Here is a 57,671-nt window from a genome sequence, read left to right on the forward strand (position 1 = left end):
GATCGCGCGCATGATGGGCGTCAGCGCGGGACGCGTATCGCAGCTGCATCGCCAGGCCCTGCAGGCGCTGCGCGCGCTGTACCAGGCCGAGAGCCGCCTCGACTTGTCGGTGTGAGCGACGCGTCAGCAATCAGACCATGGTGAGAACTCCTGTGAACAGCGCATGGCCTGGCGGCCTGGTGGCTGCGGCAGTCGGCGCTACTTGATCTGACAGTGCAGCGCTGCGACCGGCAAGCGGATGCGACCGCTGGTCGCGGGCTGCGCAGTCAGCGGCGCCAGACCCGTGCCCGCCCTGCCTTTCGGGCGCTGGCTACAAGCCGAAGATGCGCCGGCAGCCGGGCGTGAGCAAGTCCAGGTATTCGGGCTGGCGCCGGATCTGCTCGGCAAAGAATCCGCACACCGGCACGACATGCCATTCCTGCCTGCGGAAATGGTCCAGCGCCTGCCGCGCCATCGCAGATCCATGACCCTTGCCTTCATGGGCGGCATCGACTTCGGTATGCGTCACGATGGCAACCCGGCCGAACAGGTAATAATCGACGAAGGCCACGGCCTGCCCGGACGACTGCAGCGTGAGCCGTTGCACCGCATCCCGTTCATCATCCTTTGCCGTCATCGTGGTCATGCGCGTCTCTTCATTCGTCCGGGCGGAAATTATAGGCAAAAGCGGCAGTCAAACCGGCATTCCCATTGCCAGAACGGAGAAACCCATGAGTGAAAACAAGCCCAGCGGCGCCGGACAGCAGGTAACGGCGCGACAGCCCGAAGACTGTGACCGCCTGTTGCTCGCCGCACTGCAGTCGGGCGACATCGACGCCAGCGTGGCGCTGTACGAGCCCGGCGCGGCGCTGTTTGCGAAATCCGGCGAGGCAGTCGTCGGGCACGAGGCGATTCGCGCCAGCAATGCCGCGTTGATTGCACTCAAGCCCCGTTTTCATATCGAGCGCATCGTCACCACCGTCAGCGGTGACGGCAGCATTGCCACTACCCGCATGAAGGCCACGCTGGAAGGCACCCGGCCCGACGGCCGCCCGGTCAAAAGCGCGCTGCACACCCTGGAAGTGGTGCGCCGGCAGCCTGATGGTTCCTGGCGCTATGTCATCGATGATCCCTTCGGCAGCATGCGTGACCGGATGGAGCAGCCTTCACAGGGCTGACGCTGCGCGGATCATCGGTGCGATCTCTTGATGGGATCGTCATTGGGCTTTGCGATGCATTGTATAAATGACGCTGAAAGCGCGGCGGCGCAGCTGGCCGCGCAGCCATCAAGAAAGGACTCAGACAATGAAATGCGCTCTGGTTGGATCCCGGTTCTTCGGCGCTTCGGTATTCGAGGCGCTGCGCAAGGACGAGGGCATTACCTTTACCAGCGTGGTCGCACCGGCCGCCGATGACAGGCTTGCGCTGGCGGCGCGGGCCGCGGGACTGGAAGTCCATGTGCTGGAGAACCCAAAGATCGTGCCTGGCCATGCGATTGCGGAAGGCACCGACCTGATCATCGCGGCCCATACCCATGCCCGCGTCAGCGACGAGGCGCTGGCCCGTTCGCGCCTGGGCGGCATCGGCTACCATCCGTCGCTGCTGCCGCGCCACCGCGGCATTGCCGCCGTCGAGTGGACCATCCTGGAAGGCGACCCGATCGCGGGCGGCTCGATCTACCACCTGGCCGACGGCTGGGACGCGGGCGCGATTGCGGCACAGGACTGGTGCTTCGTCGAGAAGGGCGAAACCGCGCGTGAGCTCTGGGAACGCAGCCTGGCGCCGATGGGCCTGGCGCTGCTGAGCCGGGTGGTGCAGCAGGCGCGCCTGACCGGCAGCATACCGGCCGAGCCGCAGGATACCCGCTATGCCACCCGAGCGCCGATGCTGCGCAAGTCGGTGGTGCTGACCGAGGATGCCTCGCCGTCCATCACGTCGCTGATCGTGTCTGTCACCGGGCCGGACCGGCACGGCATTGTCAGCCTGCTGGCAGACCGCGCGCAGCGCTTCGACGCCAACTGGGCGGCCAGCCGCATGACCCGCTTCGGCGGCGAGTTTGCCGGCACCGTGCACCTTGAAGTGCCACGCGAGCGTGCCGACGCACTGGCCGAGGCCTTGCGGGCGCTGGCCGCAAGCGGCCTGCAGGTCGTCATCGCCAGGAGCGACGCCGCCACGGTCGCCGCCGGATTGCGCGGGGTGGAGCTGGAACTGGTCGGCGAGGACAGGATAGGCATCGTCAGCTCGCTCACGCGCATTCTGGCCGAGCGCGGCGTGAGCATCGAGAGCATGCATACGGAACTGCTGCGCAGCGGCATATCGGGCAAGCAGACATTCAAGATTGGCGCCCACCTGCTGCTGCCGGCCGGTCTGACGCTGGATACGCTCAAGGCCGAACTTGGCGCACTGGCGGGCGAGATGATGCTCGACATCGCCCTTGGGGAGCCGCAGGCTGTCCCGCCGCGGCATTGACCGGACAAGCGACAAAGGCATCCGCTGCGTGGCGCCGCCCGCCTGGCGGGTGGCGCCATATGCCGCAATCGGCTACGCTATGCGCCCGGTTGCCGGGGGCGGGCGGCCAGGTTCAGCCGCCGTGAAAGCCCTTCAGGATATCGTCCACCGGTTTTTCCGGGTCGATGGTGGAATCATTGGTGCGCTGCGGCGAGTCGAGCTTCTTGCTTTCCTCGGCTGCCTTGTCCAGCTTGGCCTGGGACTCGGGCGGCGGGGTGGGGTTGGAATTATTCAGATCCGACATGGCTGTCTCCTTGGTAGTGGGTGCATGCCGCACTATCGGCGCGGCGCACGTTGGGGTCAATCAGGCAAACGGACATGGTGCTGTAGGACAAATGGAAATGCATGAATCGATCGGGGCAGGGCACAGGGTAGGAGCGGAAGCGCGCATGGCGCCGCCGCGCCGGTCAGGCACGGAAAGCGCCGCATGAATCTGCTGATCGTCGAAGACAATCCGGATATCGTCGCCAACCTGTTCGCCTATTTCGAGCCGCTCGGGCACACGCTGGACATTGCGCGCAATGGCGATGCCGGACTGCAGAGCGCGTCGCGCAATACCTATGACGCGATCATCCTCGACCTCACCCTGCCTGGCATGGACGGACTGGAGCTGTGCCGCCGCCTGCGCGAGCAGTACCACGTCGCCACCCCGGTGCTGATGCTGACCGCGCGCGACACCGAACAGGACAAGCTGACCGGTTTCCAGGCCGGCGCCGACGACTATCTGGTCAAGCCCTATTCGCTGCGCGAACTCGATGCGCGCCTGAAGGCGCTGCTGCGCCGGGCGCGCAACGAACTGGTGCAGTATGTATTGCGCTTCGACGACCTGGAACTCGACACCGGCACCGGGCGGGCCATGCGGGCCGGCAAGCCGCTGGCGCTGACGCCCACCGGCTACAAGATCCTGCTGGCGCTGCTGCGGCATGCGCCGAAGCTGTTGAGCCGGGACGCGCTGGAGCGCGAGGTCTGGGGCGACCATCCTCCCGAGAGCGATGCGCTGCGCACCCACATCCATGCACTGCGGCAGGCGCTGGACAAGCCATTCGGGCGGCCGATGCTGCTCACGCGCCCCGGCGCGGGTTATCGGCTGGTGGGCCGCGATGAAGGCTGAATACACGCTGAAGCACCGGATCGCCCGGGCCATCGTGCTGCTGGCGATCGTGCTGGCGGGGTTTTACCTGCTGGCGTCCTACGTGGCGGTGGAGGTGATCGAGTCGCAGGTCGTCGGCGGCAGGATGGAGCGTATCGCCGATACCCTGATCGGCCGCCAGCTGCGGCATGAGCCGGTCGAACCGCCGCCGGACATGCGCTTCTACGTCAACGAGGACATTCCCGGGGAGTTGCTCGGCAGACCGCGCGGCCTGCATGAACTGGTGATCAACCGCCAGCAGGTGCAGGCACTGATCAAGGTCGTGGGGAGCGACCGTTTTGCGGTGGTGCAGGAAGTGGCTGAATTTGAGCAGACCGAATTCGTCATTTATTCCGCGCTTGCGATCGGCTTCATTTCCAGCATCCTGCTGGCGGTGGTGCTGGGCTATGGCACGGCGCGGCGCATGGTGACGCCGCTGACGACGCTGGCCGAGGCGGTCGGCAACGGACAGCCGGCGCCGTTGCCTTCCCTCGCGTCAAACGACGAGATCGGGGTGCTGGCGCGGGCATTGACGCGGCGCACCGACGAGCTGCAGCGCTTCCTGGAACGGGAGCGGCTGTTTGCCGGCGATGTCAGCCATGAATTGCGCACGCCGCTGACCATCATGCTGGGCGCGGCCGAACTGCTCGAAGTCCAGCTGGACGACCGGCCCAAGCAGCAGGAAATCGCGCGCCGCCTGCAGCGGGTGGCGCGCGACACTGCCGAGCGGGTCAGCGCGCTGCTGTGGCTGTCACGGGCGCCGGAGAAACTCGGCACGCCGGCGGTGGCGCTTGGGCCGCTGATCCGGCAGGAAATCGAGCGTTATCAACCCATGCTGGAGGGCAAGCCGGTAGTTTGCCGTTTCGAGGAGCAGGCCCAGGTCAGTCTCAGGGCGCGCCCCGAACTGGTGGCGATTGCGGTCGGCAACCTGGTGCGCAATGCCTGCCAGCATACCGAGCGGGGAGAGGTGCTGGTGGCGCTGCAGCCGGACGCCATCGTGATCAGCGACACCGGCCCCGGCTTGCCTGACCAGGTAGTGGCCAGGCTGTTCGAGCGCTTCGTGCATGGCGGCGCGGAATCGGCTCATGGCAACGGGATGGGCCTGTCGATTGTGAAGCGGGTGGCTGACCATCTCGGATGGACCATCCGCTACGAGCGAACGCCGGAAGGCGGCAGCCGCTTCGTGCTGAAACTGCCGCCGGCGGAACCGGAAAGCTGACCAGGCGCTGATCCGGACGCCGTCCGGCTGGTCAGGCGGATTCGCGCCAGCGGCTTAACGCGGTCTTAACAGCCGTTCTTCTATGCTGCGGCCTTTCATCTTGCTGCAGATCAACGGTGTCCAGATTCCCATTTGCAAGGCGCATTGCGCCCTCCCGGTCCGCGCCTGAAGGCGCTTCCCCCCTGCGCTCTCCCGATGCCGGCTGGTCGCTGCTGAGCAGCGAAGGGTGCATTTTGCTGACGAGCGTGTTTTTCACGCTGTTTTCGAATCACCGGCTGTGGCTGGCCTGGGCGCAGGGCCGTGACTGGAGCCAGGCGCGCAACTGGCTGCTGGCAGCTGCGCTGGGCCTGCTGCTGACCGCCCTGCACAGCTTCCTGCTCGGGCTGCTCCTGACCCGCCGCACCGTCAAGCCGGTGCTGGCCGTGCTGCTGGTTGTCACCGCGCTGGCAGCCTTCTATATGGAGCGCTATACCGTCTATTTCGACGTGAGCATGATGCGCAACATTTTCCACACGGATGTGCGGGAAGCGCGTGAATTGCTGTCACCCGGGATGCTGGTTGCGCTGGCGGTGTTCGGACTGGCGCCGGCGCTGCTGCTGTTGCGCGTCAGGGTGCGCCGCCGTCCGCTGCGCAAGGCGCTGATTTCGCGCGGATTGTTCCTTTTTTCCATGCTGGTGATTGCCGGCGGCAGCACCCTGCTGTCATTCCAGGATTTATCGGCGCTATTGCGCAACCAGAAGGAACTGCGTTATCTGATCACCCCGGCCAGCCTGCTGGTCTCCTCGGCGCGGATGGCGGCGACCGAAGGGCGGGAAGCCAAGCTGGCTCGTGCGGCGCTGGGCCAGGATGCGGTGCAGGCGGCCGCGCCGCGCGGCGCCAAGCCGCGGCTTTTGGTGCTGGTGGTGGGCGAGACGGTGCGCGCGGCCAACTGGGGCCTGAACGGCTATGCCCGCCAGACCACGCCGGAGCTGGCCGCCGCCGGCGTGATCAACTTTCCTCAGATGAAATCCTGCGGCACCAATACCGAGGTCTCCGTGCCCTGCATGTTCTCGCCCTACGGTCGCCGCAGCTATGACGAAAAGGCCATACGCGGCCACCAGTCCGTACTGCATGTGCTGGAGCATGCGGGCGTCAAGACCATCTGGCGCGACAACCAGTCCGGCTGCAAGGGCGTATGCGACGGGCTGGAGATGCAACGGCCGGGCGAGGCGCCCGGCGCTCCGTTCTGCGACGGCGAGCGCTGCTACGACGAAGTGCTGCTCAACGACATGGACCGCCTGCTGAAGGACCATCCACGCGACCTGGTGCTGGTGCTGCACCAGCTCGGCAACCACGGCCCGGCCTATTCCCAGCGTTATCCGGCCGCCTTCAGGCGCTATGAGCCGACCTGCGACCAGGCCGAGCTCGGCAAATGCAGCCGCGAGCAGATCGTCAACAGTTACGACAATGCGGTGCTGTACACCGATCATTTCCTGAGCCAGACGATACAGCGTCTGCGCGAGCAGACCAGCCATGACGCCGCCATGATGTACCTGTCCGACCACGGCGAATCGCTGGGCGAGAACGGTATTTATCTGCACGGCCTGCCGTATTCGATCGCGCCGCGGGAACAGACGGAAGTGCCGATGGTGATGTGGATGACGCCCGGCTTCGCGGCAACCGCCGGCGTCGACCCGGCCTGCCTGGCGCAGCGCGCGCAACAGCCGGCCAGCCATGACAACCTGTTTCACTCGCTGCTGGGCCTGATGTCGGTGAGCACCTCGGTCTATGACAAATCGCTCGACCTTTCCGGCGCCTGCCGTGTCCGGGCGGGAGACTGAGATGAGCCAACGCCGTTTCCTCGCCTGCCTGGCCATGCTGCTGTGCGCCGCCGTGGTCCTGGTTGTTGTCGGCCGCTACACCGAGCTCGACCTGGCGCTGGCCGACTATTACTACGATGCCGCCAGCGCCGCATTCCCCTGGCGCGACGACTGGTTCTTCGAATTCGTGATGCACCACCTGGCAAAGGCGCTGATGATCGCGGTAGGCATGGTGTCGCCGCTGGCGCTGCTGGCCGACCGGGTGCTCGGCTACACGCTGCTGTCCAGCCACGCCAGGCGCGCGATATGGGTGGTGGCGCTGTCCTCGGTCTTTATTCCCCTGGCCATCAGCGTCTCCAAGTATTTTTCCATCCATCACTGCCCGTGGAACCTCAGCCGTTATGGCGGCTTCGCGCCTTATCTGCGGATTTTCGACGCCTTGCCGGCAGGCGTTTCCGCCGGGCGCTGTTTTCCTGCCGGCCATGCGTCGAGCGCGCTGTGGATGGCGTCAGTCTGCGCTTTCTGGCTTCCTTCCAGACCGCGGCGGGCGCTGCTGGTGTTCCTGGTGGGGTTGCTGCCCGGTTTGGCGCTGGGTTGGGCGCAGCAGATGCGCGGCGCTCACTTCCTGACGCATACGCTGTGGTCGACCTGGATTGCCGCGCTGGTGATCCTGCTGCTGGCGCGCTTCCTCCTGCCGCTGCGTGGCGCCGGTGCCGGCACCGAAGCCGGCCAGGCTTGTGGACTTCCTGTGCATGAGCCGGGTGCGATTCCTGTGGACGGTGCGCGGGAAGAGTATGTGGACAGGCATGCCTGACAGATTTTGAGCAGCAAGAGAATGTCTTTGAAAAACAATGGCTTGAGATGATCAGGGTAAAGATATCCACAGCCTTGTTCACGGAATTTGTGCGTAACTTTTGCTGCTTTTCCAGGCAGCACCATGCCTGATTACTACCCGGACTGGCATGCGCGCCGGCCCCGCTCCGGCGTTTTCTCCAGTTCCGCCCCGGTCGCACATCGACCGACGCAAGGCTGCCGGCCTTCCGGCGGCGTTCCATCGGATGATCTGATCCGGACGCTGCCGAACGCCCCGGCTGGCAGCGCCGTTGTCATTCTGATCATTTGATCGTTCATCGCACCGCGTCAGTGCGCCCGCACCGCCACGGTGCCGCAAGTCAATGTTGATTCCTCCCTTTTAACGCATTTGCGCCGGCTTGCCCGGCCAAAACCCGTTCAAATCCGCTGGCACACCGCTTGCTAAACAAGGCCAAAGCAGTCTTGCTTCACGAATACGTGAACCCAACGGCGGGTTCTTTGGACAATGGTGTCCCGTGCAGTCGCCGGCAGCCCGTGCTGCGGACCGACGCGCGTTAATGGTTCGGGTGTGTGATGTTCAAATTGATCGACCGCGCGAGCGCCTGCGGCGCAACGCTCCTCATGGCCCAGGCAGTACAGCACTGTGCGATGTTGAATGGCCCGACGGCCCCTTATCTCTTTCCGGTTTCGACCGACGGTCGCGCCGCCTCCGGCCTCGCGCCGCGTTGATCCTCCCATTCCAGCACACAAGGAAAAGCTATGAAAATCGTCGTTATCGGCCACGGCATGGCGGGTCACAAGTTCCTCGAGAGCCTCGATGCGTCGGGCATCGGCCATGCCGAAGTCACGGTGCTGTGCGAGGAGCCGCGCGCGGCCTATGACCGGGTGCATCTGTCCGAATTCTTTGCCGGCAAGTCGGCGGACGACCTGTCGCTGGTGTCGCCCGGCTTCTTCGACCGCGACAACCTGCTGCTGAACCTCAACACCCGCGCCACCGCGATCGACCGCGCCGCACGCACCGTCACCGTGGCCAGCGGCGAGGTGCTGGACTATGACAAGCTCGTCATCGCCACCGGTTCGACGCCTTTCGTGCCGCCGGTGCCGGGCAGGGAGCGCCGCGACTGCTTCGTGTACCGCACCATCGAAGACCTGGAAGCGATGCTGGAATGCGGCAGCCGGGCCAAAAGCGGCGTGGTGATCGGCGGCGGCCTCTTGGGTCTGGAATGCGCCAAGGCGCTGCGCGACATGCAACTGCAGACCCACGTGGTGGAATTCGCGCCGCGCCTGATGGCGGTGCAGGTCGACGAGCTCGGCGGCCGCGTGCTCAGGAAGCGCATCGAGGAACTCGGCGTGGCGGTGCATACGCAGAAGAACACGCTGGAAATCGTCGATGGTGAGGGCGCCGCCCACCGCATGGTGTTTGCCGACGGCAGCCACCTGGAAACCGACATGATCGTATTCTCCGCCGGCATCCGGCCGCGCGACGAACTGGCGCGGCAATGCGGCCTGGAAGTCGGCCCGCGCGGCGGCATCGTGATCGACAACGGCTGCCGCACTTCCGACCCCGACATCTACGCCATCGGCGAATGCGCGCTGTGGAATGGCCAGCTGTTCGGACTGGTCGCGCCCGGCTACGAGATGGCGCGCATCGCCGCCAGGCAGCTGGCCGGCGAGGCCGCCGAGTTTGCCGGCGCCGACATGAGCACCAAGTTGAAGCTCATGGGCGTGGACGTGGCCAGCATCGGCGACGCCATGGGCAACACCGCCGGCAGCCGCGCCTACCAGTTCACCGACGAGCGCAAGCAGGTCTACAAGAAGATCGTGGTGTCGGAATGCGGTAGGCACCTGCTGGGTGCGGTGCTGGTAGGCGACGCCGCCGAATACGGCACCCTGCTGCAGATGGCGCTGAACCGGATCGAACTGCCTGAGGACCCCGAATTCCTGATCCTGCCGCAAGGCGATGGCAAGGCCAGGCCCGGTCTGGGCGTGGACGCGCTGCCCGACAGCGCCCAGATCTGCTCCTGCAACAACGTCTCCAAGGGCGACCTGTGCGCGGCGGTTGCCGCTGGCGCCACCAGCATCGGCGAACTCAAGTCCTGCACCAGGGCCGGCACCGCCTGCGGCGGCTGCGTGCCGCTGGTGACGCAGGTGATGAAGGCCGAGATGAAGAAGCAGGGCCTGGCCGTCAACAACCACCTGTGCGAGCACTTTGCCTATTCGCGCCAGGAGCTGTACCACCTGGTGCGCGTGGAGAAGATCCGGACCTTCGATGCGCTGCTGGCCAGCCACGGCCATGGCCTGGGCTGCGACATCTGCAAGCCGGTGGCGGCCAACATCCTGGCTTCCTGCTGGAACGACTTCGTGCTGAAGAAGGAGCATGCCGGCCTGCAGGACTCGAACGACTACTTTCTCGGCAACATCCAGAAGGACGGCACCTACTCGGTGGTGCCGCGCATGCCGGGCGGCGAAGTCACGCCGGACGGCCTGATCGCGGTTGGCCAGGTGGCGAAGAAATACGGCCTGTACACCAAGATCACCGGCGGCCAGCGGGTCGACATGTTCGGCGCGCGGCTGGAGCAGCTGCCGGCGATCTGGGAAGAGCTGATCGCCGCCGGCTTCGAGTCCGGCCATGCCTACGGCAAGTCGCTGCGCACCGTGAAGTCCTGCGTCGGCTCGACCTGGTGCCGCTACGGCGTCGACGACAGCGTGGGCCTGGCAATCGAACTGGAGAACCGCTACAAGGGCCTGCGGGCGCCGCACAAGATCAAGTTCGGCGTCTCCGGCTGCACCCGCGAATGCGCCGAGGCGCAGGGCAAGGATGTCGGCATCATTGCCACCGACAAGGGCTGGAACCTGTACGTCTGCGGCAACGGCGGCATGAAGCCGCGCCATGCGGAACTGATCGCCTCCGACCTGTCGAAGGCCGACCTGGTGAAATACATCGACCGCTTCCTGATGTTTTACGTCCGCACCGCGGACCGGCTGCAGCGCACCAGCGTCTGGCGCGACAACCTCGAAGGCGGCCTGGACTATCTGAAGGACGTGGTCATCAAGGACAAACTCAATATCGCCGCCGAGCTGGAAGCCGACATGCAGCACATCGTCGACACCTATGCGTGCGAGTGGAAGAACGCGGTCACCGATCCCGAGACCCGCAAGCGCTTCCGCCAGTTCGTCAACAGCGACCAGCGCGACCCGAACGTGGTGTTCGTCGAGGAGCGCGGCCAGATCCGCCCGGCCCGGCCCGACGAGCGCAAGGTTGTCATTCCCATCATTGAAGCCGCATAAGGAGCAAGCATGTCCACCCAATCCCAAGCACTGAACTGGCGTCCCGTCTGCACGCTGGACGACATCGCGCCCAACACCGGCATCTGCGCGCTGGTCAACGACCGCCATGTGGCCGTGTTCCATGTCACCGGCGAGGCCGGCACCCTGTTCGCGATCGACAACTACGATCCCAACGCGCAGGCCAGCGTGCTGTCGCGCGGCCTGATCGGCAGCCTGGGCGAGCGCATCGTGGTTGCCTCGCCGATCTACAAGCACCACTTCGACCTGCAGAGCGGCGAATGCCTGGAAGCGCCCGAGAACTCGGTCAATGCCTATGCGGTGCGGGTGGAAGACCGCGTGGTGCATGTCGCGCTGTAATCCGGACTGACTTATCCCATCAACATCCTGTACCTGCTGCAGTCTTTTAAGGAATCATCATGGCTTACCTGGCGCCCTCGGAATTTGTGACCAAAATGGTCGATGCCGGCGAATCGAAAATCTTCATGGCCACCCGCGACGCGCTGATCCGCGCCTACATGGCCGGCGCGATCCTTGCGCTGGCCGCGGTGTTCGCCGTCACGGTGTCGGTACAGACCGGCTATCCCATCATCGGCGCCATCCTGTTCCCGGTGGGCTTCTGCATGCTGTACCTGCTCGGCTTCGACCTGCTGACCGGCGTGTTCGTGCTGACTCCGCTGGCCCTGATAGACAAGCGCCCCGGGGTGACCCTGGGCGGCGTGCTGAAGAACTGGGGCATCGTCTTCATCGGCAATTTCCTGGGCGCGATCACGGTGGCGGTACTGATGGCCATCGTCTTCACCAACGGCTTCTCGACCGAGCCGAGCAAGGTCGGCCATGCGATCGGCGTGATCGGCGAGTCGCGCACCCTGGGCTACGCCAAGTTCGGCGCCGCCGGCATGCTGACGCTGTTCGTGCGCGGCATGCTGTGCAACTGGATGGTATCGACCGGCGTGGTCGGCGCGATGATTTCCACCACCGTTGGCGGCAAGGTCATCGCTATGTGGATGCCCATCATGCTGTTCTTCGGCATGGCCTTCGAGCATTCGGTGGTCAACATGTTCCTGTTTCCATCGGGCCTGCTGATGGGCGGTAACTTCTCGCTGCTTGACTACCTGATCTGGAACGAGATTCCGACCGTGCTGGGGAATCTGGTGGGGGGGCTGGCCTTTACTGGGCTGACGCTGTATGCGACGCATATCAAGACTGCGCCGAAGCGGATCGTTCGGTAAGGAAGGGGGCAATGGCCGTTGCAGTTGCAGTTGCAGTTGCAGTTGTCTTTGACGTTGCTTTTGAAGTTGCCGTTGCTTTTAAATCCCGTTGAGCGCGCCGTGTCAGCGGTGCCCGGAGCGGGAAAAGGTGCGGCGTCTGTCTGAGCCAAGCGCAGCTTGGCGAGTTTAGCCGCGCCCCGCTCCGGGTACCGCTGGCACGGGCACCCCGCGCAGCGGGGCGCGATCACCGGGTCGCCTTTTTTTGGTTACTTTTTTTGCTGGACTTTGTCCATTCAAGCGGCGTAACTGAGCGTATCAGTCAGGCGCAGAAACAAATCCGTCGGGATTTTTATCATGTCTGGTGGTTTTTCAGAGATCGCTAAATGATCGGCTTGCCACAGCCATCGCCGTACCATGGCAATGGTGTCGGAGAAGGTGGCGCACTCCTTGCGATACCAGGCTGCCTGACGAACCGTGATGACTTGTGATGTCAGCAGTTGACTTGCCAGCAACGTCACCACCGAGTACAGGCCCAGGATGGCGGGCGTAGCCCGGGCAATGGCGCGGTCAGACCATTGCCGCTGGGTTTGCACGCCCAGATGGGCACGTGCTTCTTCGAAGGTCACTTCGATCTGCCAGCGCTTGACGAACCAGTTCAGGATCTGCGGCGCACTGGCCTTCTGGTCGGTGCAGAGAAAGGCCTGGGTCTTGAGTTGCTTCATAGGGTCGCGTACCAGCACCCAGCGCAGGGGCACTGCCGGCGCGCCACCGTGGTACCACAGGGCGGTGCCGGTGGCCACGTCAAGCCGCTTGTGCGTGTGCCCGTACCAATAAGCCAGCGTGATGGCTTTCCATTGCGTATCTGCGGCATCCAGCACCTGCTGCAACTTCGGCAGTGCATGGCCGACGAGCCGTGGCCGCCCGCGCGTGCCGGGCACCCGCGCAGGCGCCGGTTCGTACAAGGCTGCATCGAGTCGCAGGCGCGTGACCATGGTCACGTCGCGCCGCACCGCGGCAAGCAGATGAAGCACCGAGAAGCTGTTGTCGGCCACAACCACGATGCGCCGATCGGGCAGCCAGCGATGCACCTGGCGCAGCATCTGACGGGCTCGGTCCGTCAGCGTGACCGGCTGGCGACGGCGGTTGGCGTAGTAGCGCGCCGAGGGCGTCAGAGCGCAACAGAAGGGCAAGGCCCAATGACGCTGTGCCCAGGGAATGGGCACCACCAGCATCAGGCAAAGCCATCGCAGGCCGCTGGTCTTGACGACATTGCTGTGGCTGGACCAGACCGGGTCGCGGTAGATGCCACGAGCGGCAATCCTGGCGCCGCGCCGGCGCTCGATGGTATCGTCCAGCGCCATGACCAGAGGGCCCAAGGGAGCGAAGGCGTCGATGAGTGCCATGAGCAAACGCCGGCTTGCCTGCAGGGTCGACCATGTGTTGCGATTGAGCACCCGATGGAAGCGTTGGAACTGTTGGTCTTCAGACAGGCCCATGACGCGCAGGATGGCCGTCACGGTGCGCGAACCCACAGCAAGGATGGCCCCCTTGATCAGGATCTGAACGGAGTGCCATACCCGCTTGGAAAACAGGGGACGGAATACTAAACTGCAATCGGTAAGCTCGGGGAACGATGGCATGATGCACCTCTCGTTGCGGAGTCGGTGCTTCATGGTAGAACTCTTCGGGCTTACCCGCTGTGGAAAAATGGACAAAGTCCAGCTTTTGGCGAAGCAAAAGAAGTAGGTCGCCTGCCGGGGCGAACACCCGGCCTGGTCATGACGACAGTGCAGTCGGCTTGTTTCACCAGGGGTAAGGCGTCACTGCGAAGCAGCAGTTGTTCTTGAAGTTGAAGTTTGAAGTTTCAATACGGACGTCAACAACAACACCGACAGTGCTGCCCGGGCGTCGCCGGGTGACGCAAGGCGATTGCACTGCCGTGGAGACAAGCCGGGAATCCGTCCCGGCGGCCGGGTCACTTTTTTTGCTTCGCCAAAAAAAGTAACCAAAAAAAGGCGACCCGGTGATCGCGCCCCGCTAGCGCGGGGTCCCCGTGCCAGCGGTACCCGGAGCGGGGCGCGGCTAAACTCGCCAAGCTGCGCTTGGCTCAGACAGACGCCGCACCTTTTCCCGCTCCGGGCACCGCTGACACGGCGCGCTCAACGGGATTTCACTGCCACTTCAAAAGCAACTGCAACTGCAACGGCAACTGTCGCTACGCGTACGTCAAGAGCAACTGCAACTGTAACTGCACGGCACCGCAACTGCACCCGCTACTGTCCCTCTTCCGCCAGGAAGCAACTTTAAACACTTCATGACGACACAATTACAGGTCACTGTCGGCCAGCATTCCGACCGCGGGCGCAAGGACATCAACCAGGACTTCCACGGCGCACAGCTGCCGCGGGACCCGCTGCTTGCCACCAAGGGCATTGCGATTGCGCTGGCGGACGGCATCAGCAGCAGCGATGTCAGCCAGATCGCCAGCCAGGCGGCAGTCACCAGCGTGCTGGAGGACTATTACTGCACTTCGGAAGCCTGGTCGGTGAAGACCTCGGTGGAGAAGGTGCTGGTGGCGACGAACTCCTGGCTGCATGCGCAGAGCCGGCAGGGCCAGCACCGCTATGACCCCGACCGCGGCTATGTCTGTACCCTGTCTGCCATGGTGATCAAGTCTGCCACCGCCTATCTGTTCCATGTGGGCGATTCGCGCATCTATCAACTGCGCGGGCGCCAGCTGGAGCAGCTGACCAGCGACCACCGGTTGTGGGTGTCGCGCGAGACCAGCTATCTGAGCCGGGCGCTGGGCATGAACCAGCAGGTCGACATCGACTTCCGCAAACTGCAGCTGGAAGCGGGCGACCTGTTCATGCTGGCCACCGACGGCGTGTATGACCATGTCGATGCCGGGTTCGTGTTCGATGCAATCGACGCCCATGCAGATGACCTCGACCTGGCGGCACGGCTGATCGTCGGGGAAGCGCTGCGCCGTGGCAGCGCCGATAACCTGACCGTGCAGCTGGTGCGCGTCGATGCGCTGCCGGCGCCGGATGCCGGCGAGACGCTGCGCAAGCTGTCCGAGCTGCCGCCGGCGCCCATGCTGGCGGCGCGCATGGAGTTCGACGGCTATACCATCCTGCGCGAAGTGCGCGCCAGCAGCCGCAGCCATATCTACCTGGCGCAGGACAAGGAGAGCGGTGAGCTGCAGATATTGAAGACGCCGTCGGTCGACCTGCAGGGCGACCCGGCCTATCTGGAAAGCCTGCTGATGGAGGAGTGGATCGCGCGCCGCATCAGCAATGCCCATGTGCTCAAGGCCAGCGCCCAGACCAGGAAGCGCAATTATCTGTACGTGGCTACCGAGTTCATCGAAGGCCAGACGCTGGCGCAATGGATGCGGGACAATCCACGGCCCGACCTGGCCACGGTGCGCGGCCTGGTCGAACAGATCGCCCGTGGCCTGCTGGCGTTTCACCGGCTGGAGATGCTGCACCAGGACCTGCGTCCCGAGAACGTGATGATCGATGCCTCGGGCACGGTGAAGATCATCGACTTCGGCTCGACCCGGGTGGCTGGCCTGACGGAAACCGCGATGCGCCTGGAACGGGCCGAGATGCCGGGCACGGCGCAGTATGCCGCGCCCGAATACTTTCTGGGCGAGCCAGGCACGCCGCGCTCGGACCTCTATTCGCTTGGCGTCATTGCCTATCAGATGCTGACCGGGCGGCTGCCCTATGGCGCGCAGGTTGCCAAGGCGACCACCCGCGCGGCGCAGCGCAGGCTGCAATACCACTCGGTGCTGGACGACCTGCGCGAGATCCCGGCCTGGGTGGACGAGACGCTGCGCCGCGCAGTACACCCGGAGCCGCAGAAGCGTTATCAGGAGTTGTCCGAATTCCTGTACGACCTGCATCATCCGAACAAGGCCTACCTGCACCGTGGCCACACGCCGCTGGTGGAGCGCAACCCGGTGCTGTTCTGGAAGGGAGTGTCGCTGGCGCTCGCATTGGCGCTGCTGTTCATGGCGGGGTTCGTGGTGATGGGCAGGATGTAAAGCCGGGCTGCGCCCTGACCGGCGACCTGCTTTTCGCGGCGACCGTGATCGGCGATGCTGTCCCTGCAGCAGGGATGGCGCATCCCCTGCCAGCCTTCCGCGAAGGAAGATGGCGCTCGCCATCGACCATGCCCATGCGCGCGTCGATGGCAGAAAGGGACTTTCTTTGCCAGCTTCAACATAAGGATGCGCCTGCGTCGGGCAAGACAAACTGGATTTTGACGCCTGTCAAGGATCGAACTTCGGCTTCAAAGCCACCAGTCCGGTGGGTTCATACACTATCGATGAACGTCTGGGGAAAAGGCCCCGGCTTCAGCGCCTGGCTGTCGTTACAGCAGCCCAGTTTTCTCATTGAACCGGCATCGGACTGGCGTCGCAGCATGCCTTGTCGTCAAACCGCATGCATGTCTGGAGTGAAAAATGGACAGAAGAACTTTCCTGAAAGCCGGCAGCCTGTTTTCGGTCGGGGCTGCGGCCGGCATGTTCGTTCCCATGCAAAAGGCCTGGGCCTTCACGCAGAGCATGCCGCTGGCGAAATTCGTTCAACCTTTGCGCCGGTTCGGCGTCGAGATACCGTTCGCAACGCCGGACGGCAAGGGCTTCGGCGGCGCCACCCACTACACCGTGACGATGGAAGAAATCAGCGACGTGCTCCATCTGGCAATGCCATCCGGCACGCGGCTATGGGCGTACACCAACGGCGCTGTCAAGAGGCACCTGGGCGCGGGCATCGTCGCGCATCGCGACGAGAAGGTGCAGGTGACGTTCATCAACAAACTGCCCGACAGGCATCTTCTTCCGGTCGATACCACCTTGCCCGGCGCCGAAATGCGCCCGAACCGGACGGCGGTCCATCTGCACGGCGGCAAGGTGCCCTGGACCAGCGATGGCGGTCCGCATTTCTGGTGGACGCCTGCTTCCGAGGGAGACAGGGCAGCGACGCGCGGCGACAGTTTCGTCGACATGGGGCCGGCACTGACCGGAAAGCCTTCGGCCGACGGCAGTGCCGAGATGTTCTATCCCAATGAGCAGAGCGCCCGCATGATGTGGTACCACGATCATGCGCTGGCCATCACGCGCCTCAATGTTTATGCTGGCCTGGCGGCGCCCTACGTGATCACCGACGACGACGAGGCTGCGCTGGCAGCCGATCACAACCTGCCGGGGCCGCTTGATCCGCGCACCATCTACCTGACTTTCCAGGACAAGGTGTTCGCGCCGGCATCGACGGCCGGATCGGCCCCGGCCTCGTCCAGCGCGGAGCCGGACGGCGGGCAGGGCGACCTGTGGTATCCGGATTCCTACGAGGCGACGCTTTCAACCCCGAGCACAAACGGCCTGGGGCTGCCCCATCCATCCGTCGTGCCGGAAATGTTCGGCGATACCATGCTGGTCAACGGCACCGTCTATCCCTTTCTCGATGTGGAGCAGCGCCAGTACCGGCTGCGCATGCTCAATGCCTGCAATGCCCGTTTCCTCAATCCCAGGCTCGTCCATGCGCAGTCGGACAAAGCGACCGAGGCCAACAGGAATGTGGCGGGACCGGGCTTTGTCCAGATTGGCAATGAATGCGGCTTCCTGCCCGCTCCCACGCTGGTAGGAGATGCGCGCGGCCTACCCTTATTGCTTGCGCCGGCCGAACGCGCGGATCTGATCGTCGACTTCAGCGCCGTGCCTGCCGGGTCGACGCTGATCCTGTACAACGATGCGCCGGCGCCCTTCCCGGGTGGCGACAGCAAGAATGACTACTTCCCGCAGAACCCGAAGACGCCGATGTCTGCCGCCGGATTCGGCCCCGACACCCGCACGCTGCTGCAGATTCGCGTCAAGGCGCACAATGGCGCGGCTGACCTGCCCGTCACGCTGCCCGCAACATTGGGTCCGGGCGCGCGCGAGCGCGAGCGCCTTATCGCCGCGCAGGTGGCGGGTGTCCCGACGCCCGCGCCGCCAGGCGTCCATGTTCGCCATCTGACACTGAATGAAGCCTTCGACGAATTCGGCCGGCTGATACAGTTTCTCGGCACCGACGAACCGGTGTCGATCGCCGGCAAGGAAGCGCAGTTCGGTCAGCCCTACGATGCCGCGCCGACCGAAATCATCAATGCCGGCACGACGGAGGTATGGGAGATTGCCAATCTGACTGCCGACACCCACCCGATCCATTTCCATCTGGTGAACGTGCAGGTGCTGAGCCGCCAGCGCTTCTCCGACAAGACGTATCCGAAGGGACAGAACATTCCCTTCGCGGGTTTTGCCGCCATCCGATACCTGGGCAAGCCTATGGCGCCGGACCCGAACGAGCTGGGATGGAAGGAAACGGTGCGGATGAATCCCGGCGAGGTCACGCGGGTGGCGATGCGCTTCGACCTTCCGGTTGTCGCGTTCCCGGTGCCGGCCAGCCCGCGCACCGGAGGCAACGAGTATGTATGGCATTGCCATATCCTCGAGCACGAGGAGCATGACATGATGCGGCCTCTGATCGTGCTTTGAACATGGCACATCGAAGCAGGCTGCACTGCCTTGCGCCGGCAGCCGGGCAATAAAAAAGCGGGCTTCCGAAGAAGCCCGCTTTTCCTTTCAACCTGGCCGTGGCCAGGACAGATCAAGCGTCAGGTGGCTGCCGCCGCTGCGTTCTCCCGCATCATCAGGCTCTTCGAGAAGCTGACATGCTTGGCCAGCACCGGGCGCAGCATCATGATGGCGAGGAAGGCGGCGGTCAGGTCCATCAGCGCCACCGTATAGAGCACGGTGGACCAGGTGCCGGTGGCTTCCATCATCAGGTTGCCGAGCGGGACGAACAGCGCGCCGATACCCTTGGCGGTGTAGAGCACGCCGTAGATCTTGCCGATGTGCTTGGTGCCGAAGGCGTCGCCGGCCAGGGCCGAGAACAGCGAGTAGACTTCGCCCCAGGCCAGGAACACCACGCCGGACAGGATCAGGAAGGCCCATGGGTTGCTGCCGAAGTAGCCCAGCGCGATGATGCCGAGGCCTTCCAGGGTGAAGGCGATCACCATCGTCTTTTCACGACCGATGTTGTCCGACACCCAGCCAAACAGCGGACGCGAGATGCCGTTCATGATGCGGTCCAGCATCAGGGCCAGCGGCAGCGCGGCCATCACGAAGAAGTGCAGGTCAACCTGGAATTCCTTGACGCCGAGGTCCTTGGCGATCACGCCCAGCTGGGCCACTGCCATCATGCCGCCGGTGACGACCAGGATGAACATCACGAACATCAGCCAGAACAGCTTGGTCGACAGCGCTTCCTTCAGGGTGTAGTCGCGGGTGGCCTGGGTCAGCTTGGACGAAGCCTTGACTTCGCTCTTGCTCGGCGAGCGCAGGAACCAGGCGGCGACGAAGGCCAGCGAGCCCTGCAGGATGCCGAAGAACAGGAAGGTGTGCTGGAAGCCCGAAGATTCGATCATGGCTGCGATCGGCAGGATGGTGGCGGCGGAGCCGGCGCCATAACCGCCGGCGGTCAGGCCCACGGCCAGGCCGCGGCGGTCCGGGAACCACTTCAGCGCATTGTTGATGCAGGTGGAGTAGATCGAGCCGACGCCGATGCCGCCCATGGCAGCGCCGACATAGAAGCCGAAGAGGCTGGTGGCCTGCGAATTGATCACCCAGGCGAAGCCGATCATCACTGCGCCGAAGGCGACCATCACACGCGGTCCGAACTTGTCGATGAAGTGGCCTTCAATCGGCGCCAGCCAGGTCTGCACCAGCACGAACAGGGTAAAGGCAATCTGGATCTCGGCACGCGCCCAGCCGAATTTGTCCTGGATCTCCGGCACGAACAGGGTCCATGCGTACTGGATATTGGCAGTGGCAATCATGCAGACCACGCCGACGATCAGCTGTATCCAGCGGGTCTTGTCGGAAGTGGCGGGAAGCGGGCGCTGCGCGTTCAGGGTAGCCTGGCTCATTTTGCGCTCCCCGTCACGCCGGATGCGGCGACTGCGAAGTGAAAGGTGTCAAACCAGCGCAGCGAGCCCGCGCCTCGAAAGGATGTTGCCTCAAGCATTTTTGTCTCCGTTAATCGTGTTGATGTTTGCTTGCTTGTCCCGGCCTTTTGCCTGCGCCGTGAACGACCATCTTTCTTATTGATTTTGATTACCTTTCTTCTAGCTCCCCAGCCCGGCGACCACCGGGTGTTGAAGCGCTGTCGGAGCGGTAGGTGAGACGATTGTGGAAGAACGGATTTTGACTATCCTTGACCGCGGTTAAGTTTTGAAAATTTGTGGTGACTGCCTGATATCACGTAAAAAGGGCTGGGAGCAGCCTTTGCGGCAGCGCGGCGCGGTGTCTTAACCGGCAGTTGGGATGCGATGGGGACGCAAAGGTCATCGTGCAATCGGCCGCAGCCGTATGGACCGATGCGGGCGCTTCAGGAAAAGGCGTAGACATCCATCGCCAGCACGCCATATTCGTAACTGGCATGCAGCCGCTGCACGCTGGCGCTGTCGCCGCCGGCGCCCATGGCCACGTACAGCGGCATCAAGTGTTCCTCGCTCGGATGGTTGCGCGCGGCATGCGGCGCCTGGCGGCGGTAGTCCAGCAGCGCGGCGCGCTGGTTCTGCGCCAGCATCGACTGCATCCAGTCGCCGAATTCGCTGACCCAGCCCGGCACCGGCGCGTCGATGCCCTGGCCGCGAAACTCATGCAGGTTGTGCGTCAGCGAGCCGGAGCCGATCACCAGCACGCCCTCGTCGCGCAATGCGCTGATTGCCGTGCCCAGCGCCAGGTGCGCGGCAGGCGTGCCGCCGCGCAGCACCGACAGCTGCGTGACCGGTATGTCGGCCTGCGGATACATCAGGCGCAGCGGCACCCAGGCGCCGTGGTCAAGGCCACGGTCGGGGCTGCGGCTGACGGCCTGTCCGCCTTGTTCCAGCAGCGTTGCCACCCGTTCGGCGACCCCGGGCGCGCCCGGCGCCGGGTACTGGATGGCAAACAGCGCTGGCGGAAAGCCGCCGAAGTCATGGATGGTTTGCGGCTGCGGCGCCAGGCTGACAGCCGGCCCGCCGCTGGTCTCCCAATGCGCCGACGCCACCACGATGGCTTTCGGACGCGGCAGCGTGTTGCCCAGGTCAAGCAGGAAGCGGCGGGCCGGGCTGTCTTCGATGGCCAGCATGGGCGAGCCATGGGAAATGAACAGGGCGGGCAGGTTGGGCATGACGTCCTCCAGTGGGTGGTTGCCGGGATGGCGCAGCGGCGCGGCTGGTGCCGCCGCGCCGCGCGTCCGATCGCATCAGCATAATGCTTCGCGCATGGCGAAGGAAGCGCGCCGGCCGTGCCGGTGCGCTGGAGCTTGCTGTGGATTTCAGAACTGTGCCTGGAGAGCGCCATGAGCGGCCATCCGGGGCGCTGCAGCGCCTCGCCGATACCGGTTACTGCTTCGTTGCCGCAGGTGCGGTGCGCCCTGGCTGGAAAGTCAATGCCTTCGTACTGCGCGCATCCGGCCGGCGCCGGCAACGCCCAGGCCGAAGCGCGTGACGGCCTCTAGCCGGCCGTGAAGTACAGCAGGGCGGGAACCAGCAGGGCGCCGATCAGGCCCGCCCGCATCAGCACATGGGAACGCCTGATCCGGGTGTAGCGGGAATACCTGTCTTTCTGTGAAGCGTTGTACACGATGAATTCGCTATAAATAATTGATCAAGCTCACAGTGTGCCGGTCTGTCCGGGAGGCGGCATTGATGGGGGTCATGATTCCCGAATACAATGCCGCACTGTTGCCGCAAAGGGCGGCGCCCGCCGGCGCGTCCGGCCATGTGTTCATGGCCACGCTGGCGCTGGCTGCGCCCCGACTCCCGCAGGCCGACAAGCTGGCCTTTCCAGCGCGATCCAACCGACCCGACCATCAACGCCTTTTCCGCCGCCTTCACCCATGACCCCACGCCAAACGCTGGCCCTCTTCTGTCTTTGTCTCGCCGCTGCCGGCGCGCCGGCACAGGAGGCGCCGCTGATCAAGCTCAGCCCTGCGCAGTCCGGCGCCGCCGGCATCGTCTACGGCCGCGTCGAGGAGGCCGGCGCTGCCGGCGAGGCGCTGCGCCTGGCTGGCAGCGTGGTGTTCCCGGTGCAGGCGATGGAGGTGGTCAGCGCGCCGGCCGCCGGCGTGGTGCAGGAGGTGGCGGCGGCGCCAATGCAGGCGGTGGCGGCCGGCGCCGTGCTGGCGCGGCTGTTCAGCCCGCAGTTCTTGGAATGGCAGCGTGACTATGTGCAGCTGGCCACCCAGGAACGGCTGGCCGCCGACAAGCTGGCGCGCGACGAGGCGCTGCACCGCGAGGGCATCATTGCGCTGAGCCGGCTGCAGGATGCCCGCAATGCGCAGGTGCAGGCGCGGGTGGCGGCGCAGGAGCGGGCGCAGCTGCTGCGCATAGCCGGCATGAACGAGGCCGGACTGCGCGCGCTGGCCTCGAAGCAGGCGCTGTCGGCCACCATGCCGGTGGCGGCGCGGCAGGCAGGCATCGTGCTGGAACTGCTGGCCATGCCGGGCCAGCAGGTCGAGGCCGGCGCGCCGCTGGCCAAGCTGGCCCGGGCCGGTGAACTGGCGCTGGAACTCCAGGCTACCCGCGCCCAGGCCGACCGCATCCAGCCGGGCGACAAGGTGGAGGTCGATGGCTGCCAGCGCGCCGGCAAGGTCAGCGCGATCAGTCCGCAGGTCAATGCGGCCAGCCAGGCGGTGCTGGTGCGCGCGCAACTGCCGCAGGCCGGGCAATGCCTGCGGCCCAACCAGTACATCGATGCCGTGGTCAGCACCCGCGGCGAGCGCGGCGGCCTGTCCGTGCCGAGCGCGGCGCTCTTGCGCATGGATGCCGGCGACTACCTGATGCTGCGTGAAGCCGACGGCGTGCGGCCGGTGCGGGTCACCGTGCTTTCGCGCGGCGCCGAGCGCAGCGTGGTGCGCGCCGGCCTCAAGCCCGGCAGCGAGGTGGCGGTGCAGGGCATGGTCGCGCTGAAGGGCATGTGGATGGGGTTGGGCGCACAGGGCGAGGGCAAGTGATGCTGGACCGCCTGCTTGCCCTGGCATTGTCGCAGCGCCTGCTGGTGATGGTGCTGACCGTGATGCTGGTCGGCGCCGGCGTGATGGCGCTGCGGGTGCTGCCGATCGATGCCTATCCGGACGTCTCCTCGACCCAGGTCAAGGTCATCATGAAGGCGCCCGGCATGACGCCGGAGGAAGTGGAAACCCGCATCACCGCGCCGATCGAGCAGGAACTGCTGGGCATACCGGGCCAGCGGCTGCTGCGCTCGCAGTCGAAGTACGCCATCGCCGACATCACGCTCGACTTCGAGGACAGCGCCGACATCTACTGGGCGCGCCAGCAGGTGGCCGAGCGGCTGGGCAATGCGATGCGCGACCTGCCGCCCGGCGCCGTCGGCGGCCTGGCGCCCATCACCACGCCGCTGGGCGAGATGTTCATGTTCACCATCGAAGGCGACCTGTCGCTGGAGCAGAAGCGCACCCTGCTCGACTGGGTGGTGCGGCCGCAGCTGCGCGCCATTCCGGGCGTGGCCGACATGAATGCGCTGGGCGGCCTGGTCAAGAGCTTCGAGGTGGTGCCCGATATCGCCGCGCTGGCCGCGCGCGGCCTGTCGCTGGCGCAGCTGCAGGCCACGCTGGAAGCGAACAACCGCAACGACGGCGCCGGCCGCCTGTCGGAACACGAGGAAGCGCTGGTGGTGCGGGCCGACGGCAGCATCCGCACGCCCGACGACGTGAAGGCGCTGGCCATTGCCGAGCGCGGCGGCGTGCCGGTGCGGGTGGCCGACGTGGCCACCGTCCGCGTGGGCAGCCTGACCCGCTACGGCGTCGTCACCATCGACGGCAAGCGGGAAGCGGTGGAAGGCCTGGTGCTGGGCCTGCGCGGCGCCAATGCGCGCGAGGTGGTGGCCCAGGTGCGCGCCAAGGTCGCCGAGATCGAGAAGAACCTGCCGGCCGGCGCGACCATCCGCCCCTTCTATGACCGCGGCGCGCTGGTCGACCGGGCGGTCAACACGGTGGCCAAGGCGCTGGCCGAGGCGGTGGTGCTGGTGATGGTGCTGCTGTTCCTGTTCCTGGGCAATCTGCGCGCGGCGCTGGTGGTGGCGACCATCCTGCCGCTGTCGGCGCTGGCCACCTTCGTGCTGATGCACTACTTCAACCTGTCGGCCAACCTGATGTCGCTGGGGGGGCTCGCGATTGCGATCGGCATGCTGGTCGATGCGGCGGTGGTGGTGGTGGAAAACATCGAGGCCCACATGGCCGAGCCGGCGGAAGGCGCGCCGCGCGAGCGGCTGCACCTGGTCTACCGCGCGGCCCGCGAAGTGGCGGCGCCAGTGGCGGCCGGCATGCTGGTGATCATGATGGTGTTCCTGCCGCTGATGACGCTGCAGGGCCTGGAAGGCAAGCTGTTTGCGCCGGTGGCGCTGACCATCGTGTTTGCGCTGTCGGCCTCGCTGCTGCTGTCGCTGACCGTGATCCCGGTACTGAGCTCGTTTTTCCTGCGCAACGGCAGCCATGTGCAGCCGCGGCTGGTACGCTGGCTGGAACGCGGCTATGCGCCCTTGCTGGCCTGGTCGCTGCGCAGCGAGCGACTGGTCTATGGCCTGGCGCTGGCTGGCCTGGCGGGCGCGGCGCTGCTGTTCGGCCTGCTCGGCAAGTCCTTCATGCCGACGCTGGACGAGGGCGACATCATCATGCAGGTGGAGAAGGCGCCGTCGATCAACCTGACCGCGTCGGCCGACATCGACCTGGCGGTGCAGCGCCAGATACTGGCCAATGTGCCCGAGGTCAGCAGCATCGTCGCCCGTGCCGGCGCCGACGAGCTGGGCCTGGACCCGATGGGCCTGAACGAGACCGACACCTTCCTGGTGCTCAAGCCGCGCGACCAGTGGCGCAGTCCCGACAAGGAAGTGCTGCAGGACCGCCTGCGGGAAGCCGTGGCCGGTTTTGCCGGCATGAATTTCAGCTTTACCCAGCCGATCGAGATGCGCACCTCGGAAATGCTGTCGGGCGTGCGCGGCGACCTGGCGGTGAAGATCTATGGCGCCGACCTGGCGCAGCTGGGCCGGCTGGCGGCGCAGGTGGTGACGCTGCTCGAAGCGATCCCCGGCAGCCAGGACGTGCTCACGGTCAGCAACACCGGCCTGCAGTACCTGCAGGTGGAATTCGACCGCATGGCAGCCGGCCGCTTCGGCCTGACGGTGGACCAGGTGCAGAACGACCTGCGGGCGCTGGTGGAAGGGCGCCAGGCCGGCATCGTGGTCGAGGAAGGGCGGCGGTTGCCGCTGATGGTGCGCGGCGAGCAGGCGCTGCGCATGTCGCCCGAGCTGTTCCAGAACCTGCGCTTGCCATTGGCCGACGGCCAGGCGGTGCCGCTGTCCTACCTGGCGCGCTTGAAGACGGTGGACGGTCCGGTGCGGGTGGAGCGCGAGAACGGTTCGCGCATGGTGGTGGTGCGGGCCAATGTGCATGGGCGCGACCTGGTCGGCTTCGTCGCCGAGGCGCAGGCGGCGGTGGCGCGCGACGTCAAGCTTCCGACCGGCTACCGCGTCGCCTGGGGCGGCCAGTTCGAGAACCAGCAGCGCGCGGCCAGCCGGCTGATGGTGGTGGTGCCGGTGGCGCTGGCGCTGATCTTCCTGCTGCTGTTTACCACCTTCGGCTCGCTGCGCCAGGCCGCGCTGGTGTTCGTCAACATCCCGTTTGCGCTGATCGGCGGCGTGCTGGCGCTGGCCGTCACCGGCGAATACCTGTCGGTGCCGGCCTCGGTCGGCTTCATCGCGCTGATGGGCATCGCGGTGCTCAACGGGCTGGTGATGATCAGCTATTTCAACCAGCTCGCCGCGCGCGGCATGGACACGCTGGCGGTGATCACCGAAGGCGCGCGGCGACGGCTGCGGCCGGTGCTGATGACGGCCAGCATCACCGGTTTCGGCCTGATTCCGCTGCTGCTGGCCACCGGCCCCGGCTCGGAAATCCAGCGGCCGCTGGCCATCGTGGTGATCGGCGGGCTGCTCAGCTCCACCCTGCTGACGCTGGTGCTGCTGCCGCTCTTGTTCAAGCGCTTCGGACGCGGGAGGACGGCATGACGGCGATGCGCGATTGCCTGCTTACGCTGGTGGTCCCGGCCAGCATCGAGGATGCGCTGCTGGAGCACCTGGCCGCGCATCCGGAATGGGCCGATAGCCTGATGGTGGCCCACCAGGACGGCATGGGCCAGGGCGCGAACCTGGTCACCGCGATGGAAAAGGTGCGCGGCCGGGCGCGCCTGGCGCTGGTCACGATGCCGATGCAGGCGCAGCAGGTCGATGCCCTGCTTGCCAGCGTGCGGCATCAGTTTCCCACGCCCGCGCTGTCCTGGTGGACCGTGCCGCTTACTGCTTATGGAAGGTCAGGATGAAATCGGTTTTGTTCTGCATGGCGCTTTCTGCCGCCGTGCCGGCGCTGGCCGCCGGGGTTGCCGGCGCGGCCTATCCGCCGCTGTTGCCGCCGCCGCAGCTGGTCACCCGGCTGCTGGAACGCCAGCCGCAGGTGACGGCCGCGCAGGCCGGCATCGAAGTGGAACAGGCCAACAGCCGCCGGCTGGCGGCAGGGCCCTATGAATGGTCGGTCAAGGCCAGCGCCCAGCGGCGCAACGAGGCCAGCGGGCCGCGTTATCGCGAGAACGAGGTCGCGCTGGAGCGGCCGCTGCGCTGGATGGGCAAGGCCGACAAGGATGCCGAGCTGGGCCGGCAGGGCGTGTCGATCTCCGAGGCGCGGCTGGCCGACGCCTGGCATGAAGCCGCGCGCACCCTGCTGCGGCGCTGGTTCGAGTGGGTGCGCGAGGCGCAGGCGGCGCGGCGCCTGCAGCAGCATGTGGCGCTGCTGGGCCAGCAGGCCGACATCGTGCGCAGGCGGGTGGCGGCCGGCGATGCGCCGCGCATGGAAATGATGCTGGCCGATACCGAGCGCAACCGCGCCGAGGCGGCCTTCCTGCAGGCGGCGCAGCGGCGCGACCTGCTGGCGGCCAGCCTGGCGGTGAGCTACCCCGGGCTGGAGCCGGTGCTGCCGGACGGCCTGCCGGCGCCGGCGCTGCCGGACGGCGACGCCGCGCTGTGGCGGCGCACGATCCTGGAAGACAACCATGAAATCGAGCTGGCCGACGCCGAGGCCGCGCTTGGCCGGGCGAGCGCCGAGCGGGCGGCGCTGGAGCGCACGCCCGACCCGACGCTGGGCCTGCGCTATGCGCAGGAACGCGACCACCAGGAGCGGCTGTTCTCGGTGACGGTGTCGATCCCGATACCGGGCCAGGCACGGCGGGAACAGATCGTGGCCAGCCAGGGCCGGGCCAGCGTCGCGCTGGAGAATGCGCGCGCGGTGCGGCTGAAGGTGGAAGCCGACGCGCTGGCCGCCGCATTGCGGGCCGACGGCACGCAGACGCTGTGGCGCCAGTTGGCCGACATCGGCCGCCAGTCCGGCAGCAATGCCGCGCTGGTGCTGCGCGCCTATGAACTGGGCGAGTCGCCGCTGTCGGACACGCTGCTGGCGCGGCGGCAGGCGCTGGACGCGCTGTCGGCCGCCGAGCAGGCGCAGATCGATGCGCTGGAAGCGCAGGCCCGGCTGCTGCTGGACATGCATGCGATCTGGAGCCTGCACGCCGACTGACGCCGGCCGGCGCGCAGGCGGGACAGCCGCCTGCTGTTACTGCCCGCGGCCGACTTCCTGCATCATGCGCGCCATCAGGTACAGCCGCGGCACGATGCTGTCGGCGTCGATGTATTCATCGCGCGCATGGTAGCCGGCGCCGGCCAGGCCGAAGCTCTCCAGCACCACCGCCTTGCCGGACCGGGACGCAAAGCCGGCATCGGTGGCGCCGCCGGTCATGTCGACCAGGTTCAGCTTGCGCTCCATCTCGCCGTAGATGTCCTGCGCCTTCTTGGCCACCTCGCGCGCGGTGGCGCTGGCGACGAAGGGCGGACGGCCGCGCTCGATGCTGATCGTGGTCTGCGTGTCCGGCACCAGCCGGTTCTGCACCTTTTCCTTCAGCGCCGCTTCCAGCTTCTCGAAGCCGTCCGGCACCGTCAGGCGCATGTCGCCGGTGGCCATCGCCAATTCGGGAATCTGGTTGCGCACCTTGCCTGACTGCGACATGGTCCAGTTGAGCTGGGTGCCGGGGACGGACTTGGCCACGTCGCGGGTCTGCACCAGCTGGTGCGACAGTTCGATCAGGGCATTGCGTCCCGCGTCCGGCGCCGCGCCCGCATGCGAGGAGCGGCCCTGCACCTGCAGCGTGACGGTGCCGGTGCCGGAGGCGCCGAGCAGGATGGCTTCCTTGCTGACCTGGGTCGGCTCGGCCGACAGCACGTAGTCATGCTCCGCGCCCAGCGCGGCAATCATCTCGCCCGAGCCGACCGAGCCGATCTCCTCGTCGGCATTGAACAGCACGGTCACCTTGCCGTAGTCGCGCCAGCCGGCGTCTTTCAGCAGCTGCAGCGCATGCAGGATGACGGCGATGCCGCCCTTGTCGTCGGCGATGCCGGGGCCATAGATGCGGCGGCCTTCCACCTTGTATGGCTGGGTGGCCAGCGTGCCGGCCGGGTACACCGTGTCCATGTGGGCCATCAGCATCAGCCGCTTGCTGCCGCTGCCGCTGAAGGTGCCGACGACGATGCTGCCCGGCCCGGTGCTGCCGCGCCGCCGCTCGGTGGTCGCGCCCAGCGCCTTCAGCCTGGCCTCGGTGTAGTCGGCCATCTTCGCCAGCCCGGCCGCGTCGCTGCTGCCGGATTCGATCATGACCATGTCCTTCAGGCTGTCGATCACCGCCGGCTCGGCCTGGCGGGCTGCCTGCAGCAGCGGCTGGTTTGCTTCGGCGGCCTGGACGTTGGCATGGACGGCGGCCGACAGGGCCAGGGCCAGCAGGGCGGGAAGGGTTTTGATGCGCACGGCGTCTCCTGAATATTGGGTGAGCCGTCATTCTAGCCAATCGCGGCCGATTGGCTGGCCGGCGACGATACGGGGCGTGGATCGTCCGGGCAAAAAAAACCCGCTCACAGGGAGCGGGTAAATCCATCCTTTGGGAGGGTGGAGGAGACAGGGAGGACTATACCGGCGGCCGGGCAAGTGTGGAAATTCCTATTGCCAATACTCCATATCACTGCCGTGAATGTCAGCTGCCCGGCCTGCCACCATGCGGGAGCGCAGCCCGTGATGGCGATCCACGCTAAGATGCCGCTTTTTGTCCGCCACATCGATGAGGCACGCGCCGCTCCTTTCCCGCATCGCCATATTGCGTCTTGCCGCCTGCCTGTCGCCCTGCATTGCAGCGCCGGCATGGTGCGGCGACAGCGACCTGGCCATCAAGTTCACGCCTTCCTGGTACCAGTCCGCCGACGGCAATCACGCCTGGGACCTGAACCTGCGCGCCAACCGCGGTCCGCATTCCCTGTGGGCGGGCCAGTACCTGGCCCGGGAAGGCCAGCGCCAGCTGCGTTCGGGCTATGAATACACCCAGGTCTTCCCGGCCGGGCAGGTGGTGTGGTCGGCCCAGGCGGCAAGCGGCGGCTTCGTCGGCGGCTCGGCCACGCTGCGGGTCGGCGATCCGTTCTACCTGATCGCCGGACTAGGCCGCACCAACCTGCACAATTACTACAACCTCAATTTCGACCCGAACGATGCAATCACCCTGGGCGCGGGCACCGGCGCGATTGCGCACACCGAACTCGCCCTCTATCAGGTCCGGGACGACCGGCTGGGCACCGGGCAACGCATCACCCATCTGTATGCGCATCTGAACCTGACCGATGGTGACCGGCTCTCACTGGACGGCACCTACAAGCGCGGCGTGGCGGATGATGGCATGCTGGTGCGCGGACACGGGCTGACCCTTACCTATACCCATCGGCATACCTTCATCCGGATCGCCCATGATCCCTATGCCAACTTCGGCAGCGTCAGCCAGAACCGCTTTTCAGTCGGGCTGACTTACTAGAGCCTGTTATGAACCTCAGGACGGTGCCTGGAAGCCGCCATAACTGGCCATCTGCGGCGTTGCGGCTCCTCGCCGTAACGCGTTACTGCCTCGTCGCCGCGTCTTGCATCTGGCCAGTTCTGACAGCTCCCAGACACCTTCCGAGATCCATAACAGGCTCTGGGCGCTTGCGGCTGGGTAAGTCACAAGTGGCGCCATCTGCCATGCTGCGGATATGCAGTGCTCCAACCCAACCACAAGGAAACCGGCAACATGGACCGATGGCTCCTCTATGCATTCATCTCGATGGCCTTTGCAGGCTTCACCTCCGTGATCGCCAAGCTCGGCCTGTCGGGCATCTCGGGCGACCTGGGCCTGGCCGTGCGCACCTGCTTCGTCTTCGTGTTCGTGCTGCTGTTTGCCGGCGCCGTCGTGCCGGCCGCGGAACTGCAGTCGCTTAATGCGAAAAACGTGTTCTGGCTGGCGGTGTCGGCAGTGACCACCGCCGGTTCCTGGGTTTTCTATTACAAGGCGATCAAGCTGGGCGACGTCTCGACCGTCGCCCTGATCGACAAGGGCAGCGTCGTTATCGCGCTGCTGCTGTCGTTCTGGGTGCTGCATGAAACCGTCACGCTGGCCAAGCTGCTGGGCGCGGGGCTGATCGTGGCGGGCCTGCTGGTGATTGCACGCGGGTGAAAAGGGCGTCGCTGCGCTGGACCAGGGATGGCGATGCGATTGTTTGCCGCTGCATGGAAGCATGAATAGCGATCGCCCCATCCCTTTTTGGGCCAGCGACCCGGGGACTTGTTGATTGGGCGCGCGATCCGGACTTTACCAAGGGACGAAGGGCGCCAACATTCCGTGCGAGGCCTTTTCAGGGTCGCCTTCGTTGCTTGCTGCTGCTCACTTGCTTTCGCTGCTGGCCACTTTTGGCCGGAACGCGACTTCCAGCGCAAATATCTCTGCTATCTGATTCAGGGACTTAAGCGTGGGATTTGCGGTTCCCGCCTCAAGGTCACGGATGAGTCTTACATTGACGCCACGATGCTTTGCGAATTCAGGTTGAGTTAGTCCCGAGATTGCGCGCATTTTTTTAACGGCTTCCTGCAACGATAGAGTGCCTGCAGCGACCTCCTCATAAAACTGCTTGCGTGCAGCGCGGGAAACTTCCTTCGGCACCGGCTTTTTTCGCTTGTCCATACTAGCCCCTGCTGCCAAGTTCGCGTAACTGCTCCCGTTGTCCCTGGATGGCGTGATAACGCTGGCTAATGATGTCGTCGTCCACGCCCTGGGCCCGCATCACGTCGGGCAGTTTTTCCAACTCCCCTTCGAAGGCGAACAGTTCAGCGCCTATTTGCCCAAGTTCAACCTGGTCGAATTCAAGGAACTGGAGAACGTCGACCCAGTTGGCAATTTCAGTCCTATCGTCCCGTTTCCAACGAAGCGTGCGCGCAATACCCTCTCTATCCAGGTTCATCGGCGCGAAGTCAAACAAGGGGGTTAGCTGAACCCGGCCATCAACAATTTGCACGGCCGTATTGCGCGCATGGTTGTCCGTATTTCCCATTGCGATATTAAGCACATCACGCTTTAGAAACTCCACGGTGGTCTCTGTCGGATTGGTGGTGTATTTCCGAAGCGCCGCCAGTACTTCATTTTGGGCAGGGATGGCGTCAAAGCCAATCTGACCCATCAGGGAAGCAGCGCTTTCCTGGTGCAGTCGCTCTACACGCCCGCCGCCTGCTTTTCTGTCGAACCGTGGAATGAATAGCATGTCATCCTGCAGTTCCGGCATTTCGTGAACGAGAATGCCAACTTCCTTCGCTACGCGCATGAAAGCTGCTTCATTTTGCAGAATTTTGATATCAGAAGCATGTTTGCCGCGTGGCAGCTTTACGAGATAGTGCTTTTGAGCCTGTTCGTCCGGAAGCACGCCGTCGGCGTACCAGAGTCCGTCCATGCCCTTGGTAAGCAAAAATTTCGGGGCCACGCCCTGGACGCCAGGCGTTCCCGCAGAAAGCATGCTGTGCCTGTGCAGATGCTCGATGAATTCTTCGCTACGTTCCAGAATTGCATCAGTACTAAATCCCTGGGCGACGTCAACGCCGCTGAGGCGCTCAACGTGGGCTTTATAAAAATCAACCGCTTCTTTTACCCGGAGCCGGCCTATGGGATTAAAAGCTCCTGCGCAAAGCAGGGGCCAGTCGGCAGCAATGCCGTTTCCAAGTTTTAGTTCTCCCAGCAGATAATGCCGCCCCTTGCCTTGTGGGACCAGGTCGAACAGGAAAGAGGGCCAGCGTGAAAGCTGCTCCACCTTGGCACTTACAGGAAAACGCAGGGATACTGGAGCAGTTTCGCTAAAGGCATACTCTATGTCGTAGTCCAGCATGGAGGAACCCATTCCCCCCAAGCCAGGGTCCCGTACTTCAACCGTGCAGCACTCTTTCCACTGACCGTGCAGCCAGATTTCAAACGTGCATTTCATGATCGCCCTGGAGACCTACAAGTAATTTATACATTATAGTTGCAAAATTATAGGCCAATACCTCTATAATTTATGCATTAAAGTGGCAAAAAAGCGAATCGCTACCTTTCTGCACCTGATGAGATCGATATGGGAGAGGAACTGCGTAGCCATGTCATTCCCGCCAATCTTCCGGCTTCCTCAGTCAACGAAGCCCTGGAGTGCAGCGCCCAGAGTCCGTGTCTCGCCAGGGAACGGCTATTACCTTGCAGGCTGTGCGCTTCGAACAGTTGTGCCTCGACTCGTCCTGTGCACTCGCGGCGCAGCGCTCTGCGGCCTGAGATGCACGGCCTGAGATACACGCGGCCTCTCAGGAAATCATGCGCAGCAAGTATTGCGTGGGTTCGTCCAGAGTAGTCATCAGCTAACTCTTTGAGTCGAAGCGATCCATCGTCGGCCCGGGCCTACCTCCCTACTGTTCTACCGCAACGCAGAAAAAGGTGCGTCACGGATTGATTTTCATGGGTGCGCGCCAACTGCTTATTCAAGCCCCATGAAACGGCAAAAGCCGGCGTGCGTGCGCCGGCTTTTGTTGTTTGCTGCTGTTTCGGTCCGGCCGCCCTGCAGGGCGCGGCCGGATGCTGCTTCACAGCGTACTGACTGCTGCTTAGCCGCCGAAGTAGGTGTCGTTCACATCGCCGTAGTGGCGGTTGGAAGCGGCCTGGATGGCTTCGGCGCGCACGTCCTGGCGGCTGCGGCTGCTGGCGGCGTAGACCGTGTCCTGGCCGTCATGCTGGCGCTGGACGATCGCGCCTTCCGAGGCGGCCTGGGCCAGGTCCTGGCGCACTTCGGCGCGGGTCAGGCGGGACTGGAAGCCGGCGTCCGGGGCAACGAATTCGGTCTGCTGGGCAAAGGCCGAACCGGCGGCGGCGAAGACGGCAACTGCGGCGATGAGGTTCTTGACGTTCATGGTGTTCTCCAAATAAAGGTTGAGGAAGCGGGCACGGCGGTCAAGGCATTCATGAAGCGGGTCTGCCCGTCGGGTCCTGCTTCGGTGATCCGCACTTGCTGGTGCGTTCATCGATGGACACAGTGTACTCACCCTTCCGCCTGCAATAAACAGCGCTAGAGACAATTCAGAATTCCATATTCACGAATAATCAACCGGGATTAGAAATTTCAGATTGCATTTTTATGCGTACTTATGCAAATATGCGGCATGGAAAACCTGTCCTCTTTCGCTCCTGCCACTCTCAGCCACGGCGGCTCGACCTACCTGATGGCGGATTTGCCGGCCCTGTCCGGCGCGCGCCATGCCGCCCTGCCTGTGGTGCTGCGCATCCTGCTGGAAAACCTGGTCCGCAATACCGATGGCGCGGAGCGTGAAGAGGCGGTACGGGCCATGTTCGCCTGGCTGGACACCGGCAGCAGCGAGGCGGAGATTGCCTTCCAGCCAGGGCGCCTCCTGATGCATGACACCACCAGCACGCCGGCCCTGGTCGATATCGCCGCCATGCGCGACGCGCTGGCCGAAGCCGGCGGCGACCCGGCCCAACTCAATCCCGGCCTGCCGGTGGACATCTCGGTCGACCATTCGCTGGCGGTGGAATTCTTTGCGCAGCGCGACGCGGCCGAGCGGAACCTGCAGCTGGAAATGCGCCGCAACGGCGAGCGCTACCGCTTCCTGAAATGGGCATCGACGGTGATGCAGGGCGTGCGCATCCATCCGCCCGGCACCGGCATCATGCACACCATCAACCTGGAGCAGCTTGCCACCGTGGTCACGGTGCAGCAGCGCGACGGCCAGCCATGGCTGGTGCCTGACACCCTGATCGGCACCGACAGCCATACGCCGATGATCAATGGCATCGGCGTGCTGGGCTGGGGCGTGGGCGGCCTGGAGGCGCAGACGGTGATGTTCGGCATGCCGACCATGCTGCGCATTCCCGACGTGATCGGCGTGCGCCTTGCCGGCCGGCTGCGCGCCGGCGTACTGGCCACCGACCTTGCCCTGACAGTGACGCAGCGGCTGCGCGAGATGAGCGTGTCCGGCGAATTCGTCGAATTCTTCGGCCCCGGCGTGGCCACGCTGGATGCCGGCGCGCGCAGCGTGGTGGCCAACATGACGCCGGAATACGGCGCCAGCACGGCTTATTTCCCGATCGACGGCCGCACCCTGGACTATCTGCGCGCCACCGGCCGCGACGCCGCCAGCGTGGCGCTGGTGGAAGCCTATGCGCGCCGCAGCGGCCTGTGGTTCGACCCGGCTGCCACGCCGCGCTATACCCGCATGCTGGAGATCGACCTCGATGCGGTCGGCATGCACGTAGCCGGCCCGCGCCGGCCGCAGGACCTGCTGGACTATGGCGACACCGGCCGCGCGCTGGCCGCCAGCGGCGCAGCAGCCGCCGGCGACGGCCTGCCGGCCTATCCGGTGGCGATCGCCGCCATCACCAGCTGCACCAACACTTCCGACCCCGCCCTGCTGATCGCCGCTGGCCTGCTGGCGCGGCGCGCCCGCGCGCTCGGGCTGCGCACGCCGGCCTGGGTCAAGACCTCGCTCGGCCCCGGCTCGCCGGCCGCCGCCGCCTACCTGGAGCGGGCCGGCGTGCTGGACGACCTGGCGGCGGTGGGCTTTGACATCGTCGGCTATGGCTGCACCACCTGCATCGGCAATTCCGGCGCCCTGACCGCGCCGGTGCAGCAGGCGCTGTCGCAGCGCCAGGCCAGGCCGGTGGCGGTGTTGTCGGGCAACCGCAATTTTCCGGGCCGCATCCATCCCGATCTCGAACTCGGCTTCCTGATGTCGCCGCCGCTGGTGATCGCGTTCGCGCTGGCCGGCCGGGCCGACATCGACCTGAGCCGCGAGCCGCTGCACGTCACGCCCAACGGCACGGCGGTGTACCTGCGCGACCTGTGGCCGACGCAGGAGGACATCGACGCGCATGTGCGGCGCGGCGTGGCGCCGCAGGACTTCCGGCGCGCCTTCGCGCTGGCCAGCCAAAACCCGGCCTGGCATGACTTGGAAGCGCCGCGCGCGCCGCAGTTTGCCTGGGATGCCGGCTCCACCGCGCTGCGCCGCCCGCCCTTCGCGGCGGCCAGCGAGGGCAGCCAGCTTGGCCATTACCTCGCCTATCCGCTGCTGGTGCTGGGCGACGACGTGACCACCGACCATATCTCGCCGGCCAGCGCGATTCCGAAGGACAGCTTCGTGGCCGACTTCCTGGTGGCGCGCGGCGACGACCGCAATGACCTCAATGTGTTCGCCTCGCGCCGCGGCAACTGGGAAGTGATGCTGCGCGCCGCGTTCTACAGCAAGAGCTTGCGCAACCTGCTGTGCCCGGCGGCGCCGGTTGGCCATACCCTTCATGTGCCCAGCGGCGCGGTGGCGCCCATCTTCGAGGTCGCGCAGCGTTACCGCGACGCCGGCGACGCGGTCGTGCTGGTGGCCGGCGAACGCTACGGCACCGGCTCGTCGCGTGACTGGGCGGCCAAGGGCCAGCGCCTGCTCGGCGTGCGCGCAGTGCTGGCGCTGAGCTTCGAGCGCATCCATCGCTCCAACCTGATCGGCATGGGCATCCTGCCGTTGCGGCTGCCGGCCGGCATGCATCCCGACGCGCTGCGGCTGCAGCCGGGCGACCGGCTGGAAATCAATGCCCAGGCCGGCACGCTGCTTCCACGCTGCAGCGTGCCGGTACGCCTGCACCGTGCCGATGGCCAGGTGCAGGCGTTCGCGGCGCAGGCCGCGATCGAGACGCGGCTGGAATGCGCGCTGCTGGAGAACGGCGGCGTGATTCCCACCATCCTGCGCCAGGCAATGTCCGACGCGCCAGCTAAAAAGGCCGTGGTCGGATGAGCGCCGAAGCCGCCATCTCCCGCCAGATCGTCGAACTGGCCCGGGAACAGGCATGGGCTGCCGGCACACACTTGCCGGCACAGATGCTGGCCGACCGGCTGCGGGTATCGCGCCAGCCTGTCAATACCGCGCTGGCGGCGCTGGCGCAGCAGGGCGTGCTGACGCGCCAGCCCAACCGCGGCTACTTCCTGGCCCGGCCGCTGACCGAAGAGACGCTGGCCGAGATCGTCGGCAAACTCGGCCTGGACGAGGCCGACATCGTCACCGGCAGCTATTTCCAGATTGCCGACGACCTGCTCAAGGGAGCATTGCCGCAGGAATTCTCCGAGCAGATGATGCGCAAGCGCTACGGCCTCACCGCCGCCCAGCTCAATGCGGTGCTGGGCCGCATCGCCAGCGAAGGCTGGGCCGAGCGCAAGCCCGGCTATGGCTGGACATTCTCGTCGATGCTGACCACGCCCGACAGCCTGCTGCAGTCCTACCGGCTGCGGTTGGCGCTGGAGCCGGCCGCGTTGCTGGAGCCGGGCTATCGCCTCGACGCCGCCGTGCTCGCACAATGCCGCGCCACCGAGCGCCAGCTGCTCGACGGCGGCATCATGACGGCCAGCGCCGACGCGCTGCACGACCGCGGCGTGCGCTTCCACGAAAGCCTGGTGGACGCCTCCGGCAATGCCTTCTTCATCGACGCCATCCGGCGCGTCAACCGCGTGCGCCGGCTGCTGTCCTACCGCTCCATGCGCCAGCGCGAACGCTATCCCGAGCACTGCCGGCAGCACCTGCACCTGCTCGACCTGCTGGAAGCGCGGCGCAATGCCGAGGCAGCGGCCTTCCTGCGCGAACACCTGGACCATACGATGCAGTCGCTGTCGCGCATCGAGAACATCCTGCAACCCTGAACCCACCACCAAGAGGCACCGTCCATGAACCTGACTCCCGCCATCCGCGCCGCCTTCACGCCCACCGGCAAGCTGCGCGCCTCGATCAACCTGGGCAATCCCATCCTTGCCAATACCGGTGCCGGCGGCCAGCCCGGCGGCGTCTCGGTCGACCTGGCCGGGGAGCTGGCTACCACCCTGGGCGTGGAACTGGAACTGGTGGTGTTCGACGCCGCTGGCAAGTCGGTGCAGGCGGTGGCCGCCGAGCAGGCCGACATCGGCTTCTTCGCCATCGACCCGCTGCGCGGCGCAGAGATCGCGTTCACCGCGCCTTATGTGCTGATCGAAGGCTATTACCTGGTGAAGGACGATTCCCCGCTACGTACCAACGACGAAGTCGACCGCGCCGGCAACCGGGTGGTGGTTGGCAAGGGCAGCGCCTATGACCTGTACCTGAGCCGCACCCTGGCCCAGGCGCAGATCGTGCGCGCCCCCACCTCGCCGGCGGTGGTCGAGACCTTCCTGCAGGAAGGCGCCGAGGTCGCCGCGGGCGTCAAACAGCAGCTGGAGGCCGACGCCGCGAAAGCGGGCGGCCTGCGGCTGCTGGACCAGCGCTTCATGGTGATCCGCCAGGCGATGGGCCTGCCGAAAAGCCGTGGCGCCAAGGCAGCGGACTTCCTGCGCGCCTTCGTCGAAGAAAAGAAGGCCAGCGGCTTCGTGGCGGCGGCGCTGCAGCGGCACGGCATACAGGGCGCCTCGGTGGCGCCGGCCGGCGCGGAATGATGTTGTAAAAAGAAAACAATCCGGCACTAGTGTTTTAGTGAACGCCGTTCGTTTAACGGCTGGCATACCAGCCATAAGCTATGCTGGGTGCCATCGTCCGGCCAGGACGTCGTGCTGAAAGGCTTACGAATTCGCCGGGCAGAAAAGGCCGTATATCCGCAGGCGCAGGCTTGCATGGATCACCGGCCGCGATAGGGCAGTTCGGCCGGACAATGCGGGCAGTCCGTGCCGGGCTGCCCGGTCCATCCTTCATTAAAAATCCGCACCGCAAAAACCAGGTGCTTTCAAGAGGAGATGTTGCATGTACACGATCAATCACCTGTTTGCCCGTGCCGGCCGCGCCGTGGCAATCGCCGCCGCGTTCGCCGCCGCCGCGCCCGTGATGGCGCAGGCGCCGATGGAACTGAAGATCATCGCGCCGGCCGCGCCGGGCGGCGGCTGGGACGGCGCCTCGCGCTCGCTGCAGCAGGCCATGGTCGCGGCCGGCGCCGCCAAGAGCGTGCAGGTGGTCAATGTGCCGGGCGCCGGCGGCACCGTCGGCCTGGCGCAGTTCGCCAACGGCGCCAAGGGCGACGGCAACCAGATGATGGTGATGGGCATCACCATGCTGGGCGCGGTGCTGACCAACAAGGCGCCGGTAGGACTGGACAGCGTCACGCCGATCGCCCGCCTGACCGCCGACCCGCTGGTGGTGGTGGTGCCGGCCAGTTCGCCGCACAAGAGCATCAAGGACCTGGCCGCGGCCATCAAGGCCGATACGTCCAAGGTGGTCTGGGCCGGCGGTTCGGCCGGCGGCGCCGACCATATCCTGGCCGGCCTGGTGGCCAAGGCCGCCGGCGGCGACGCCAGCAAGCTCAATTACGTGCCGTTCTCGGGCGGCGGCGAAGCGCTGGCCGAAATGCTGGGCGGTCGGGTGGCGGCCGGCATTTCGGGCTACGGCGAATTCGAAAGCATGATCAAGTCGGGCAAGCTGCGCGCGCTGGCCATTGCCTCCGGCAAGCGCATCCCCGGCGTGGAAGTGCCGACGTTGAAGGAGCAGGGCCTGGACGTGGAACTGGTCAACTGGCGCGGCATCGTCGCGGCGCCCGGCATCACGCCCGAGCAGCGCAAGGCCCTGTCGGCGGCGGTGGAAAAGACGGTCAAGTCGCCCGAGTGGACCAAGATCCTGAAGGCGCGCGGCTGGGACGACGCCTACCTGCCGCCTGAGCAGTTCGCCGACTTCATGAAGGCCGACCAGACCCGCGTGAAGGACATCCTGACCTCGATCGGCCTGGTGAAATGAGCCTCGGCAACGATGGCTCGGTGCCCGCCGGGCGGGCGCCGCTGGTGGTCGGCGCGATCCTGCTCGGCCTGGCCGGGCTGACCCTGTTCGATTCCCTTGGCGTGGCGTCCGGCATGGGGCCGAACGTCGGCCCGTCGGCGGCGATGAAGCTGATCGCGCTGCTGCTGGCCGGCCTGGGCGTGGCGCACCTGGTGCAGGCGCTGCGCCTGGCCGGGCAGCGGCAGGCGCAAGACCCGGAAGACAAGGTCAATCCGGGTTCGCTGGCCTGGGTGTTCGCCGGGCTGGTGCTGCAGATCGTCGCGCTGTCGATCGGCGCCGGCTTCATCGTGTCGTCGGCCATCCTGTTCGCCTTCACCGCCTGCGGCTTTGGCCGCTCGCTCAGGTCGCTCGGGCCGGTCTACGGCCTGGTGCTGAGCACGGCGGTGTACCTGTTCTTCACCAAGGCGCTCGGACTGTCGCTGCCGATGGGTCCGCTCGAGCGGCTGCTGGGATAAGGAGCCGACATGGAATCGCTTTCACTTCTGGCCGACGGCATCTGGATTGCGCTGCAGCCCGGCAACCTGCTCTTTGCCGGCATCGGGGTGCTGCTTGGCACGCTGGTTGGCATCCTGCCCGGCATCAGCCCGTCGCTGACGGTGGCGCTGCTGTTGCCGGTGACCTTCAGGCTCGACCCGACCGGCTCGATCATCATGTTCGCCGGCATTTACTTCGGCGGCATGTACGGCAGCTCCACCACCGCCATCCTGATCAACACGCCGGGCGAGGCGGCCTCGATCGCCACCGCGATCGAAGGCTACAAGATGGCGCTGTCCGGCCGCGCTGGCCCGGCGCTAGCCACCGCGGCCATCGGCTCCTTCGTCGCCGGCACCATCGCCACCTTCCTGCTGGCGCTGCTGGCGCCGACCATCGTCGACCTGGCGGTGCAGTTCGGACCGTGGGATTACTTCGCGCTGATGGTAGTGGCCTTCGTCACCGTGTCGGCCACCTTCGGCACCTCGGTGCTGCGCGGCCTGACCAGCCTGGCGCTGGGCCTGTTCCTCGGCCTGGTCGGCATCGACAAGCTGACCGGCCAGGCGCGCCTGGCGTTCGGCGTGCCGGCGCTGATGGACGGCATCTCGATCACCACGCTGGCGGTCGGCCTGTTTGCGATGGGCGAGGCGCTGTACGTCGCGTCCCGCTTTAAGAACGTGACCGAGCGGGTGGAGCCGGTCAGCGGCTCGCTGTGGATGACGAAAGCGGACTGGAAGGCTTCCTGGAAAGCCTGGCTGCGCGGCACCGCCCTGGGCTTTCCGATCGGCGCGCTGCCTGCAGGCGGCGCCGAGGTGCCGACGCTCTTGTCCTACACCCTTGAGCGCAGGCTGACGAAAAACCCCGAGCAGTTCGGCCGCGGCGCCATCGAGGGCGTGGCCGGCCCGGAGGCGGCCAACAATGCCTCGGCCACCGGCACCCTGGTGCCGCTCCTGGCGCTGGGCCTGCCGACCTCGGCCACCGCGGCCATGATGCTGGCCGGCTTCCAGCAGTACGGCCTGGTGCCCGGACCGCTGCTCTTCACCACCAATCCCGAGATGGTCTGGGGCCTGATCGCCAGCTTTTTGGTGGGCAACCTGATGCTGCTGGTGCTGAACCTGCCGCTGGTGGGCCTGTGGGTCAAGCTGCTGGCCATTCCGCAGGCCTGGCTGTATGCCGGCATCCTGGTGTTCGCGGCCATGGGCACGCTGGCGGCCAACCCCTCGGTGGTGGAGCTGACGATGCTGGTGGTATTTGGCGTCACCGGCTACCTGATGCGTTGCTGGGACTATCCGGTGGCGCCGATGATCGTCGGCCTGATCCTCGGTCCGATGGCGGAAAGCCAGTTCCGCCGGGCGCTGCAGGTCAGCCTGGGCGACTACCTGGTGTTCTTCAAGCACCCGGTGTCGGCGACCCTGCTCGCGATTGCAGTGATCGCCCTGCTGGCGCCGCTGCTGTTCAAGGGCCTGCGCCGCTTCAGGGGCGGCGACGAGTAGGGGTGCTGGAGCCTGTTCAGGCTGGCCGGTTTCAGGTTGCGGCAGCATCGCATCCTGTCGGCGTTGGCGCGGCGTCGGTGGGATACCCTGGAGGGGCATTCCACTGAACCGCCGATGAAGGACCAGGCGTCAAGTCGCTCCGGGGAAGATAGCGGAGTAGTGTGATCCGGTTGGCGGATCTGGTCTTGGGAAGCAGGTACAGGGGCGGTTGCAGTTGCAGTTGCAGTTGCAGTTGCCGTTGCCGTTGCCGTTGCCGTTGCCGTTGCAGTGAAGTCCCGTTGAGCGCGCCGTGTCAGCGGTGCCCGGAGCGGGAAAAGGTGCGGCGTCTGTCTGAGCCAAGCTTTAGCTTGGCGAGTTTAGCCGCGCCCCGCTCCGGGTACCGCTGACACGGGAACCCCCGCGCAGCGGGGGCGCGATCATCGGGTCGCCTTTTTTGGTTACTTTTTTGGCGAAGCAAAAAAGTAACCCGGCCGCCGGGACGGACTCCCGGCTTGTCTCCACGGCAGTGCAATCGCATTGCGTCACCCGGCAAGGCACGGGCAGCACTGTCGGTGTTGTCTTTGACGTTCGTATTGAAACTTCAAACTTCAAACTTCAAAAGCAACTGCTGCTTCGCAGTGACGTCTTTACGCCGGGTGAAACAAGCCGACTGCACTGTCGTCATGCCCAGGCCGGGAGTTCGCCCCGGCGGGCGACCTACTTTTTTTGCTTCGCCAAAAAAAGTAGGCAAAAAAAGGCGACCCGGTGATCGCGCCCCGCTGCGCGGGGTTCCCGTGCCGTCGATGCATGGAGCGGGGCGCGGCTAAACTCGCCAAGCTGCGCTTGGCTCAGACAGACGCCGCACCTTTTCCCGCTCCACGCACCGACGTCACGGCGCGCTCAACGGGACTTAAAAGCCACTGCAACGGCAACGGCAACGGCAACGGCAACGGCAACGGCAACGGCAACGGCAACGGCAACGGCAACGGCAACGGCAACGGCAACGGCACCCCCACCCTGTGGCCCCGCGCTACGAATCCAGCAATTAAAACCGACCCCGCCCTTTCACCGCCTGGCCGCGCGCGCCCGGCGCCGGTACAGCAGACCGACGATGGCCGAGGCAATGCCGGATGCGGCGCCCACGCCCAGCGCCCAGCGCGGGCCGAAGGTGTCGGCCACCCAGCCCACCGCCGGCGCGCCGAGCGGCGTGGCGCCCATCAGGATCGCCAGCAGGATGGCCATCACCCGGCCGCGCATGGCCGGCTCGGTCGAGAGCTGCACCACGCTGTTGGTCGAGGTGGTGAAGGTCTGCGCCGAAATCCCCACCAGAACCAGCATCGCGCCGAAGGTCTGGAAGCTCGGCATCAGCGCGGCCAGCGCGCAGCCGAGGCCGAACAGCGCCGAGGAATTGACCAGCCGCGCAATGTGAGGCTGGGCGCGCGACGCGGTAAACAGCGCGCCGGCCACCGATCCCACCGCCATCGCCGAACTGAGCACGCCGTAATGGCCGGCGCCGGCATGGTAGGCATTCACCGCCATGGTCGAGATGAAGATCGGGAAGTTCAGGCCGAACGTCCCCAGCAGGAACAGCATGAACAGCACGGTCTTCAGGTCGGGCCGGTTCCACACGTAGCGCAGGCCCGCCAGCAGCCCGCCGTCGGCGCGCGGCGCCCGCCCGCGCCAGTGCAGTTCGGCCACCCGCAGCATGGCCAGCGACCCCAGCACCGCGACATATGACAGCGCATTGATCACGAACACCCAGCCAGTGCCGATCGAGGCGATCAGCAGGCCCGCCACCGCCGGGCCTATCATGCGGGCGGCGTTGAAGGAGGTGGAGTTCAGCGCGACCGCATTGGTCAGGTGCTCTTCGCCCACCAGTTCGGAGACGAAGGTCTGGCGCGCCGGCGCGTCGAAGGCGCTGACGCAGCCGAGCAGGAAGGCGAACAGATAAACCTGCCACAGCTGCGCCACGCCCAGCAGCGTCAGCAGGCCCAGGCCCAGCGCCAGCAGGCCCATGGCGCACTGGGTCGCCAGCAGGACCTTGCGGCGGTCGTAGCGGTCGGCAACATAGCCGGTCAGGGGCAGCAGCAGCAGCGACGGGCCGAACTGCAGCGACATCACAATGCCGACCGCGGTGGCGCTGTTGTTGGTCAGCTCGGTCAGCACCAGCCAGTCCTGGGCAGTGCGCTGCATCCAGGTGCCGACGTTGGACACCAGCGCGCCGCCGGCCCATACCCGGTAGTTGTAGCCGGCCAGCGAGCGGAAGGTATTGATCATCCGGCCCGCCGCTGCGGCGCGATGCGCGCGGGCCGTGGGTGCAGGAGGAAAACGACTGGCAACATGCAAGGGCTTTCAGGGGCGCCGGGAATGCGCGGAAGGCCTTCATTATCCGGATTTCGCCGCCCGGCCTGTTGACCGTAAACGGTCGCATTGCCTGACGCAGCGGGCCGGCCGGCCTTGATCCGCCGCAGGATGCGCCGCGGCCGGCATGCTTTAACCGCTGTTCGGTTGAAGTTGTTTTATCGGCAACGGAGTGCTGCTGCATGCATATCGAGCACCAACAACAACGGCGGCATCCCGGGTTCCTGGTACTGGCACTGCTTACGGCTTTTCTGGCGCTGTACGCCACCTGGCCGCTGGGACTGGCGGTCTCGCCGGACTCGGTCGACTGTCTGGCCGCCGCTGCTGGAAGGCTACGCCGTCGCAACGACCGGGGCCTGTTGTGCTCCTCCATCGAACTGTCGTTGCTCGGTCCGGCCTGCAGGGTGTTCATCATGTGGCCAAGCGCTCCAACACTTGTCGCGACGATCTGCCAGGGCATCACATTGGCGACCTGCGGGCATCGCTGCGAGCTGCAGGGAACCCGCTATCGAAATCCGTCCCACACGCTCCTCTATGCACCTGTAATCCGGTTCGGCAAGCGCCGAAAGGCCGCGAGCCATAGTTGGACCCGCGGTCGCCTGCATCGCAGCGCCTCGGCACCGTCAGAATCCATGGCAGCCTCGCTGAACGCGCTTCAATTTTCCAGGGCTCACACATGCAATCCAATAATCCAGCGAATGACGCCGGCAATGCAATCCATGCCTACACCCTGTTTTCGGGCAGCACGCCAGTTGGCGATGACAGCCGCGATGGGCAAGCCGCAATTGGCGGAGATGGCACAGCGCGGCAACCGCGCCTGCATGCCGGCAACCGTGCAGGCACGCCGCTCCTGTCCGACGACAACCGCCTGGATGACCATAACCAGAAAATCGACGTGCTTAACGATCAGCTCCGGTTCCTGCGCGCCAATGCCGCGCTTGATCTGAAACAGACCGTGAATTTTTTTGACGCCGTCAAGGCATCAGAACAGGCACTCAAGGCTTTCTTGCGCGACGATCCACACAACGCCGCGCTTCGCAGGCTGGCCGACGGCCTGCATGCCATCCTTCCCCGTCTGCGCGCGCTGCTGTGCGAGGACGGCAGCGCCAGGCTTGACCTCGACACCATCCACATTCTGTGCATGGGCCTGTCCACCTGCGTGGCGCCAGCAATGGGCGCGATGTTTGACAAAAAGCGGCAGCAAGAGCTGAAGCCAGACCTGCAAGTCATTACAAACAGGCTGATGGAAGATGCATGCAAGGCAGGCTTGCCGTCAGCGACCGCATCCATTGGCATCGTGCTCGATATCCTGAACTGGGCCAGTCGTGTTCTCAAGGCGGATTGCGTCGATGTGAGCCCGTCCATCAGGAAAGTGTTCGACGATGCGCTGAGCGTGTTCGAGGAAGCGATGGCTGGCAAACCGGGCCTCTACGGCCTGACCCTGCATCAAATTGGCAAATGCGCCGTGCAGATTAACGCCATGTTCAGATTCAGCCTGATACGGCTCGATGGCAGCGAGCAGGGCCTAGCCGGGCGCCGCCGTCTCGCCGCTTGCGGCGTGAGCTTGTGTTCCACCGACATGGCGGCGCGTCTTGGCGCAGGAAAAATCGATGCCGTGGTCTGCACCAATGTATGCAATCTGGTCAAGGACATGATGGAGCGTGGCCTGCTGTCGGTGGCTGCAAACGAGCCGCTCTCGCAAGGGCTGGCGGGACTGGTGGGGCTGACTTTGCGAATTCCTGCCGATCAGATGCTTGCGGACGACTGCCGCACCTTGTCCAATTGCGCCAATTTCCTGCGGGTGTCCGGCGGCCACGACGCGGGCGTACTGACCCTGGTGCCGTTACCGAATTGGGCAGCTGCCAGCCACGCGCTGCTTGACGTGATAAATGAGGACAGGTTCATGGTGTGCCTGCCGAGCGGCCAGGCGGTAGCAAACCTGATCAGTTTTGTGAAGCATTGCGACTGTCACCTGCGGCAAAGCCCGGCCGCTGGCCGCAACACAACGGCCAACACGCCTGCCGGACTGATGACCACGACCACGACTACGACCACGACCGCGTCGATGCTGGCCACAACAGCATGGCCTGCTGCTGCCGCCAATGATTCAACTACCGCCAGCACCGGCCCGGGGTTGACGCAAGACAGGCTTCGCAGCGCCGCCAACCGTTTGATCCGGCATGCACTGCTCTGCAGCCCCGACGCATTTACTGCCTCCGAAACGCTCAGTGGATTCCTGTCGGGCCTGGACTACATCGTCCGGCGAAATCTGGTGACGGCCACCCCGGCGTTGAGGAAGTTCATGGCGGTTCTGATGGACAACATGGCCTGGTGCTCCACGAGCTGGAAAGAGAAATCGCGCATGGTGGCACTGCCGGCGCTACGCGGCCTGCTCGCCGCGAAGCTGGTGACCATGGCGCAGGCGCAGCCTGGCCTGGCTGCGCTGCTGGGTCCGTGCAGCAAGGCGAGTGGGTACAGCATGGAAGACCTGGCAGCCGCGATCCGGGAAACAGGCGTGGTCGACGTCGAGATTCCTGCACTGCCGCCAGCAGCGCCGCCGATGCCGCTGGCGCCTTCGCGCAAAGCGCTTCGGCCCGTACTGCCGCCCGGTTATACGCGCATCATCCCGCCATCGACCGCCAGCAACGGCCAAGGCGACGTGGGCAAGAAGGCCGCACCCAGTTTTCATGCCGCTCATCCCCCCGTTCCTGCAGCCGCTGCCGCCGCGACGCAGCCGCAAAGCCAGCCGTGGCAAAGTCCGCGCAAGGTAGCCAGGGCAAACCGTCAGGCCGGGGTTTCCAGCGTCACCTCCCTGCCACAAACGCCACAGCCGATGCCATCGGTGGCTGCCACGCCGCCGGAACGCAAGGCTGGGCCGCAACCCAGGCCGGCCAGCACGACGCGACGCGAGCCGGCGCCGAAAGGCAGGCCTGCCCGGAAGAAGAACCGGCAAACCAGCCAAGCCCCGCGCGCCAGCACCAGGCCGGAAGACGAATGGTTTGCATTGCTCGGTTCCAGGCATCCGGAAGCTCTGGACCGCCTCATGCAAGTGGCCAGCCAGTTCGCCCCTCTCAACCGTAAAAAAGGTAAGGACCGGGAAAGCCGTAGCGCGCTGGCATGCGCGCTCGCTTCAGGCCAACTCCCCGTCGTGAAGTGGCTGCTCGCCCCTGAGACTGGATACCGCAACGACCAACCGATTGGTCCATTCCTGAGCGCGGTGGAACAGGATATCGCGCTGCTGGATGACGAGGTGGTCACCTCGCTCGATTACTTTCTCGCCATGCAGGATGACGCAGCCAGGTCCGCACTCCAGCGCCACTTCGCCACGCATCAGCCGGCCAGCCTGGGCATGCAAGACCTGCTGAAGCGCCATGGCCTGATCGGTGCCGGCGTGGCGACAACAATGCCGACGTTCAGGACACCCGCGGCAGGTGTAAGCACCGCCGCCACGACCAGCACAATGACCATGACGACTGCAACGCCGATCACCACCACCACCACAACAACCACCACGACAACCACAACTGTGACAGCCGAAAGTCGCAAGGCCCGTGATCAGGAGGACGCCCGGGAGCAGCTCACCCTGGGCGATTGCTATTGGAACGGCACCGGCGTAAACGTGGACAAGGCCCAGGCCTTCGAATGGTATAGCGCGGCAGCCTACCAGGGGCTCGCTGAAGCGCAAGGCAACGTGGGCTATTGCTATCACAACGGCATAGGCGTGAAGGAAGACAAGGCCCAGGCCGTCGGGTGGTTTCGCACCGCCGCCCGGAATGGGAACATCATGGCCCGATACCACCTGGGCGTGTGCCACGAGTTCGGCACGGGCGTGAAGGAAGACAAGGCCGCTGCGGTCGAATGGTATCGCCAGGCTGCGGATGAAGGGCTCGCTGAAGCGCAATTCGCGCTGGGCAATTGCCATGAGGAGGGCATAGGCGTGAAGAAAGACATGGCCCAGGCTGCCGAGTGGTATCGGAAAGCTGCGAATCAGGGAATCGGCACGGCGCAGCTCAACCTGGGCAATTGCTATCTGGATGGCACAGGTGTACCCGAGGACCACGCCAAGGCCGTTGTCTGGTATGAGAAGGCGGCGCACCAGGGGCTTGCCGAGGCGCAGTACAGCCTGGGCAATTGCTATTGGCGTGGAACAGGTGTCCCAGAGGACAACGCCAGTGCTGTCACGTGGTTTGAAAAGGCGGCGCACCAGGGGCTTGCCGAGGCGCAGTTCAACATGGGTGTTTGCTATTGGGGTGGCGCAGGCGTACCCAGGGACTACGCCAGGGCCGTCGCATGGTATGAGAAGGCGGCGATCCAGGGGAACGCTAATGCGCAATCCAACCTGGCTACTTGCTATTGGAAGGGCGCAGGTGTAACCAGGGACTACGCCAAGGCCGCCGAGCTCTATGAGAAAGCGGCGAACCAGGGCAACGCTGATGCCCAATACAACCTGGGTGGTTGCTACTGGGATGGCGAAGGCGTACCCAAGGATTACGCCAGGGCCGCCGAGCTGTATGAGAAGGCGGCGAAGCAGGGGCTCGCCGGTGCGCAGTTGAACCTGGGTAGTTGCTATGGGCACGGCATAGGTGTAGCCATGGACTACGGCAAGGCCATCGCATGGTACAAAAAGGCTGCGAATCAGGGGCTCGCCGAGGCGCAATGCGCCTTGGGCAATTTCTATTCGAAAGGCAAGGGCGTGAAGGAAGACAAGGCACAAGCCTTCACGTGGTATCGGAGAGCTGCGGAACAGGGACACGCCGGGTCGCAATTTTTGCTGGGCCATTGCTATTTGACCGGCTTGGGCGTAAGCAGTGACCCCAAGCAGGCCAGGCGGTGGTTTCGCAAAGCCGCGGACCAGGGACACGCTCAGGCATACGCATTCCTGAACTAGGGGAGAACGGCGGCCGCACCTTTGCGTGCAAGACGTATGTCCTGTGTCGGCCCTGAAAAGGATGATGCAGGCCATCACGCAAGAAGAAGGGGGAAGGCAGCGGTGGCCCTGTCCGTACGGCCATTCCCAAAGAATGACCCGATCAATTCGCTTCTGGCCCGTGACGGGCCAGGCTGGCGAACCCCAAGTTTGCCTTGTGGGTGGAAGGCGGGTCCTGCAGGAGGGGTGCCATTTCCTTTTGCGCCGCGCTCCACCCAGGCTACTTTGCTCACTCTGGCATTGGACAGGCAGCGTCTTCCACTTCGCCTTGATGTCTGCCTTTTGCTCGCGGCTGTAGGGTCCGGGCATCGCCATCCACTGGGGATGCATGTCGGAAGCCGTGAGCAAATCTCGGCGCATTCGTTCGGTTTTACTCATCCTGTCTGCGCCAGCGGAGGATGGACGGCTTCGCACCGCAGGTCGCCATTGCGGTTGTTCAGGATCTGGCGGGAGTGCGTCGACTTCCGGGGCGGCATCGCCGCCAGGCGCCGACTTGGCTGAAGCGGGTGAACAGCAGCAGAGGATGGTAAGGTTCCTTTACGGAAAGGTTGAGAAAAAACGAAGACGTCGGTGATTTCGCTGGCTTACGGGCGAACAGGCCTCGGTGGCCTGACGCCCGCCGCCGCTCGGTAACCCGGACGGTTTGTCGACCGGCATCAATTGCCGGCATTGCGGGGCGCGACGCGCAGGCATTTTTTTACTTACGGTTTTCCAGCTGTCCGGTTTGTACGCTTTGCTGAAAAAGCCGCGACGTGGCCGCTTGAATCCGGAAAACGCAATCACTTGCCAGCCGGATTGGCAAGCAGAATTTCGCAGCCATTTTGCAAAACGCCGGTAAGTCGCATTTTTCACCTCCTGTTCCCCATTTGCCCCCCTTCCCGATGCTGTCACGATTCCAGCTGATGAAGGCCGGCAGCCAAGCTGCTGATATGTAAGGACTTTTCATGCAAGAAGAACAAGTTTCCGGCAGTGGTTTTGGTTGCATAAAAATTTTCTGTTGAGAAAAATTGATATGTGGAAATATAATTGCCGTGATTTTTATCGGTATCTGTTTCCGTCAATCGCATAAGAAGTAAGAAGTTTATTTAAAGAAGCTTAAGCAGGTTTTCACAACATCCCATTGCCCGTCCTTTTCCATTCCTTTCCCATTGTGAACAAACAGTTACGCATGCCGGCGCCGGCTATAGCCCTTCCATTTCTTCGCCTCGCCAGGCCGCTGGCCATTCTTTCCGCCGCCGTGGCGCTGTCGGCCTGTTCCGCCATGCGGCCGGCGCCGCTGGCTGCGTCCGATACGCTGCCGGTCAATCAGGCCGACCGCCAGGCGATGCGCAAGGACGTCGAGCCGATTGCGGGGCCGCTGACGCTGGAAAATGCGATTGCGCGGGCGCTGAAGTACAACCTGGAACGGCGTTCCCGCATGATGGAAGAGGCGCTGGCGCTGAACCAGTTCGATGTGAGCCAGTACGACATGCTGCCCAAGCTGGTGGCGCAGGCCGGCTACGTCACCCGCGACACCGACCGCATCAGCCTGTCGCGCAATGCCGCCACCGGCGACCTGTCGCCGTCGCAGTTCATCTCGCAGGAACGCAACCGCGTGGTGGGCGACCTGGGCCTGACCTGGAACCTGCTCGATTTCGGCATGGGCTATTACGGCGCGCGCCAGCAGGCCAACCGTTTCCTGATCGCCTCCGAGAAGCGCCGTCGCGCGATGCACCTGCTGATGCAGGACGTGCGCACCGCCTTCTGGCGCGCCGCCAGCGCCCAAAAGCTGCAGGCCGATGTGGAAAAGACCATTGCCGCCGCCGAGGAAGCGCTAGCCGATGCCCGCCGGGCCGAGGAAGAGCGGGTGCGCAACCCGATGGACACCCTGCGCTACCAGCGCCAGCTGCTGGAAAACCTGCGCCTGCTGGAAGCGGTCAGCCAGGAGCTGACCTCGGCCCAGGTGGAGCTGGCCGCGCTGATCAATGCGCCGTTCGGCAGCCGCATCGAAGTCGCCGAAATGAAGATGGAAGGCGCCGGCGCCGAGCTGCTCAAGCTGCCGGTGCAGGACATGGAGGAAGTGGCGCTGGCCCAGAACCCGGACCTGCGCGAGCAGCACTACAACGCCCGCATCGCCCGCGAGGAAACCCGCCGCACCCTGGTGCGGCTGTTCCCGAATGTCTCGTTCGGCTACAACGTGAAATACGACTCCGACAAATACCTGGTGCACCGCCAGTGGAACGAGGCCGGCCTGCAGCTGACGGCCAACCTGATGAACCTGTTCACCGGCCCGGCGCAGATCCGCCTGGCCGAAGCCGGCGTGGCGCTGGCCGACCAGCGCCGCATGGCCACCCAGCTGAGCGTGCTGACCCAGGTCCATCTCGGCCGGCTGCAGCTGATCAATGCCCGCAACCAGTTCGAGCGGGCCGACGCCATCTACGGCACCGACCAGAAGATCGCCGCGCTGAGCCGCAACCGCGAGAGCGCCCAGGCCCAGAGCAAGCTGGAGCGGGTCAGCAACGACACCGCGGCCATCCTCGGCCTGCTGCGCCGCTACCAGGCGCTGGCCCAGGTGCAGAAGATCGAGAGCCAGCTGCTGGCCAGCCTGGGCCTGGAGCCCACCATCGGCAGCACCAGCGAACTGTCGCTGGCCCAGCTGACCGAGCAGGTCGGCCGCAGCAACGATCCGCTGCAGATGATCCGCGCCGCCGGCGCGGCCAACCCGAAAGCCCAGTGAGAACAGCATGATGAAACGCCTGTCGACTTCCTTTGCAATCATGCTGCTCCTGTGCGCCGCCAGCGGCCTTGCGCAGGCCGAGAACGCCGCGCCGCTGCGCCTGGCCACCGCGCCGGCCGCGTCCGCGCTGGCTGTTCCTGCCATCGCTCCCGCCATCGAGCGCCAGGAAATCCGGGCGCAGCTCATGCCGCGCCGCTACACCACGGTAGCCGCCGAGATCGGCGCCAAGGTCAACCGCATCCCGTTAGCCGAGGGCAGCGCCTTCAAGGCCGGGCAGTTGCTGGTCAGCTTCGACTGCTCGCTGCAGCAGGCGCAGCTGCAGAAGGCCCAGGCTGAACTGGACGGCGCGGCGCAGACGCTCAAGTCCAACCAGCGCCTGGCCGAGCTCAACTCGGTCGGACAGCTCGACCTGGACCTGTCGCGCTCGGCGGTGAACAAGGCGCGCGCCGAGATCGGCGCCAACCAGGCCGTGATGGCCAAGTGCAGCGTGGCCGCGCCGTTCGCCGGCCGGGTGGCGGAACAGAAGGTGCGCGAGCAGCAGTTCGTGCAGGCTGGCCAGCCGCTGCTCGACATCATCGACGACAGCGTGCTGGAGCTGGAATTTCTGGTGCCGTCGCGCTGGCTGGGCTGGCTGCGGGTGGGCAGCGCCTTCCAGGTGCAGATCGATGAAACCGGCAAGGCCTATCCGGCCAAGTTCATCCGCATCGGCGCCCGGGTCGACCCGGTCAGCCAGTCGGTGAAGGTGGCCGCCGCGATCGACGGCCGCTTTCCCGACCTGATGGCCGGCATGAGCGGCCGCGTGCAGGTACGCCAGCCCTGATCGCCTGACCGCAGCGCCGGCCGCCCGGCGCGCACAGGGGCAAGACCACGACCCGCCTAGAGGCAGGCACGAACGAAGCGCCAGAAAGACACCATGAAGAACGCGAAGACATCCTTGAAAGAACCATCCCTGGCAAACGGCGCTTCCGCCACCCACAACAGGAAGCTGGTGCGCCGCGGCCCCAGCCCCATGGCGCTGGAACAGCGCTTCATGTTCGACGGCGCCGCGCTGGCGGACGCCAGCCAGACCGTGGCCAGCGCCGACGCGGCGGCAAGCCATGACGTGGCCGTGGCCGACAGCCATCAGACCGACACCGTGACCACGGTCACTGTCCCTGCCGTCTCCGCTGCGCCGCCGGCGCCGGCCCCGGAACTGATGCATGTGGTGGCCAGCGCGCAGGAAGCGCCGGCCGCCCTGGCCCAGGCACAGGCCGACGCCGAGCGCCTGATTTCCGCCTTCCTGCAGCAGCCCGACGCCCGCGCCCAGCTGTTCGAGCTGTTCCATGGCAGCCAGAGCCAGCCATCGGCCGAGTGGCTGCAGGCGGCCGATGGCTTCCTCGCTTCCTTCCAGGACGGCGCCGCGCCGGTGCAGGTGGCACTGCGCAGCCACGCCGAGATGCAGGGCGCGATGGCCGCCTTCGCTGCCCATGGCCCGGATGGCCAGCCGGTGATCTATCTCAACGGCGACTGGGCCAGGCAGGTTGCCACGCCGGAAGCGCTGACCCGCGCGCTGCTGGAGGAATACGGCCATCGCATCGACGCCTCGCTCAACGGCGACGCCGACACCGCCGGCGACGAGGGGGAAGCCTTCGCCCTGCGCGCGCTGGGCGCCGCGCCCGATGCCGACCAGGCTGCCCGCATCGCGGCCGAGGATGACCACGACACGCTGCAGATCGATGGCCGCACGGTGGAAGTGGAACAGGCCGCGATCACCTTCTCGGTGGTGTACCAGGGCACGCCCTCGTCCTGGAGCGAGGAAGCGCAGAACCTGGCGCTGTATGCCTCGCCCTTCAACGGCAGCAACTACCGCTTCACGTCGTCCAACCCGTCCGACCTCTACTTTCAGGGCAACAATGTCACCGGTTACCTGTCGTACCAGGACCAGTCGGGCAACCGCCAGCAGATCTACGGCGTGGTGAGCCGCCTGTTCAAGACGGGCAGCACGATCGACGGCTTTTATTTCTATGCGCCCGGCGCCGACGGGCTGATCAATGGCGTCGGCGACTCGGCCTATCTGCTGGCGATCACGCCATCGAAGTTCGCCGGCGGCATCAGCTACGGCACCAGCAGCGACCCGGTCGACACCGCGATGAACAAGATCATCCCGCCCAACAGCGCGCCGGTGGCCGGCAATGACAGCGCCAGCGTCCTGGAAGACGGCAGCGTCAGCGGCAACCTGCTGACCAATGACAGCGACGCCAACGGCGACACGCTGCGGGTGGCGCAGTTCTCGGTATCGAACCAGACCTACACCGTTGCGCTGGGCGGCTCCAGCACGGTCGCGCTGGCCAATATCGGCAGCCTGACCGTGGGCAGCAACGGCGGCTACAGCTTCACGCCGGTGGCCAACTACGCCGGCGCGGTGCCGCTGGTGACCTATACCGTTACCGACGGCTCGGCCAGCGCCAGCGCCAGCCTGTCGGTCGCCATCGTCGGCGTCAACGATGCGCCGGACGGCGCCGACAGGACCATCGCCACCCGCGAGGACACGGCCTATGTGTTCAGCGCCGCCGACTTCGGCTTCACCGACCGCAACGACACGCCGGCCAATGCGCTGGAAGCCGTGAAGATCAGTTCGCTGCCCACCCAGGGCACGCTGCTGTTCAACGGCGTGGCCATTACCGACTCGCAGGTCGGCAACGGCTACTTCGTTGCCGTGGCCGACATCGGCAAGCTGAGCTTCCGGCCGCTGGCCAACCAGGCGGCCAGCGCCAGCTTCACCTTCCAGGTCAGGGACAATGGCGGCACCGCCAACGGCGGCATCAATCTCGACCCGGTTGCCAATACCATCACCTTTGCCATTGCCAGCGTCAACGATGCGCCGGTGGCGGTGGCCGACGCCGTGACTGCAGGCGAAGCCGGCGGCAGCGCCAACGGCACCGCGGGCACGGACCCGACCGGCAATGTGCTGTCCAACGACACCGACCCTGACGCCGGCGACAGCAAGAGCGTGGTGTCGGCCAGCAGCGCGGCCACCGCATCGACCAATGTCGCCACCAATACCGTGCTTGCCGGCCGCTACGGCACCCTGACCATCAGCAGCACCGGCGCCTACCGCTATGCGGTCGACAACGCCAACGCCACCGTGCAGGCGCTGCGCCTGTCCGGCGATACCCTGACCGACACCTTTACCTATGTGATGAAGGACGGTGGCGGCCTGACCTCGTCATCCACGCTGGCCGTCACCATCACCGGCGCCAACGATGCACCGGTGGCGGTCAATGACCTGGGCAGCGCCAAGGAAGCCGGCGCCACCTCGGCTTATCCCGGCTCCAGCGCCACCGGCAACGTCTTGGCCAACGACACCGATGTCGACGCCGGCGACACCGCCACGCTGACGCAGATCTTTGCCACCGCCAACGGCGTGAGCACGGGCGGCGGCAGCACGACCTCGACCACGTTCAGGGTCGCCGACATCAACGGCATCGAGACCAACAACCTGGTGTTCCGGGCCGACGGCACCACCAGGCTGGGCCGGGTGCTCTCCATTACCGATGACGACGGCAGCGGGCCCGGCACCGCCGGCACCATCGTGCTCGACGCCGCCTACACCGTCACCAACGGCGAGACGCTGCAGTTTTCCCAGACCGCCGGCAACAGCTCCAACTTCGTCAGCAACGGCCTGGCAACCACGACCGCCATCGTCGCCGGCGCCAGCAGCACGGTGCAGCTCTCCGGCACCTACGGCACGGTACTCATCGGCATGACCGTCACCGGCACCGGCAATGCCACCGACCCGACCGTGATGGCGATCAACCGCGCCACCAACGTCGTGACCCTGAGTTCGTCGGTCACCCTGTCGACCAGCACCGCGCTGCGCTTCGTCGCGCTGCCTGGTTCGTCCATCCTGGGCCAGCGCGGCACGCTCAACATCGCCGCCAACGGCGCCTATACCTACGCCATCACCGACAACAGCCTGTCGGCCGGCCAAACCTTCGACGAGACCTTCACCTACCAGATGCGCGACAGCGCAGGCCTGACCAGCGCGGCGGTACTGACCGTGCGCATCGAAGGCACCACCAACGATACCGAGCCGGATGCGCGGCCCAATACCGGCACGGCCACCGAAGCCGGGGGCGTCGGCAATACCGCCGGCGCGGTGAACCCGGCGGGCAACGTGCTCAGCGACGACCTTGGCACCAGCCTGGTGGTCAGCGCCGCCTGGTCGGAACAGAATCCGACCTCGGCCAGCGTGGCCGCCAGCACCACCTCGGCCAATGGCCTGACCATCGCCGGCAGCTACGGCAGCCTGAAGCTGGGCGCCGATGGCAGCTATGTCTACACGGTCAACAACGGCAATGCGGCGGTGCAGGCCTTGAACAGCGGCGGCACCCTGACCGACCTGTTCTTCTACCGCGCCGCCAACGGTTCCGGCACCGACGTCAGCACCCTCAAGATCACGATCAATGGCAGCAATGATGCGCCGGTCGCTGTCGATGACGTGGCCAATGCGGCCGAAGCCGGCGGCACCGGCAATGCCACGCCGGGTTACGACGCGACGGGCAATGTGCTGGCCAACGACACCGACGTGGACAACACCGCCTCGAGCCGCACCGTGACCGCCGTGCGGCTCGGCGGCGTCGAGGGCAGCGGCCCGGTCGGCGTGGTCGGCATCGCTTTCCAGGGCAGCTACGGCACCCTGACGCTGCAGGCCGACGGCAGCTACCGCTATGCGGTCGACAACAGCAACGCCGCCGTCAATGGGCTGGCCGCCGGCGCCACTTTGGTCGAGCGCTTCAACTACACCGTCAGCGACGGCAGCGCCAGCGATGTCGCGGTGCTGGCCATCACCATCAACGGCGCCAACGATGCGCCGCTCAACACCGTGCCTGCCGGACATGTGCAGTACGACTACGAGCAGGCGCAGATCGGCGGCCTGTCGGTGCATGATGTTGACGGCAACCTCGCTGCTGGCAATACGGTCACCCTGAGCGTGGGACAGGGCAGCCTGTCGGTGGTGCTCAACGGCAGCGCCGTGGCAAGCGGCAGCGGCACCGCGGCCAGCCCGCTGGTGCTGTCGGGCAGCGAGAGCGACATCAATGCCACGCTGGCCACGCTGCGCTACCAGCCAGCGGCCTATCACAGCGGTCAGGACACCCTGAAGATGGTGACCCAGGACAGCCTGGGCCTGTCGGACACCGACTTCACCTCGATCACGGTGCAGCCGGACGACCGGGCACTGACCGTCAATGACGTGCTGGTCAACGAGGGCTCGCCGTACGCGGTGTTCACCGTGGGCGGCCAGGCCGGACAGCTGGTGCGGCTGGCGATTGCGAATGGCAGCGCCACCAGCGGCAGCGACTTTTCCGGCAACCTGGAGTACTACGACGGCTCGGCCTGGGCTGCCTACACGGGCGCTGCGGTCGCCATCCCCGGCAGCGGCGGCGCATCCACGCTGCTGGTGCGCGCCGCGATCCTGAACGACCAGGCCTATGAAGGCGCCGAAACCTTCACCCTGACTGCCAGCAACGTCGCCGCCGCGGGCGCCACCGGCACCGCCACCATCGTCGACGACGGCAGCGGCGATGTCTATCGCGACAGCGCCACCGGCGCCATCGATGCGCAGGCCATTGGCGACGACGACAGGCCGCTGACGGTCAGCAACGTCGAGGTCAATGAAGCCTCGCCCTATGCGGTGTTCAAGGTCGGCGGCGCGGGCGGCCAGCTCGTGTCCCTGACGCTGGCCAACGGCAATGCCTCCGACAGCGACCATGGCACCGGCCTGCAATACCTCAGTGGCGCAAGCTGGCTAGACTACAACGGTCCGGTCGCGATGACGGGCGCGGAAATGCTGGTGCGGGTCGCCATCACGCAGGACGGCGTGTATGAAGGCCGCGAGACCTTCAACCTGTCCGCCACCAACACCGGCGGCCTGGGCGCGCACGGTGAAGCGGCGATCTACGACGACGGCACCGGCAGCATCTACCTTGCCGACAGCATCACCGGCCTGCCCGATGCCGGCGGCGCCGGCTTCCCGGCCGCGCTCGACGACGACCGGGTACTGTCGGTGCAGGGCGTGCGGGTCAACGAAGCCTCCGACTATGCTGTCTTTACCGTCAGCGGCACCGCAGGGCAGTTCGTCAGCCTCAATGTGGTCGACGGCAGCGCCAGCATCGCGCAGGGACAGACGCTGCAGGTCTGGAACGGCAGCGGCTGGACCGACTACAACGGCATGGCACTGCCTGAAATCGGCGCGGACGGCCACCTGCTGGTGCGGGTCAATATCGTCGCCGAGCACGATGCAGCATACGAATTTGAGGAAGACTTCCGCCTGCAGGCCACATTCTCTCCCGTCAATGGCAGCGTTGTGCGCGAGGGCACCGGCATCATCGCCGACGATGGCAGCGGGCAGCGCTTCGGCAACGGCGTCAGCGGTGGCCTGCCGCAACTGATCGCCACCGGCCTGGACGATGACCGTTTGCTGACAGCATCGGATGTGACCGTCAGCGAGGCGTCGCCTTATGCGG

General features: G+C 65.5%; 40 protein-coding genes (2 of these 40 running past the window's edge). 28 read left to right on the plus strand and 12 right to left on the minus strand.

Going from position 1 to position 57,671, the window contains the following annotated elements:
• A protein-coding gene (locus ABC383_RS20440) for a sigma-70 family RNA polymerase sigma factor (RefSeq protein WP_413016683.1) crosses the window boundary here: on the plus strand, positions 1 to 115 show its 3' end. Its footprint begins 608 nt before the window's first position; only the last 115 of its 723 coding nucleotides appear in the window; its start codon lies beyond the left edge, outside the window; it ends in the stop codon at positions 113 to 115.
• Between the two features lie 195 nt (positions 116 to 310).
• Here the strand turns inward: ABC383_RS20440 and ABC383_RS20445 are convergent, their stop codons facing one another.
• Positions 311 to 625: a GNAT family N-acetyltransferase gene (locus ABC383_RS20445; RefSeq protein WP_413016685.1), complete on the minus strand. Its 315-nt coding sequence runs from the start codon at positions 623 to 625 to the stop codon at positions 311 to 313.
• Between the two features lie 85 nt (positions 626 to 710).
• On the opposite strand from ABC383_RS20445, the gene ABC383_RS20450 reads away from it, so the two are divergent.
• Positions 711 to 1,157, plus strand: a complete 447-nt coding sequence (locus tag ABC383_RS20450) for a YybH family protein (RefSeq protein WP_413016687.1) — start codon at positions 711 to 713, stop codon at positions 1,155 to 1,157.
• A gap of 127 nt (positions 1,158 to 1,284) precedes the next feature.
• Positions 1,285 to 2,448 (plus strand): formyltransferase family protein, encoded by a 1,164-nt coding sequence (locus tag ABC383_RS20455; protein WP_413016689.1) that lies wholly within the window; start codon positions 1,285 to 1,287, stop codon positions 2,446 to 2,448.
• A 112-nt stretch (positions 2,449 to 2,560) separates the two neighbouring features.
• On the opposite strand, the gene ABC383_RS20460 is transcribed toward ABC383_RS20455, so the two are convergent.
• Positions 2,561 to 2,731, minus strand: a complete 171-nt coding sequence (locus tag ABC383_RS20460; protein WP_194712543.1) for a hypothetical protein — start codon at positions 2,729 to 2,731, stop codon at positions 2,561 to 2,563.
• A 183-nt stretch (positions 2,732 to 2,914) separates the two neighbouring features.
• Between ABC383_RS20460 and ABC383_RS20465 the strand changes: the two genes are divergently transcribed.
• The 7 genes from ABC383_RS20465 to ABC383_RS20495 all read left to right on the plus strand — a co-directional run bounded on the left by ABC383_RS20465 (position 2,915) and on the right by ABC383_RS20495 (position 11,964).
• A complete protein-coding gene (locus ABC383_RS20465) occupies positions 2,915 to 3,598 on the plus strand; it encodes a response regulator transcription factor (protein WP_413016691.1) in 684 nt (227 codons plus the stop codon).
• Positions 3,588 to 4,835 (plus strand): sensor histidine kinase, encoded by a 1,248-nt coding sequence (locus ABC383_RS20470; protein ID WP_413016693.1) that lies wholly within the window; start codon positions 3,588 to 3,590, stop codon positions 4,833 to 4,835. Before ABC383_RS20465 ends, ABC383_RS20470 begins: the two co-directional genes overlap by 11 nt.
• Positions 4,836 to 4,951: 116 nt before the next feature.
• The gene (locus ABC383_RS20475) at positions 4,952 to 6,655 is read left to right on the plus strand and encodes a phosphoethanolamine transferase (RefSeq protein ID WP_413016695.1); all 1,704 of its coding nucleotides are present in this window, start codon (positions 4,952 to 4,954) and stop codon (positions 6,653 to 6,655) included.
• 1 nt (position 6,656) lies between these two features.
• Positions 6,657 to 7,448: a phosphatase PAP2 family protein gene (locus tag ABC383_RS20480; RefSeq protein WP_413016697.1), complete on the plus strand. Its 792-nt coding sequence runs from the start codon at positions 6,657 to 6,659 to the stop codon at positions 7,446 to 7,448.
• Between the two features lie 758 nt (positions 7,449 to 8,206).
• Positions 8,207 to 10,735 (plus strand): nitrite reductase large subunit NirB, encoded by a 2,529-nt coding sequence (nirB, locus tag ABC383_RS20485; protein ID WP_413016699.1) that lies wholly within the window; start codon positions 8,207 to 8,209, stop codon positions 10,733 to 10,735.
• Positions 10,736 to 10,744: 9 nt separating this feature from the next.
• A complete protein-coding gene (gene nirD, locus ABC383_RS20490; RefSeq protein ID WP_413016701.1) occupies positions 10,745 to 11,092 on the plus strand; it encodes a nitrite reductase small subunit NirD in 348 nt (115 codons plus the stop codon).
• A 59-nt stretch (positions 11,093 to 11,151) separates the two neighbouring features.
• A complete protein-coding gene (locus ABC383_RS20495) occupies positions 11,152 to 11,964 on the plus strand; it encodes a formate/nitrite transporter family protein (RefSeq protein ID WP_413016703.1) in 813 nt (270 codons plus the stop codon).
• A 272-nt stretch (positions 11,965 to 12,236) separates the two neighbouring features.
• Here ABC383_RS20495 and ABC383_RS20500 read toward each other — a convergent pair whose 3' ends face one another.
• Entirely contained in the window at positions 12,237 to 13,616 is a 1,380-nt protein-coding gene (locus tag ABC383_RS20500) for an IS701 family transposase (protein ID WP_413012379.1), read from the minus strand.
• Positions 13,617 to 14,257: 641 nt separating this feature from the next.
• Between ABC383_RS20500 and ABC383_RS20505 the strand changes: the two genes are divergently transcribed.
• Both ABC383_RS20505 and ABC383_RS20510 read left to right on the plus strand, forming a co-directional pair.
• Positions 14,258 to 15,997 (plus strand): bifunctional protein-serine/threonine kinase/phosphatase, encoded by a 1,740-nt coding sequence (locus tag ABC383_RS20505; RefSeq protein WP_413016705.1) that lies wholly within the window; start codon positions 14,258 to 14,260, stop codon positions 15,995 to 15,997.
• Positions 15,998 to 16,417: 420 nt separating this feature from the next.
• Positions 16,418 to 18,487: a multicopper oxidase family protein gene (locus ABC383_RS20510; RefSeq protein ID WP_413016707.1), complete on the plus strand. Its 2,070-nt coding sequence runs from the start codon at positions 16,418 to 16,420 to the stop codon at positions 18,485 to 18,487.
• A gap of 119 nt (positions 18,488 to 18,606) precedes the next feature.
• Here the strand turns inward: ABC383_RS20510 and oxlT are convergent, their stop codons facing one another.
• The 3 genes from oxlT to ABC383_RS20525 form a co-directional block, all read right to left on the minus strand.
• A complete protein-coding gene (gene oxlT, locus ABC383_RS20515; protein WP_413016708.1) occupies positions 18,607 to 19,920 on the minus strand; it encodes an oxalate/formate MFS antiporter in 1,314 nt (437 codons plus the stop codon).
• Positions 19,921 to 20,381: 461 nt separating this feature from the next.
• Positions 20,382 to 21,167 carry a DODA-type extradiol aromatic ring-opening family dioxygenase gene (locus ABC383_RS20520; RefSeq protein WP_413016710.1) on the minus strand — a complete coding sequence of 262 codons (786 nt, stop codon included), beginning with the start codon at positions 21,165 to 21,167 and terminating at the stop codon, positions 20,382 to 20,384.
• A gap of 326 nt (positions 21,168 to 21,493) precedes the next feature.
• On the minus strand, positions 21,494 to 21,622 hold the full coding sequence (locus ABC383_RS20525; RefSeq protein WP_413016712.1) for a hypothetical protein: 129 nt from the start codon (positions 21,620 to 21,622) through the stop codon (positions 21,494 to 21,496).
• A gap of 256 nt (positions 21,623 to 21,878) precedes the next feature.
• Between ABC383_RS20525 and ABC383_RS20530 the strand changes: the two genes are divergently transcribed.
• The 4 genes from ABC383_RS20530 to ABC383_RS20545 are packed head-to-tail and all read left to right on the plus strand — an operon-like array spanning position 21,879 to position 27,617.
• The gene (locus ABC383_RS20530; RefSeq protein ID WP_413016714.1) at positions 21,879 to 22,994 is read left to right on the plus strand and encodes an efflux RND transporter periplasmic adaptor subunit; all 1,116 of its coding nucleotides are present in this window, start codon (positions 21,879 to 21,881) and stop codon (positions 22,992 to 22,994) included.
• On the plus strand, positions 22,994 to 26,062 hold the full coding sequence (locus tag ABC383_RS20535) for an efflux RND transporter permease subunit (RefSeq protein WP_413017381.1): 3,069 nt from the start codon (positions 22,994 to 22,996) through the stop codon (positions 26,060 to 26,062). Before ABC383_RS20530 ends, ABC383_RS20535 begins: the two co-directional genes overlap by 1 nt.
• Positions 26,059 to 26,373: a DUF3240 family protein gene (locus ABC383_RS20540; protein ID WP_413016716.1), complete on the plus strand. Its 315-nt coding sequence runs from the start codon at positions 26,059 to 26,061 to the stop codon at positions 26,371 to 26,373. Before ABC383_RS20535 ends, ABC383_RS20540 begins: the two co-directional genes overlap by 4 nt.
• Positions 26,370 to 27,617, plus strand: coding sequence for a TolC family protein (locus ABC383_RS20545; RefSeq protein ID WP_413016718.1), 1,248 nt, complete (start codon positions 26,370 to 26,372; stop codon positions 27,615 to 27,617). Before ABC383_RS20540 ends, ABC383_RS20545 begins: the two co-directional genes overlap by 4 nt.
• A 36-nt stretch (positions 27,618 to 27,653) precedes the next feature.
• Here the strand turns inward: ABC383_RS20545 and ABC383_RS20550 are convergent, their stop codons facing one another.
• Positions 27,654 to 28,895: a M20/M25/M40 family metallo-hydrolase gene (locus ABC383_RS20550; protein WP_413016720.1), complete on the minus strand. Its 1,242-nt coding sequence runs from the start codon at positions 28,893 to 28,895 to the stop codon at positions 27,654 to 27,656.
• Positions 28,896 to 29,202: 307 nt separating this feature from the next.
• On the opposite strand from ABC383_RS20550, the gene ABC383_RS20555 reads away from it, so the two are divergent.
• Together ABC383_RS20555 and ABC383_RS20560 are read left to right on the plus strand one after the other, a co-directional pair.
• Positions 29,203 to 29,940: a hypothetical protein gene (locus tag ABC383_RS20555; protein WP_413016722.1), complete on the plus strand. Its 738-nt coding sequence runs from the start codon at positions 29,203 to 29,205 to the stop codon at positions 29,938 to 29,940.
• Positions 29,941 to 30,192: 252 nt separating this feature from the next.
• Positions 30,193 to 30,615, plus strand: coding sequence for an EamA family transporter (locus ABC383_RS20560; protein ID WP_413016724.1), 423 nt, complete (start codon positions 30,193 to 30,195; stop codon positions 30,613 to 30,615).
• Between the two features lie 207 nt (positions 30,616 to 30,822).
• Here ABC383_RS20560 and ABC383_RS20565 read toward each other — a convergent pair whose 3' ends face one another.
• The 3 genes from ABC383_RS20565 to ABC383_RS20575 form a co-directional block, all read right to left on the minus strand.
• Positions 30,823 to 31,119, minus strand: coding sequence for a helix-turn-helix domain-containing protein (locus tag ABC383_RS20565; RefSeq protein ID WP_413016726.1), 297 nt, complete (start codon positions 31,117 to 31,119; stop codon positions 30,823 to 30,825).
• A gap of 1 nt (position 31,120) precedes the next feature.
• On the minus strand, positions 31,121 to 32,308 hold the full coding sequence (locus ABC383_RS20570) for a type II toxin-antitoxin system HipA family toxin (RefSeq protein WP_413016728.1): 1,188 nt from the start codon (positions 32,306 to 32,308) through the stop codon (positions 31,121 to 31,123).
• Between the two features lie 742 nt (positions 32,309 to 33,050).
• Complete coding sequence (locus ABC383_RS20575; RefSeq protein WP_413016730.1) at positions 33,051 to 33,353, minus strand: DUF4148 domain-containing protein; 303 nt, start codon at positions 33,351 to 33,353, stop codon at positions 33,051 to 33,053.
• Positions 33,354 to 33,602: 249 nt separating this feature from the next.
• Between ABC383_RS20575 and acnA the strand changes: the two genes are divergently transcribed.
• From acnA to ABC383_RS20605, 6 genes are all read left to right on the plus strand, one after another.
• Complete coding sequence (gene acnA, locus ABC383_RS20580) at positions 33,603 to 36,239, plus strand: aconitate hydratase AcnA (protein WP_413016731.1); 2,637 nt, start codon at positions 33,603 to 33,605, stop codon at positions 36,237 to 36,239.
• On the plus strand, positions 36,236 to 37,135 hold the full coding sequence (locus ABC383_RS20585; RefSeq protein ID WP_413016733.1) for a GntR family transcriptional regulator: 900 nt from the start codon (positions 36,236 to 36,238) through the stop codon (positions 37,133 to 37,135). The genes acnA and ABC383_RS20585 overlap by 4 nt, the downstream gene beginning before the upstream one ends.
• Before the next feature lie 24 nt (positions 37,136 to 37,159).
• Positions 37,160 to 37,897 carry an ABC transporter substrate-binding protein gene (locus ABC383_RS20590; RefSeq protein WP_413016735.1) on the plus strand — a complete coding sequence of 246 codons (738 nt, stop codon included), beginning with the start codon at positions 37,160 to 37,162 and terminating at the stop codon, positions 37,895 to 37,897.
• A 301-nt stretch (positions 37,898 to 38,198) separates the two neighbouring features.
• Positions 38,199 to 39,179: a tripartite tricarboxylate transporter substrate binding protein gene (locus ABC383_RS20595; protein ID WP_413016737.1), complete on the plus strand. Its 981-nt coding sequence runs from the start codon at positions 38,199 to 38,201 to the stop codon at positions 39,177 to 39,179.
• On the plus strand, positions 39,176 to 39,673 hold the full coding sequence (locus tag ABC383_RS20600) for a tripartite tricarboxylate transporter TctB family protein (protein WP_413016739.1): 498 nt from the start codon (positions 39,176 to 39,178) through the stop codon (positions 39,671 to 39,673). The genes ABC383_RS20595 and ABC383_RS20600 overlap by 4 nt, the downstream gene beginning before the upstream one ends.
• Positions 39,674 to 39,682: 9 nt before the next feature.
• Complete coding sequence (locus ABC383_RS20605) at positions 39,683 to 41,182, plus strand: tripartite tricarboxylate transporter permease (protein ID WP_413016741.1); 1,500 nt, start codon at positions 39,683 to 39,685, stop codon at positions 41,180 to 41,182.
• A gap of 1,044 nt (positions 41,183 to 42,226) precedes the next feature.
• On the opposite strand, the gene ABC383_RS20610 is transcribed toward ABC383_RS20605, so the two are convergent.
• Positions 42,227 to 43,438: an MFS transporter gene (locus tag ABC383_RS20610; protein WP_413016743.1), complete on the minus strand. Its 1,212-nt coding sequence runs from the start codon at positions 43,436 to 43,438 to the stop codon at positions 42,227 to 42,229.
• A gap of 760 nt (positions 43,439 to 44,198) precedes the next feature.
• Between ABC383_RS20610 and ABC383_RS20615 the strand changes: the two genes are divergently transcribed.
• Positions 44,199 to 48,410: a hypothetical protein gene (locus tag ABC383_RS20615; protein ID WP_413016745.1), complete on the plus strand. Its 4,212-nt coding sequence runs from the start codon at positions 44,199 to 44,201 to the stop codon at positions 48,408 to 48,410.
• A gap of 576 nt (positions 48,411 to 48,986) precedes the next feature.
• Here ABC383_RS20615 and ABC383_RS20620 read toward each other — a convergent pair.
• Positions 48,987 to 49,301: a hypothetical protein gene (locus ABC383_RS20620; RefSeq protein ID WP_413016747.1), complete on the minus strand. Its 315-nt coding sequence runs from the start codon at positions 49,299 to 49,301 to the stop codon at positions 48,987 to 48,989.
• A gap of 316 nt (positions 49,302 to 49,617) precedes the next feature.
• Here ABC383_RS20620 and ABC383_RS20625 point away from each other — a divergent pair, with 316 nt between their 5' ends.
• The 3 genes from ABC383_RS20625 to ABC383_RS20635 form a co-directional block, all read left to right on the plus strand.
• Positions 49,618 to 51,165 (plus strand): TolC family protein, encoded by a 1,548-nt coding sequence (locus ABC383_RS20625; protein ID WP_413016749.1) that lies wholly within the window; start codon positions 49,618 to 49,620, stop codon positions 51,163 to 51,165.
• 7 nt (positions 51,166 to 51,172) lie between these two features.
• A complete protein-coding gene (locus ABC383_RS20630; RefSeq protein ID WP_413016751.1) occupies positions 51,173 to 51,985 on the plus strand; it encodes an efflux RND transporter periplasmic adaptor subunit in 813 nt (270 codons plus the stop codon).
• Between the two features lie 114 nt (positions 51,986 to 52,099).
• On the plus strand, positions 52,100 to 57,671 hold the 5' portion of the coding sequence (locus ABC383_RS20635) for a VCBS domain-containing protein (protein ID WP_413016753.1). 4,727 nt of this gene lie beyond the right edge of the window; 5,572 of the gene's 10,299 nt are visible here — the first part of the coding sequence; its start codon is at positions 52,100 to 52,102; its stop codon lies beyond the right edge, outside the window.

It is taken from the genome of Noviherbaspirillum phoenicis (assembly GCF_047237965.1).
GTDB lineage: Bacteria > Pseudomonadota > Gammaproteobacteria > Burkholderiales > Burkholderiaceae_D > Noviherbaspirillum_A.

Bases quoted from the DNA above. Each gene is read 5' to 3' on its own strand.
- ABC383_RS20445 (WP_413016685.1), bottom strand. From the start codon at position 625: ATGACCACGATGACGGCAAAGGATGATGAACGGGATGCGGTGCAACGG.
- ABC383_RS20615 (WP_413016745.1), top strand. From the start codon at position 44,199: ATGCAATCCAATAATCCAGCGAATGACGCCGGCAATGCAATCCATGCC.
- ABC383_RS20540 (WP_413016716.1), top strand. From the start codon at position 26,059: ATGACGGCGATGCGCGATTGCCTGCTTACGCTGGTGGTCCCGGCCAGC.
- ABC383_RS20570 (WP_413016728.1), bottom strand. From the start codon at position 32,308: ATGCTGGACTACGACATAGAGTATGCCTTTAGCGAAACTGCTCCAGTA.
- ABC383_RS20565 (WP_413016726.1), bottom strand. From the start codon at position 31,119: ATGGACAAGCGAAAAAAGCCGGTGCCGAAGGAAGTTTCCCGCGCTGCA.
- ABC383_RS20545 (WP_413016718.1), top strand. From the start codon at position 26,370: ATGAAATCGGTTTTGTTCTGCATGGCGCTTTCTGCCGCCGTGCCGGCG.
- ABC383_RS20450 (WP_413016687.1), top strand. From the start codon at position 711: ATGAGTGAAAACAAGCCCAGCGGCGCCGGACAGCAGGTAACGGCGCGA.
- ABC383_RS20560 (WP_413016724.1), top strand. From the start codon at position 30,193: ATGGACCGATGGCTCCTCTATGCATTCATCTCGATGGCCTTTGCAGGC.
- ABC383_RS20455 (WP_413016689.1), top strand. From the start codon at position 1,285: ATGAAATGCGCTCTGGTTGGATCCCGGTTCTTCGGCGCTTCGGTATTC.
- ABC383_RS20600 (WP_413016739.1), top strand. From the start codon at position 39,176: ATGAGCCTCGGCAACGATGGCTCGGTGCCCGCCGGGCGGGCGCCGCTG.
- ABC383_RS20480 (WP_413016697.1), top strand. From the start codon at position 6,657: ATGAGCCAACGCCGTTTCCTCGCCTGCCTGGCCATGCTGCTGTGCGCC.
- ABC383_RS20555 (WP_413016722.1), top strand. From the start codon at position 29,203: ATGAGGCACGCGCCGCTCCTTTCCCGCATCGCCATATTGCGTCTTGCC.
- ABC383_RS20630 (WP_413016751.1), top strand. From the start codon at position 51,173: ATGATGAAACGCCTGTCGACTTCCTTTGCAATCATGCTGCTCCTGTGC.
- ABC383_RS20585 (WP_413016733.1), top strand. From the start codon at position 36,236: ATGAGCGCCGAAGCCGCCATCTCCCGCCAGATCGTCGAACTGGCCCGG.
- ABC383_RS20510 (WP_413016707.1), top strand. From the start codon at position 16,418: ATGGACAGAAGAACTTTCCTGAAAGCCGGCAGCCTGTTTTCGGTCGGG.
- ABC383_RS20460 (WP_194712543.1), bottom strand. From the start codon at position 2,731: ATGTCGGATCTGAATAATTCCAACCCCACCCCGCCGCCCGAGTCCCAG.
- ABC383_RS20465 (WP_413016691.1), top strand. From the start codon at position 2,915: ATGAATCTGCTGATCGTCGAAGACAATCCGGATATCGTCGCCAACCTG.
- ABC383_RS20575 (WP_413016730.1), bottom strand. From the start codon at position 33,353: ATGAACGTCAAGAACCTCATCGCCGCAGTTGCCGTCTTCGCCGCCGCC.
- ABC383_RS20505 (WP_413016705.1), top strand. From the start codon at position 14,258: ATGACGACACAATTACAGGTCACTGTCGGCCAGCATTCCGACCGCGGG.
- ABC383_RS20495 (WP_413016703.1), top strand. From the start codon at position 11,152: ATGGCTTACCTGGCGCCCTCGGAATTTGTGACCAAAATGGTCGATGCC.
- ABC383_RS20500 (WP_413012379.1), bottom strand. From the start codon at position 13,616: ATGAAGCACCGACTCCGCAACGAGAGGTGCATCATGCCATCGTTCCCC.
- ABC383_RS20625 (WP_413016749.1), top strand. From the start codon at position 49,618: ATGCCGGCGCCGGCTATAGCCCTTCCATTTCTTCGCCTCGCCAGGCCG.
- nirB (WP_413016699.1), top strand. From the start codon at position 8,207: ATGAAAATCGTCGTTATCGGCCACGGCATGGCGGGTCACAAGTTCCTC.
- oxlT (WP_413016708.1), bottom strand. From the start codon at position 19,920: ATGAGCCAGGCTACCCTGAACGCGCAGCGCCCGCTTCCCGCCACTTCC.
- ABC383_RS20595 (WP_413016737.1), top strand. From the start codon at position 38,199: ATGTACACGATCAATCACCTGTTTGCCCGTGCCGGCCGCGCCGTGGCA.
- nirD (WP_413016701.1), top strand. From the start codon at position 10,745: ATGTCCACCCAATCCCAAGCACTGAACTGGCGTCCCGTCTGCACGCTG.
- ABC383_RS20520 (WP_413016710.1), bottom strand. From the start codon at position 21,167: ATGCCCAACCTGCCCGCCCTGTTCATTTCCCATGGCTCGCCCATGCTG.
- ABC383_RS20590 (WP_413016735.1), top strand. From the start codon at position 37,160: ATGAACCTGACTCCCGCCATCCGCGCCGCCTTCACGCCCACCGGCAAG.
- ABC383_RS20535 (WP_413017381.1), top strand. From the start codon at position 22,994: ATGCTGGACCGCCTGCTTGCCCTGGCATTGTCGCAGCGCCTGCTGGTG.
- ABC383_RS20530 (WP_413016714.1), top strand. From the start codon at position 21,879: ATGACCCCACGCCAAACGCTGGCCCTCTTCTGTCTTTGTCTCGCCGCT.
- ABC383_RS20605 (WP_413016741.1), top strand. From the start codon at position 39,683: ATGGAATCGCTTTCACTTCTGGCCGACGGCATCTGGATTGCGCTGCAG.
- ABC383_RS20470 (WP_413016693.1), top strand. From the start codon at position 3,588: ATGAAGGCTGAATACACGCTGAAGCACCGGATCGCCCGGGCCATCGTG.
- acnA (WP_413016731.1), top strand. From the start codon at position 33,603: ATGGAAAACCTGTCCTCTTTCGCTCCTGCCACTCTCAGCCACGGCGGC.
- ABC383_RS20610 (WP_413016743.1), bottom strand. From the start codon at position 43,438: ATGATCAATACCTTCCGCTCGCTGGCCGGCTACAACTACCGGGTATGG.